Origin of the sequence: Cytobacillus sp. IB215316, assembly GCF_033963865.1 — a bacterium.
In the GTDB taxonomy this organism is placed as follows: domain Bacteria; phylum Bacillota; class Bacilli; order Bacillales; family SM2101; genus Nanhaiella; species Nanhaiella sioensis.
Map to the genome: position 1 here is coordinate 173015 of NZ_JAXBMC010000002.1, position 57671 is coordinate 230685.

A 57671-nucleotide genomic window follows, 5' to 3' on the forward strand; every position below is an offset into this window, starting at 1 on the left:
TTTTCATAAAACAAAAATTATAGACTATCAAATGAATCGGTGGTATTCAATGGGATACACACGAAAAGAAGACATGGTGGATGCAGCTACCAGAATAAAAAAGTTAGAAGATTGGAAGGAGGAAATGATAAAGCAGGCTGAAAAAGCTATTGATGAAAAACGCATAATGAATGGAACATTTTATTACAGGGCTGCAGAATTTTTTACTCATCCGAATGACCCAGATAAATTAAGGCTGTATGATACATTCATTGAAATGTTTTATAATGACCTGTTTGTTGAAAATGATATTGAACGTTATAACATACCCTACGAAAATGTATACTTACCTGCAATGAGACTGCCTTCTAACAATAAAAATGCCAGAGGAACAATTGTCATTCATGGTGGATTTGATTCATTTATGGAAGAGCTATACTCAATGGCAAGCTATTTTGCACATTTAAACTATGAGGTCATATTATTTGAAGGACCAGGGCAAGGTGGTGCCTTAAAAAAATCTGGCTTAGCACTTAGTTATGAATGGGAAAAACCAACAAAAGCCGTTCTAGATTACTTTAAGTTAAATGACGTAACCTTATTAGGTGTGTCCATGGGTGGCTGGCTTTGCTTCAGAGCAGCTGCGCATGAACAGCGAATTAAACGAGTGATTGCTCTTAGTATAGCCTACGACTACATGAAAATCCCCCCACCTATTATTGAGAAGTTTGCTTTATGGCTTTTCAAACATCCTAAATTAATGTATTGGATGGCTGATGTAAAAATGAAGATGATGCCGCAAGAAAAATGGGGAACCGATAATTTAATGTATATTACTAAAACTGATACTCCGTTAGATGGTGGCATGGCATTATTAGAATTCAATGCTGCACATTTAAAATCAGGACACGTTACACAAGATGTATTAATATTAACAGGGTCAGAAGATCATTTTATACCGCTAAAAATGCACGATATTCAAGTAAAAGCTTTAACGAATGCAAAGTCTATAACTGAAAGAATCTTCACTAGAGATGATCATGCTCATAATCACTGTCAGGTGGGAAATTTCGGCCTTGCTCTCAGAGTCATGGCAAATTGGTTAAATGAAAAAGAATAACAATTTTGTAGGGTTAGAAAAATAAAGATAAAGCTAACCTGCTGAAGAAAACCCATGAACTAATATAAATCAGTTAATGGGTTTTTAATTTAAGTTGTTTTTCGTATTAAGAAAGAACACGTTTCAACTAGAAATCGTAGCATTTTTTCTTCTGTACAACGATGAGTAACATATAAAACCACGTTTATGGGCCTTTAGTTTTATCTATTCTCCCCCTCCTCCTCCGCTGTCACCACTGCCCCCACTGTCGCCATGACCGTAATCAGATGAATATAAGCCTACACCATTTCCATCATTGTTACTACTAGTTGATGAACTTGTCTTATGAATACGATGTTTTGTTCTGTTAGCATTTCCAGTACTAATCGCAGTAATGGCAATAATAATAACTAACAAGATAAACCCAAATATTATAAATTTCATACAAACTCCCCCAAATTTAGTTATATATATAATATACGAATAAAAATAGTAGGAAGTTTCATGATTTTGGCAAAGAATGCGGATTGAAACAGCAATACATTAACATTTCTACCTAGTTCAGATTTTTCTATTGGCTGTTTTCACATTAATTGTAGATTTTCATAATAGGCTGGTTTTGTATAGAATGTAGTTTTTCGTACTAAAATATAACTCGTATAAAACTAATATTCGAGACAAGCTTCTTCTATAAAACGATGACAGTTGAGTAAAACAGTATCTTTATCATCTGTTTTAGGAACTATAGGAATAAAGTTTACAAAAAGTGCCTTATGATAAGCGCTAAACACGTTCGGCACCTTATCTTCTTTAAAGACTATAAAAATCATATCATACTCATCCAGTTGCTCAAATGTAGGTGAAAAAATGCAACAGAGTTTTCGAAGGCCCTTTCTTATCAACTACTTATAAAGCGTAACAATTCATTAAATGCATGCTTAGCAGATAATTCACAATAGTTCTCTGAGTTGTTATCGCTAAATCCATGATTTGTTCTATATTTTTTAATGGTGATTTTTTCTTTATCGTTTAGTTTAGTAATCAATTGATCGACATGAAATGATTTTTCATTCTCTGGGAAAATTAGTAGTGCGGGACAAGCTGGGATCATGTCAATAAAGTCCCTTATCCTTGAACCGTAATAACTAATAACTCCATCGCAATTCTGGTCTTCACTGCACAGCCATGCAACTGTCCCACCTACACTATAACCAAGAATAAAGATTTTACTGTATTCCTGCCTAGATTTTTTTAAAAGTGCCTTAACGTAGGTAGCTGCTCTAGCAAATCCGACTTTATTAACAAAATGGTGATAAGCCAATTTCTCCTCATCGTAATGAAATTGATTGTTTTCACTATACAAATTGGGACAAATCACATCAAAGCCTTTATTGAATAGTTCTTTACAAATATGTCTCATATGCTCATTTACGCCGTATATTTCATGAACAACGATCACTAATTTGTCTGATTTATTTTTGTAAGAAATCATTTACTTTACCCCTAATAATTATTGACCTAATTTCTTCAATGGCTTCATAGATTTTAATAATTGTGCTCATACATTGCACACTTAACCATAAATGCAGAGCGTATTCTTTTCTTTATAACTATGACAACCTTATAACCTACTTGTTAATGATGTCATTTGTTTGTTAACAATAGTTAAAAAATGTTCGTACAGAACCTTTTCTACAACATATAGACTCCTCAATTGTTCGGATTTTTAATTAGGAAAAATCTTTAATTGATTAATTATTGAGCGTATTTTCTATAATGGGTTCATTTTGTTTACCTTATTGTAACTTTGATAAAATTAAATAATAGTCTATTAATTTGTAAATTTTTCTAGTAGAATAATTAACAACTTTAATTAGGCTGGCTTTTTTACAAAAGCTTGAGTGTTCAATAGTTATTTAAAGATTAATTATAATTAACTATTCCATAAAGTAAGTGGAGGGATAATCATATGAGTAAAAAATGGCAATCAAAGCAGCAATTCATAGATCTTCTTTGCCAGCTTGTAAGTATTCCTAGTGTTACTGGTTCTCAAGCAGAAACATGGTTACCACAATTTGTAATATCCGAACTCGAGTCACTACCATATTTTCAAAATCACAAAGACCATATAACCCTACATGCAACAGACGATGGACGTTATTTTGCGACCGCTCTAGTTAAAAGGTCTGACAAATGTAAAAAAACCGTCATTCTCCTTAGCCATTTTGACGTCGTTGACGTTGCTGATTACGGCAACCTCCATCACCTTGCCTTTGATGCGAAAAAGTTAACAGCATATTTCTATAAACACAAATTTGAAATGCCAAAAGAAGTAAGCGATGATTTGGAAACTGGGGATTGGTTATTCGGAAGAGGTACGATGGATATGAAATGTGGCCTGGCTATGCACATGGCAATGATTGAGTTAGCATGTAACGGGGGTTTTGATGGAAATATTTTATTGCTAACAGTTCCTGATGAGGAAGTGAATTCTGTAGGTATGAGAGCTGCTATACCTACCCTTCTTGAATTAGCAGATACTCACAAATTAACATATACTGCTGTACTCAATTCGGAACCGATGTTTTCACGTTTTCCAGGCGATCAAACAAAATATCTTTATACCGGAACAATTGGCAAAGTTTTGCCCGGGTTTTTTTGTTATGGCAAAGAAACACATGTTGGTGAGCCATTTTCAGGACTAAATGCCAATTACATGGCTTCAATCATTAACGATGAATTAGAGTTAAATACAATTCTTTGTGAAAAAATAAATAATGAAGTAACCCCTCCACCAACTGCCCTTATTCAACATGACCTACAAAAAGAATACTCTGTTCAAGTTACAAATAAAGCCGTGACACTCTTTAATGTATTCATGTTTAAAAAACCAATGAATAAACTTACAGACGAATTAAAAAAAATTACGGATACAGCTGCCTTACGTATCCAACAATCATTTGTTGATAAAGCTAGCAGCTTTGCAGCATTAACAAATTCTGAAACACCATCCCTACATGTAAAAGTTTATACGTATGAAGAGCTCGTTACATACGCAAAAGAAAGGTACGGAAGTAAAAGAATTGAAGCATTGCATCAAGAAATATTCGAACAGCATAAGCAAAATCTAGATGATCGAGAGCTTTCTATTACTATAGTTGATCAACTTTCTTCTTTATGTAAACATTTATCACCAATGATCGTTCTCTTTTTTGCTCCACCCTTTTATCCAGCTGTCTATTCCCATGAACATCCAATGATTCAACAAGTTATGTCAGACTTAAATATCTATGCTAACAGTATGCACAACATACTATTTCAGCAAGTGCTGTTTTTTAATGGCATATCCGATTTAAGCTATGTCGGACTCCAACATTCACCATCATCCATTCAACCATTAATTGCTAATTTCCCACTTTGGGATCATGGATATTCACTGCCAATTGAAGATTTAAAGCAATTAGATATACCTGTATTAAATGTTGGACCAATAGGACGAGATGCTCATAAATGGACAGAGAGATTAGATGTTAATTATACTTGTGACACGTTGCTGGAGTTGTTCCCATACTGTATCCAAAGATTATTTGATTACTCGAAGTCTGATCAAGGTTGTTAAATATATTTTCTCCTTCTGCCGAAAAGTCTTCAAAAAGATGAACTAGATATATACCATCATTCCAAAGAGGTTACGTGATCGGGTTCATGTCGTTTAATTTTCTGGAATGTTTTATAACAGAACAAAAGCATTAAAACGTAGAATTCTTTTATTGCACATTTCACTGCTGTTGACTACAATAGAAAATATTCTTAAGTGAAATGAGTGATATACTTTGAAGCAAACTAAGGTTGGAGTCTCTTATACAATTATAGCGTATGTGCTTTGGGGAATACTGCCATTATATTGGAAATTGATTGAGCATGTTCCTGCTAGTGAGATACTCGCTCACAGAATTATTTGGTCCTTTATATTTGTTTTATCAATTATTATCTTTAAAAATAGATTTATGAATTTTAAAAAAGAGTTTAATTCATTACTAAATCGACCGAAGAAATTGGCAGCTGTATTTCTTGCAGGGGTTTTAGTAAGTGGAAACTGGTTTATATACATTTGGGCGGTAAATACCGACCACCTTATTGAGGCTAGTTTGGGCTATTATATTAATCCCCTTTTAAGTGTATTACTCGGTGTACTCGTCTTACGGGAAAAATTAACAAAATGGCAGATTATATCTGTTCTCTTTGCGGGGATAGGTGTAGGAATATTAACGTTGCAATATGGAAAGGTCCCTTGGATTGCATTATCATTGGCATTATCCTTTGCCTTATATGGGTTAGCCAAAAAATTAGTTAAACTGGACTCACTGTTCGGTCTCGCAATAGAGACCTCTATCGTTACTCCAATTGCTTTCATCTATCTTGGAACGATACAAGCACAAGGCACAAGCGTGTTCTTGTCGAGTTCTTTCAGCACAGTGTTATTATTAATTGGAAGTGGAGTAGCAACAGCGATACCATTACTATGCTTTGCAGAGGGAGTAAAACGCATTCCATTATCAATGAATGGTTTTTTTCAATACTTAGCTCCTACAATAAGTTTATTAATTGGGGTGTTTATTTTTAAAGAAGAATTTACAAAAGTTCACCTAGCAAGCTTTACGTCCATTTGGTGTGGTCTTGTTATTTATACAGCTTCAAATTTACATCTTGGTAAACAAACAGAGAAGAAAACTCTACGTGCGTGAACATTAATTCAAGACTTTGTCTGCTAAGCTTTAATACTATTATAACTAGCTGATCTTTACGCCATTCATCTAAGTTTAATGAAGAAAAGGTGTCTCCAGTGAGAGTTGCTTTCGTGTTTATGTCTAAGAAAAACAATCATCATTGTAAAACAGCCATCATAACAACTGACAAATAGAAACAGGTAATTGAATATACGCACCTGTTTCTATTGCTAGATAATTAGCATACAAGCTTAATATATACTTTTTTACATATTTAACTTTATCAGCCATGGAAGAAGTTTGCATCAAAAGCGTTTTTTATGTGGGTTAATTCATTGAATCTAATATCTGTAATCAAAATGGTACCAATGATAAATATCATAGCCCCGCCACCAAAAAAAACCTATGATCACACATAAAAATATCACATTAAATATGATGCCTCTTCTATTACCTTCTCTAAAATTTTGTATTATTTTTTCAACTCCATCAATTAAGAACCATCCCCCCATAGACAGAACTCCTAAAAACGGTCTGCCGAATACTAACTCGACACTCCCGAAAACTAGCAAAGCTACTTTCAATATCCTATATATTTGTTTTAGTATTTTAGTCAATCTATTTTCAACTCCATCATTAACATTTTTTTAAGAAATTTGCTCGATTAACATTCTTCGAAATAAAATTAGGCTATTTTTATAAAAATGGACGGTATGATGAATTTTGTGAGAGCTCAATAAGTAAAAAGTAGAAAAGATGCCACGTATACGTGCTTATATCTTAGTAGGAAAAGCCCCAATCTGAAATAGCCTAGCCTTAAATTATGTAAGCTGCCCTCCTACCATTCTATAAATCCTTAGATTATTAGCTTATTATAGTTAGGCTCTTCTCTTAAACTTTGTTGCTAGATCAATAGTCTTGAAACTAGAAAAGTTCCGAAAAAATAGATGTATACATACTTTTATCTCAAAAGTAACAATCAATTAATGCGAAAAAAGCCTTTACTTTTAATAATATCATAGTCTATTCGTTATTTTTTAATGGTATTTTATTACATAATAACGTTTTCCGTAAATTTAGTTACCATTGTACAACAAACGAACGTCGTAATTTTATATTAATAGGTTTTAGAAAAAAATGTTATGAACCGTAGTTGAGGCGTTAACTTCTTAGTACGTGAAACAACTGTTATTGCAAATGCATGATAAAAAAAACATTACTCCTCATTAATGAGGGTAACATTTTTAAGGGTTATGCTTTTTTATAAATATAAGGTTACGAGGCAATATCTTTTTTTCGATAGACAGTAAATGCCCCTAAGAAACTCACTGTTATGATTAAGAGCATAATTATCAAGTACAGAGGTTTTATCGTGTTATCAATCATGATTGAGGCAGAATCAACATATTCGAACGGTGTAAAATATTTTATTGCGTCAAATTTATCTGAAATGCCAGATATGATATCTAAAAAGTATGAAATTAATACAATACCTAGCGATATGGAGATTATATTTCTCGATTTTTTCATCACACTAGATATGAAAAATGCTATTGCCGCAAATGTTAAATGTAGTAGAAAAGGTGCTATGGTGATTAGAAAAAATGTTGTTGATTCTATAGGCTCATCACCTGCAATCGTAAAACCAATGTATGTGATTAACGACAATGCTATATTAAAGACTATTAAAGATAATAACACAGCGCATAATTTTTGTCCTACAACCTCCGTTCGAGTTAGCGGTTTAGAAAGCAAAAATTCTGCTGTTTTCTCACTTTCTTCTTTAACGAGAATACTAGAAGCTAGTAGGACCGCGTATATACTTCCGAACAATGTTGTAAACAAATAGCCTTCAATAGCATAAAATCCAAGAACCGTATGCAAGCTAAATTGATCCATGTTAAATGCCTGAAGCATAGCTTCTGGGTAAGCATTTAACAATTGGTCTAATGTTTCTTGCTGCTCAGCAAATGAAGGGTACATACTTAGCATCATTATGATTAACCCTCCGAGAACTGCTATCCAAATCCATAATGCTTTCTGTGCTTTTGCAAACTCCCTTTTGAATAACATTGCTTTTCTCCCCTCAATTCTCATAATAGTGCATGAACACTTCCTCTAATGAAGGTTCCTCAATGTTAATATCCGTTAATTGGAAATTGTATAATTGTTTAATTAGCGCAGTCGCGTTACCACTATATAAAAAATGCATTTCATCACCAACTACTTCTTGATTAATAACACCCTCTAAGTCCAAGCCTTGAGGCGGTTGTTCAGAGAACAGAATTGAGACTTTTTTAAATTGATTATGGCGGAGCTGTTCAATCTGTTCTACTTTCAATACCCTTCCCTCTTTAATAATTCCTACTCTATCACACATTTTTTGTACTTCACCTAAATAATGCGATGAGAAAAAAATAGTTGTTCCATCATTCCTTAACTCATGAAGTAAATCAAAGAACGTTTGTTGTATTAACGGGTCTAATCCACTTGTAGGTTCATCTAAAATTAATAGCTTCGGTTGATGAAGAAGAGCTTGGATAATTCCTACTTTTTTTCTATTCCCAAATGACAAATCTTCGACCTTTCTCGTTAAATCTAAATCTAACCTTTCCGCTAATTCATTAATTTTAGCTGTAGCATCTAGTTTATAAAATTTCGAAGAATATTGAAGTAGATCTTTGGCTTTCATATCATCGTAGTAATGTACCTCTGAAGGAAGATAACCAATTATTTTGCGAATTTCTTTCGAATCTTTTACTACATCCATTCCGAAAACAGTAGCACTTCCTTTCGTAGGATATATTAAGTTTAATAATGTACGGATGGTTGTACTTTTCCCTGCGCCGTTAGGTCCAATAAATCCAAATATTTCTCCTTCTTCTACTTCTAAGGTAACATTTTCAATTCCTCGATTTTTACCAAAAAACTTCGTTAAATTATCCATCTGAATGGCATTCACGGTATTCCCCTCTTTCTATTAATGAGAAAACATTTCACTTTTTGTGCTTTTTATTTCTCTTATTAAAATAGTATCCACCTCTCCTCACAAATAGCACATAAAATAAAGATGGCATAGGGGCTTGTATTAACGCAATGATTCCCCACAGCCAATAGTTATGCCCATGTCTTCTTGCGTCAAAAAATAACAAGGTACTTTGAGTAATTAGTATGATGGCTACAATTGGTATAACAACTAATTCTTCGCTAGTCATCCATCAGCCACCTGCTTATCTTTTGTAAAATAAACGATAATTGGAAGGATGGCAGTGACAACAAGTTGTAATGCAACAAAAATTGCTGGCGATTGAGTTAATATCACAATTAACCCGGAGCCTACGGTCAAGATTATCAAAATGTATATGAGTATATCTCGTATAAATTTCTTTCTCAAAGCTAATTTATCCGCTATTATTTTTTGTTCAAGCCAGTTTAAATCTGGTGTTTCGATTGAGAACTGATGATCGATACTTGCTAAGCCTTTATTAACCTCTTCCACAGTGCTCTTATAGCTTTTTTTATCGTCGATGTGTGTTACTTTGTTTTTCGTCACTAATTTTCAACTCCCTTCTAATCTTATCTATACCATAATGAATACGTGATTTAGCCGTACCTACTGATATATTAAGCATTTTTGATATTTCTTCATACGTATATCCATAATAATGCTTTAGTACAATCGGGATTCGATAATTACTAGCTAATTGTCCCAATGCTTGATTAACATCAGCCCACTCCTCATTTTGAGTTTCGAACTGCCATCTCATTTCCCGCAAAGCTTGCATTTGTTCAAGCCATTTTTTTTCACGTTTGTTTTTTCTACATTGATCTATATAAACATTTGTAGCGATAGAAATGAGCCACGAAGAAAAAGCCGACTTCCCATTGTATAACCTTATTTTTTCTATGCATTTTGTCATCGTTTCTTGAGCAAGTTCCTCTGCCAAATTGTAATTCATTGTGACTTTTATTAAATACTTTACTAAAAAGGGATAATGATCTTGAAATAATATTGCAAAAGCTCGTGAATCTCCTCGTCTTGCATTCTCTATCAATTCCTGTTCCTGCATACCCACCCTCCTTCATGGGAACCCAAACACCCCAACCTTCGAGTCAATAATAATACGTTATACATGATAGATTCGTTCAAAAAACCTTACATAAATTCGTAATAATTTTGAAAAGTATATTTAGATGACAGTGAACTATGATTATTCACTGCCTATACATATTATAAACAAATCTTTAGCTTAAGATTAAAACGATTAAAGTACTCTTGAAATAACGTTGTATTTTTACGAACATTTTTATTAATTCATTTTATATTATTCGTGATTTAGTTGACATCTATTTAAATAATTGTTATATTATCCTCTGGTTAGAGCAAAAAAAATATTTGTAAATTCACAATATAAAGTCAATGGAGGATTTCTCATGAATTTTGATTATGATGTAATTATTGTCGGTGCAGGACCAGCTGGTATTTTTACTAGTTATGAAATTTCCTTAAAAATGCCTCATGCCAATGTCCTATTAATAGATAAAGGTCACGATATATACCGTAGACATTGTCCAATTCTAGAGAAAAAAATCCAAAAATGCCCTCCACCAGCTGGAAAGAAAGATTTTTCAGGTTGTTTACCAGCATGTTCAATAACAAACGGGTTCGGTGGAGCAGGAGCATACTCTGATGGAAAATTTAATATTACAAGTGAATTTGGTGGATGGATGACAGATTACCTGCCTAATTCTGAAGTTGTTGATCTTATAAAATATGTTGATCAAATTAACTTACAACACGGAGCTACAGAAACAATTACAGACCCATTAACTTCCAAGGTTCGTGACATTGAAAAAAGAGGTTATGCAGCAGGTTTAAAATTATTACGTGCTCAGGTTCGTCACCTTGGAACAGAACAAAACCTTCAAATACTACAAAGTATTTATGAATACTTAAAAAGAAAAATAGAGATGAAATTTAAAACTGAAGTTGCCGATATCATTACAGAGAAGAGTGACGGTCATCATACGGTGAAAGGAATCGAACTTACGAACGGTGAAATTATAACATCAAAAAAAGTTGTTATTGTTCCTGGACGTGACGGTTCCGCGTGGCTATCAAATATATTTAGAAAACGACGACTCAACATGATAAATAACCAAGTAGATATCGGTGTTCGGGTTGAGACATCAGATATAGTTATGGAGGAAATTAATACACATTTATATGAGGGTAAATTTGTATTCAATTCTTCTGTAGGAACAACCGTTCGGACGTTTTGTAGTAATCCATCTGGTCATGTTGTTGTCGAAAACCATTCAGGGATCATGCTAGCTAATGGACATTCGTACAAAGATCCTAACTTAGGGAGTAGCAATACTAACTTCGCTCTACTCGTATCACATAAATTTGCTGAACCATTTGATCAACCAAATGAGTTTGCACACGAAGTATCTAGATTAGCAAACCGTTTATCAAACGGCGGGATTATCGTTCAAAAGTATGGTGATATCTTAAAAGGTCGCCGCTCAACTGAAAAAAGAATGAAGGAAGGGTTTTTAGAACCAACTTTAAAAGAAGCCGTACCTGGAGATTTAGGTCTTGTATTACCTTATAACACGATGAAAAGTTTAATAGAGATGACAGAAGCACTTAACCACGTTACTCCTGGTCTTGCATCTGAACATACACTTTTTTACGGAGTTGAAGCAAAGTTTTATTCAGCACGACCGAATCTTAATAATAAGTTTGAATCAGAAATAGATGGACTTTATGTTGGTGGTGATGGGGCTGGTATCACTCGTGGCCTTGCTCAAGCTGGTGCATGTGGTGTATGGATTGCCCGTGATATTATTGAAACAATTAAATAGTTCAGTAGTTTAATAGTATCAAGTAACTACTTTTTTAAAACCACATGGGCATCAATATAACCCATGTGGTTTTCCTCGTTGCTATTATTTATCTTTTTAATGTTTGAACTACGAAATTTGTTATGATGCTGCAGACTCATCCACCTTTGCAGATCGTTTATTTTGTGACAACATTAAAGTAATCGCCATGCCGATAAATGTAAGCACAATTCCAAGCATTTGTAGAAAGCTAGGTCGAAAACCTGTAATCATTGTATCGAGTAAAATGGCTACAATTGGATCTAAAAAAACTAACGCTGATATTAAACCTGCTGATAGATGTCTCACACTTCCAAAAAATAAAAAATAGACAACACCTGTATGGAGAGATCCAATGAGTGTTACAGCAATCCAATTACTTGTTTCTAACCCAATAAACGCTTCAAAATTAACAAAAGGTAATAACAAAATCGCGCCGAGTGTTGTTTGAATGACAGTCACTGCATATGAACTTAATTGGCGAATGTTTTTGCTTAATAGTGTAAGAAAAGCATATAACACAGCTGCTAAAAATGCCCAAATGAGACCAGATGAAAGTAATTCGCCAAATGGTGTATTAGTTCCTAAACCCGAAACGAGCATTGTTCCTAGAAAGCAGACGCTTATCGTTAAAACAGTCACAACAGTTAACTTTTCTTTATAAAAAAGACTACCAAGCAGTAAAACAATCACAGGGGCTAAATAATAAATTGATACAGCAACAGTAACAGGCATCATCTCGAATGCTTTAAAAAGAAACACCCAATTTAGCACTAATATAAGACCACAAAAAATAATTTGTTTTACTTCATGTTTGTTCCACTTTTCCGAAGCGAATTTTCCTGTTAATAACCAAAATACGCCTAAAAAAATTGAAGCAAAAACACATCGCACAAAAACTAATTCAAACGCATGAAGTCCAGTTTTTGCAGCTACAAATCCAATAGATCCAAAAATACTCATAGCTACAATCATGCCAACCATTGCTGCCGATTTCTTTGATCTCGAAAACTTTGTCTTCACTAACAATGCTCTCCTTTTTGTCCGACTTTAGTTTATTTCTATTGGAAATGCACTATATACTCTGACTGACATTAAATATTAATTATAAATAATTTCAAAAGCATTGTAAAATTTGCAAAATAATAAAAATTAAAGTAATGTACAAGTATTAAAGGTAATCTCGATTACTTCAAGGTAAATCACTTGTTTATTTTTCATGAATGTTTTATTAAAAATTGCATATATTAAATTTTGGACGAATTGTTTTTAAGTAAATCGTTTCCTGAACAAATGTAGCTATCCAAAATCGGATGGCTTCTCTTGTTACATCACTTAGGAGGTTGATTGGATGGTATTTGGAAAAAAGGTTATCAAAGAAATTGAAACAGAAGAAACAAAAATATGGGTATGCTCATCTGAGTTGTGTAATTGTTGGGTACGAGATAATTTTAGAAGTAAAGATCAAACTACTTGCCCAGCTTGTAATAGTGAGATGGAGATGGCATTTAAAGAGTTGGAAATCGTTCACAATAACTCCATTATTTCATAACCTCAATAATATTATCTATCAACGAACCATATTAACCATTAATAAATCATATCAATAAGCATAGTTTGTATATTCAGAAGAAACAATTACGATCCGTGCCATCATCATGTGTGATCAAATATGACAATGATGGCACGGGATTGATTGAAACATGAAATCGTCCAAGGACAGTCACAAAATGACTTAAGCCACTAATCTTCTGGTAGAAAAACCACCACCTTCATAGGTAGCAACCTCCAACACTCTTTAAAATTAACTTAAATTCTCCCATGAAATTCAGCTATTTTTTCTTTCATTTCAAGTCTTTTGCTCTCGATTTTTCTAAATTTACGCAGAGATATCAATGATATGATAGAAAGAAGGAAAAACCCTATATAAGTGATACTATGATTTTGCTGAATAATATTTGTTTTCATCAATTCCATCTCCTCCCCAAGCTTTATGAAGCACTATTCCCATTCATACATTTTTTCTATTAAAATCGATACCTAGTTTAAAAGTGCATGCTCTCAGCTGCATGTAAATCCACCGTGCCGTTCAAAAAGAGCCTTTCAATTATGTATTAATAAATATAAATCCACCTTCTATTTTTTGCACTTTATTATAACATCCATTATACGATTTATTATGACTTTTACGTACCCTAAATAATTTTAAAGTATCATACTAATATTTTCCTAAGCATTCCTGTTGCATTGCGACAAAATTAGGTGTATATTTTATATTATAATAATTAGGAGGCTAACTAAATGGATGATTATCTCAACCATGTTGGTTTCAACTTAAAAGTAGTTGCTAGAACACTTACAAATATACAGAATAACAAATTAGAGCAGCACGGAGTAACGATCGCACAATACCGCGTCCTTTATCATCTAAAAGAAAAGGAAGGCTTATCACAGTCAGAGCTACTTGATGCTTTGCAAATTAAACCTTCCTCATTGACAGGGTTAATTGAACAACTTGAGAATAAAAAACTTGTGACAAGAAAATGTGACAGTAAAGACGGACGTTTAAAAAGACTCTATTTAACTAACCAGGGTTCTGAAAAGATTGAGCAGTTATGGAATATTATTGTCGAATTAGAAAATGAGCTTACAAGTGGATTTTCACCAGAGGAAAAGGCCCTTATGGTATCTTGGTTAAAGAAGTTGAAAAGAAATACTTGCAAGGAAGCAAATGAATAAAGAGAGTATAATCTTGACTCCCCTCTTAGATATCATCTACCAAATATCCATATCTGACTAGTTCATTAACATTAACCACATTGGTTAATGTTAATTATATTATTGCCACTTTAAGGATGATGGTTGAAAAAAAATATTTACAAATAGTTAGGAAGCTAATAAATTACAAATGGGGGAATATGCATGAATAATAGAAGTGAAATCTTAGGTACCGAACCAATACCCAAACTTTTGTCTAAATTATCGATTCCTGCAATGATCGGCATGTTAGTTATGTCGCTTTATAACGTTGTTGATACAATTTTTATAGCTAAAGGTGTAGGGACACTTGGAGTTGCTGGCGTATCAATAGCCTTTCCTTTGCAATTGATATTGTCTTCAATTGCTGCTGCCATTGGTATAGGTGGTTCGGCAGTCATATCAATTAAACTTGGGCAAAAAAAGCAAGAAGAAGCTAATCATGTTTTTGGTAATTTTCTTGCTTTATTACTCGGCTTAAACTTAATAGCAATTACTCTTGGACTTTTATTTCTAGAACCGTTACTACGACTTTTCGGTGCAACGGATTCCATCCTTCCTTATGCAATGGATTATTTAAGCATTATTTTATTAGGAATGATCTTTTTTGCATTTGCCATGTCTTCGAACAATATTGTACGCGCAGAAGGTAACGCAAAAACAGCCATGATAACAATGATTGTTTCATCGATTATAAATATTATCCTTGATCCTATATTTATTTTCACATTAAATATGGGTGTCAAAGGTGCTGCCATCGCTACTATTATTTCACAAGTTGTTGCAGCGCTTTATATATTTAATTATTTCTTTATAAGTAAGAAAAGTAGTTTGAGCATTTCATTTAAACATCTCAAACTAAAACTATCATATATTAGATCCATTTTAACTATCGGCTCTTCTGCTTTCATTAGACAAATCGCAGGTAGCATTATGTTTGTTGCAGTAAATAGGATGTTAATTATTTACGGTGGTGAGCTTGGGGTAGCAGTATTCGGAATGATTCATAAGGTAATGGCGCTATCTGTCATGCCGATGTTCGGAGTTATTCAAGGCTTGCAACCTATTGTTGGCTTTAACCATGGGGCGAAACAGCCTGAACGTGTGAACGATACAGTAATGTTATCCATTAAAGTAACAACAATTATTTCAACTGCAGTATTCGTAATTGTCCTAGCATTTGCTAAACCATTAATTTCAATTTTCACATCTGATGTTCAGGCAATTACGATGGGTGAAAATGCGCTCAGAATTATATTTGCACTCATGATCACAGTTGGTTTCCAAATGGTAATTGGAGGTGTTTATCAAGCACTTGGCAAAGCTAAACCAGCATTCATATTATCAATGGCTCGCCAAGTATTATTTTTAATCCCTCTCGTTTTATTATTACCTCGTCTGTATGGATTAACAGGCGTATGGCTTGCTTTTCCGCTAGCTGATTTGTTTGCATTTATCATAACTTTTGCCTATGCATGGAAGGATCGTATAATTACTTGGAAGAAACAAACACAAAATAGCAATGCAAATGCCTCCGCCTAGTATAAATTGACAATAACTGCAATAATTGTATTCTCCCTTACATTATGTTTTTTTAAAAATGATGACAATAGTGTTTATTCTCCCTACTTATAATAAATATTACTTTTGCTACACACATAGTATATTTATATAGTAAAAAAGATTGATCGGCATAGCGATCAATCTTTTTTAGGTTCTATTCACGAAGTTTGTTTAAAAAGGGTTTGTATTGGACAATAAATACCAACTCACCTACTTTATTAAAAATACTATAAGAATTCACAAAAATGATCTTGATTTACAGCTATACATGCATTAATATGGAAATGCTTGCAGAAAATACAGGTTGCTTTGTTAACTCGACTATGTATTTAGCAATTAACTAATGTACTAATGTTAACGTTACCACTTTTAGAAAGGGAGACACGGATGAAAATTAAAACAAAACTGTTACTTTCATATTCATCTTTAATAATAATCCTCATTATCCTGGGGAGTTACGCCGTTGTTAATATTTCTAATATTAACGAAAACGGCAAACATATAGTAGATGAAAGACTAGTACCTACCTCTTCAATTGGTAGAATTGCACAGTATGCTAGTAACACGCGAATTCAAATGCTCCAAGCTTTAGTCAATGAAGATAGTTCAATGACAGCAAAGGCAAAAATTAGTATGGATACCGTTGATCAAATGTTACTATACTATAAGGAAAATTCAATGACTGCTGGAGAAAAAGAAATTTTCCAACAATTAGAAGATGATTGGGAACTATTTAAAGAACGAGTCTCTGAAAATACTGAGTTTATTATGCAAGGTCAATATGAAATGGCTCGTGAAGGAATTGCATTAAGTGGTGATCAATTCGACAAAGTTGAGGACAAAGTCGGAAAACTCATGAAGGTTAATATAGATCTTGCTAATGAACTATCATCACAAAACAATAAAATTTACCAATCTACAAAAACGTTATTATTGATTGGTCTAGTCATAGCAATAATCACTTCTTTTGTTATCGCACTAATCGCAGGAAGGAAAATTACTAATCCTTTAAAAACGATAAGCATGCGTGTAAGTCAAATTGCTGATGGAGAATTAACGGGTGAACCCATCAAAATAAAGACTAAAGATGAATTATTTTTGTTAGGAAATGATATCAACACAATGCAAGATAATTTAAAAGTGTTAGTTAATAATGCAGCTGAAGCAGGAGATCAACTCGCAGCAGCAGCTGAAGAACTAAGTGCAAGCACAGAGCAAAGTTCATTAGCTACTGAACAAATGGCAACGCTGGCTCAACATTCGGCTGAACGTGTTGAGAAACAACTACAAGGTATTAATAATATTTCTTCAACGATTAAGAAGGTATCTGACAATACATTAGAAATAGCACTTAACAGTAGTGACATGGTAGAAATCTCTAAAAAAGCAACTGCTGCTTCTGAAAATGGCTCTATTATTGTTACAAAAGTGGTTGAACAAATGAATATGATCACTGATATAGTAACTGACAGCACAAGTCAAATATATCAGCTTGATCAAAAATCCAATAAGATTAGTAATATTATTAATATTATTACCGATATATCAGAACAGACTAACTTGCTTGCCTTAAACGCTGCTATCGAAGCGGCTAGAGCAGGAGAAAATGGTAAAAGCTTTGCTGTTGTTGCAGATGAAGTAAGGAAACTAGCAGAAGAAACAAAGCAATCCGCATCACAAATTGCTTCTGTATTACATGAGATACAGAATGAAACAAGAAGCTCTGTAAAACATATGAGCGAAGGTTCAGACAAGGTAAATGAGGGCATTACCTTAACAGAAGAAGTAAATGACGTATTCGGCAATATATCTCAATTAATATCTGACGTTGCTACGAAAGTAGACGAGGTTATGCGTTCTATCCAAACGATGGCTGAAGCAAATGAGCAATTAGTTTCAAGCTCAAAATCTGTAGAAGAAATGGCACATTCATCTGTTTTAGCAAACCAAGAAAGTTCTGCAGCTTCTGAAGAACAGTTAGCTACTACAGAAGAAATCACAAGTTCCGCAGAATCCTTATCTGCCTTAGCCGATAAATTGCATAATCAAATATTGAAGTTTAAAATAACTTAAGTAAAATTCACTATAGTTAACGATTCTTCGATGGAACTGTAGTAATGACATTAAGTTTACTTATCACTTTTTATAAAACTCAATAAGTTACAAATATAAAAAGCGTGTTTGATAAAAGATTGATCAAAGCACGCTTTTTATGTATTCTCTTTGCCACATTCTATTATAGTGCCGGCTTCTTATATTACTTCATAATACGATTTATTGTGTCGAAACCTTTTTCTCTTTTCCTTATGCATGTGATAATACAGATTAATCATTAACAAGCTATCTTTCATTACTGGTATTCGTAAAATAACGTTTAATTCATAGTTGAAAAATGATTTCTATGAATAAACGGTATGTATTATATGGTTAAGTGAGATTTTTTAATAATTTTCCAGCCTTGCCTTTCCATGCATTTGCTATGTCTGTACATTTTAAAATTTCCTCTATAGCTTCTTTATTCTTCTTATCATGAAATAAAACTTGGTTAGCAGACCAGATGGACACGTCATTTTGTGCACGCTCGATTAATTTGATCTCTGAGTTACAGTTCACAGCACCTTCTTTAATGACCTTAAAGAAATAACCAGTATACCCTGTTTCTACGAATCTAGATAGTAGAGAATCAATTTCGTTGAACTTCGAAATCGTATTACAAGGAATTCTGCCCTGTGAAACTTGAACAATTGCATCTCCAAGAGCAAATATATCTCCTATAAAAATATCTTTCTCAAGCATATTCCTCACTGTTATATTTTCACCAAATGCTGGTGGTTCAATAGATTTATTAAACTCTTTTTCAAACTGTAAGTAATGCTCATATGGATAAACACAAACTGCTCTATCTGGTCCACCATGATATTTTTGATTAGCTACTCCATCTCCTACAAACCCCTCTGTTGTTAAAAACGCTTCCTCAATGATTTGTTTCCCTATGCCTGAATCTTCGGTTTTTCCATTCCAAACATAACTTTTGGGTTGCCCAATACTTATAGAAACTATGTTTCTTTCCATGTTAATCACCTCAATTTTCCATTAACGTTTTTATTCTAGCTGTTATTTTGAATATGTTCAACATTTTCCTTTTATGCTCAATTGCTTCATATAATAATCTTAGGAAATTGAACATCGGCAAATGAAGTGACAACCCTATCCAAAGCTCATCTGCAGAGGTGTGAACTTACCCAACAAACGACTGTCAACAATTTATAAGATGAAATGATAACGGTGAACATATTAATTGTTAAGAACGGTAACATACATAATATATGAAACCTGATTCGTTATTACTTTTTTGCTGGTTACATCGTGCGATACGACCAAACGTTAATACGATTGCCATCAGGGTCGAAAAAATGGAATCCTCCCCACCCTTCCAATGGATTCCCTGCTATTTCTGATAATTCCATATGCTGATCTTTGAGTCTATTATATGTTTCATAAAATTTTTCCGGTCTAATATCAAAATATGTACGTACTGCTGGATTCCCTCTAACTGGTTCATCAATTTTTTCTAGAAAAATATTATCCATTAATGATCGTTGATGAACGTTGAAATCATACGCATCTTCCGTTTGAAGATGAGCATATCCTTTCTCTTGGTCTTCAATGACCTTCAAGAAACCTAGATGAGTCGTATACCAATCAACAGCTTTGCTTATATCAGTTACACCGATTCTTGCATTGATCTCACCAAATCCTAGTAGTCTAGCATCAGGGTAATGATCCTTCTCTGTAGGGTTTTCAAAAACTGTAAATCGAGCATTTTCAAATCCATAAAAATCAAACGTTTTCAAACCATTTACTAATGTGACCTGTTTTGAGTAAGTAATGCCATGCTGTTCAAAATAGTCAAGTGTATTTTCTATACTGCCAATTTCAAAACACAGCCTTACATTACCTTCTTCCCCAGTTTCATTTATGAAATGGTCTATATCGGAATCAAATGATTTTACCGTAACTACTCCTAGTCTAGGCATTTTCAAAAAAGCTTTTTTCCCCAATGGTGTCTGAACCTGATCTAGACACTCCCATCCCATATGTGTTGTGTACCATTCTACTCCTTCGTCAAATCGGTCCCACGAAACCATGATGAAGCCTCCATCCCAACGAAACATAACCAATCACACTCCTTAACAATAATTTCTATACATATATCCTAAACCTTAAAGTGGGTTTAATGTCAATATTTTTTAATAAATTCTTTTTTTGAAAACGCTTTTATAACATTCTTTGCTATAGTCCAACCTAGAAAATAAAGAAGTCGTTTTCATAACCGGCATCTATTTAAAGTATCCAAAGATGCTACGAACGCTAGATGTACCTCCTTATATCTTATTAAGAAAAAAGCCTAAAACAAAAAAAGAAACTCCTTTTATGTAGAAGTTCCCATGTTAAAATTGCAGTTTTTTCGTGAATTTAATGCTATTAGCACTGAGTAAATCCAGCTAATTATACTTATTAATCATCGTTGGTACAAAAATATTATTTTTTCCCTTTGTTTGAGACAACTAATTTTCCCATCTACCGCTTCCATAGGAAGATTGCCTATACTAGTCCCAAAATTACCTGTTAGGTGTAACACCTAAACTAACGTAATATTCATTGCCTAAATAGACCAAAATGCGTTAATCCAATACTTCAATCTTTCCAATGGTTGCTTGCATTGGGCTACTATCTAAAACTTCACCATCTATCCATACTTTAAACTTCTTACCTTTTTCCAAGCTGCTTTTACCAACCGACTTTCCATAGCTTAGAATAATATTTCCGGTGTTTCCTTTTTCAAAAAAAACACCTTGTTTAACTTCCATTTCTATTGATTGATTATTAAATTTTATTACTTCCCCAATAAAGTCTGAGTCGGCTAAATATTCTTCATTATTGTTACAGGCTGAAAGTAATATAAAAACAGTAAATAACAAGAGTGATATCCTTAATGTCATTATTAGACATCCACCATAAATTCAATCTATTTACCTCGTTCCAGTAGAACCGTGGCCACCTCTATTTTCATTATTTAGAACGTCTACTTCCTTAAAAGTCACATGCTGCATTTTTTTTATCATTCTAAATTGACAAATCCGATCTCCAAATTCAATCTTAGTATCTCTCAGAGCATATGCTGGGAAAAACCATTGATCATTATCACCTTTATACGACTCATCGATTACCCCCATTGAGTTTGTTTGGATGATACCAAAATTTTTAAATGTACTTGATCTTGGTACAACATGCGCTTCGTACCCATCAGGGAGTTCCATCGCAACACCAAGAGGAATTAAACAGAACTCTTCCTTTTGGATTTCTACAGTTTTAGCTGCACGTAAATCAATCCAATCCCCAACTTCAATTTTATTGATTTTTGGTAATTGATTATGAAAATATTTTATTTTTATCGTAAATAACATTTATGTTTTCTCCTCTACCATGGACTAATTTATATAGTAAAAATAAAGTTATGCTAAAAATAATTGTCCATACTCTATTAGTATAAACCGTTTTATTATACGAACCCTGTCTAAGTTGTTTAATGACAGTATTAATCTTTATGCGATATCGCAACAACCAACAAAAAAGATGCATAAATGCACCCTCGCTAAGCTGTTATGTCACGTTTTAACGTTTTAATTGATAAAATTAAATAAGTGATTACAACTGCACCAATGAAGAATATAACTTTAAGATATATTATGGCTGACAAAAAGAAAAATGTATAAAAAACTGAGCTCCAAATAATCAAGACCCCTATTATCTTTGGTTTCATAGGAATCGCTTTATGCTCCCGATAGTTTTTTATATACTCCCCAAGTATTTTATTATTCATTAACTTATCATATAATTTTCTCGATGATTTAGCATAACAAAAGCCTGCTAGTAATAAAAAAGGTGTAGTCGGTATTAAGGGCAATATGATACCTATGACACCACATATTAAAGCAACTGTTCCTATTACGATCAATACGGTTTTTTGAAGTGTTTTCATAACCGAACTCCTTGCTGCTAGATTAATTAATTATATTTGTCAAAAAATAACCAAGATATTATGAATTAAATTGTTTAGAGTTAACATTAGCAACATTATAACACCGTAGATAAGGAAAAGCTAACCGTCGGCGGTATGCATACTTAATTTTTATACAATGTTACCATTAAATATTTATCTAGACTTTTTTCCATTGTTGGTATGTCTACGGCTATTAGAGTTTTATATTGCTAGTTATTAAAATTTATAAAATCCCCATGGAATATAGTAGCCTTCCTCATTATTTCTTTCTCGTTAAACGTATATATATCCATTTGAATTAATGTCATTATTTTCGTAAGGTGGAGTTTTCTCACTACATGTAGTTATAATGTAGTTTTCCTCTTGGATTACATATATCTCATCATTTAGCCTCCAGTCAAATAATTTTGCTATTAAACTGACTATTTAAATGTATTCTACTCATATTTCATCAACATAAAAGTGTGAGTTGCACCCTATCTTTTATCAAGGTTCTTTTCATACACTTTGTTGCTATTGATACCACGATAAGTAATTTTATTCAATCTTCATTTTACATAAGAGGAGTTATGATCGTGTTTATTTCTTAAAAACATTTTTAAATAAAACACCTTTATAGAACATAAAAATCAATAAGTTTTACTTATGTTAAGTATACATTTATTCGTATTTTAATTATAAATAAATGGGTTATATGATAAAAGATATGAAAGGAGGGATTTATATTTATGACGATTTTACTAATATTAATAGGGATCTGCGCATCATTTATTGGAACCTTGGCTGGTAGCGGTGGACTTATCAGTATGCCAGCTCTACTTTTGCTTGGTGTACCTATTCATTCAGCTATTGCTGCAGCCAAATTTTCAAACATATTTAGTTCATTTTCTAGTTTTTATACGCTGTTATGGAAAAAAGAAGTTACTTTCTCTTCAGTAGTGGTTATTGTTCCTTTAGCCTTATTTGGAGGAATTACAGGGGCACTTTGTGCATCTGTATTATCTGAGCAACAAATGACGATGATTGCAATTGTATTACTCAGTTTTGCGTTAGTGGTGAATTTACTAAAGAAACTACCACAAGAAAAAGTAGTGAATAACATCATTCCGAAAAATACACACCCTCTGTTATTCTTCAACGGAGTGTATGACGGTTTATTTGGACCAGGACAGGCTACCTTATTAATGTATACCCACTTATACAACGGATTGTCATATATTAAAGCAGTGGCTTTTACACGTTTTCAGACCTTTATGAGCTGTATCGGCGCATTTTTCACCTATTTCTTTGCTGGTTATTTCGATTGGCAAATCTCGATATTACTAGCAACAGGCTCACTAATTGGTGGACTCATAGCTGTAAGAGTTGCTACAAGGCTCTCAACAAATCACGTAAAGAATCTCCTGAGAATAGTAACTTCCATACTAATTATTCAACTAATTCTAAGTATATGACCACCTGAATTTGAGACTATCCTTATATTAATAAACGAAAAACGTGGCTACACGGTATTTATTGAAAAGGATTAACTACCAATAATAATGTAGCTTATATTCCTTTGGGACTAGAGAATGTAGCACGAGCAATTTGCTACGAACGCTATGCGTATATGACCTTATATTTAAGGACAAAAGGCGTCAATCAATACGAAAACAGCCTTGAACAAATACCTAAATCACCAAAAGTTAAAACTAAGCGTGGTGTTTCGTTACAAGTAAGAGAACATTGAATTTCATATTGGAGGTGTGCAAATGAATGATTTTCAACAAATTATCCAAAACTAGAACTTTGTCACCTTACTACTTGGATGTTAGTGTTTTGACGAACGATGACAGCCATATAACTAACGTTAGCAGATTTTCTTCTACGATTCATTTCCGAATAAGACTTCTAGAAATTGTAAAGTAATGCTACCCCTATGAAACTATCAATCATCATTTATTAAGTGCTCAACCTATTCTCACCCATATCTTATAAAAAAAATAAACTTTTGTTTATCCTATTGACAATTTAAATTATCGTAATATGATTAATCATAAGTTTTTGAAAATTCGATAATTTATAAGGTGGCTATAATATGAAATATGGATTTGCTAAACGAGTTCAACATTTACAAGGGTCAGAAGTTCGAGAGCTATTAAAAATCATTGAGAGCGGAGATGTAATTTCTTTTGCTGGTGGTTTACCTGATGAGAGTTTATTTCCTATTAAAGCTGTTGAAGATGCTTTCGAAAAAACATTTTTATCAGGAAAAAAAGCTCTTCAATATGGTGTTACCGAAGGCTTTACTCCACTACGTGACTTGATTGTTGAGCTTTTGAAAAAACAAAAAATTGTAACAACTACTAATGAATTATTGTTAACGACTGGTTCACAACAAGCGATTGACCTTTTTTCAAGGATAATGTTTAACCCTGGTGACATCATACTAACTGAAAATCCAACTTACTTAGCAGCTCTTCAAGTTTTTAAATCATGTGAGGCTACTATATTGCCTGTTTCAAGTGATGAGCACGGCATGTTACCTGATGATCTTGAATATAAAATTAGAAAATATAAGCCGAAATGTATTTATGTTGTACCAACATTTTCAAACCCTACAGGTAGAGTATGGTCTATGGAACGTAGACAAAAGTTACTAGAGTATGCGAAAAGGAAAAACGTTATTATATTTGAAGATGATCCTTACGGACAAATAAAGTTCGATGACCAAGAATACTTACCTGTTGCAGCACTGGACCAGAGCGGGACTCAGGTTGTTTATACAAGTACGTTTTCTAAAACCGTAGTACCAGCATTACGCACAGGATGGATTAAAGGTCCTCACCAAATTATAAGGATGATGACACAGGCAAAACAAGCTGCAGATCTTCATTCCAATTCTTTATCTCAACAAGCACTCTATCACCTTTGTACAGACTTTAATCTTGATAATCATATTAAACAAATTCGAGCTGTTTATCATAAAAGAATGAAAATCATGCTGGAATTGTTGGATTCAGCTAATATACCAAACATTTCTTATGATATTCCGAAAGGTGGCATGTTCTTTTGGGTAACTCTCCCTGCAAACATTGATGCTACTAAATTATTGACAGCTTGCATTCAAAAAGGTGTTGCGTATGTACCAGGTAAACCATTTTATGTTAGCTCTCCTGAACTAAATACTCTACGCTTAAACTTTTCTCACTCGACTCCCGACAAGCTTAGAGAAGGAATGGGCACTTTAGTCGACGTGTTTGCAGCTGAAAGCATGCTTCCAAATGTCTAACATGACATCGTACCTGCAATAGTTCATTTGTTCTTTACCAGTTTGACCTTCAACCCCATGATTGACTAATAATGCTTAAGGATTGTTATGAGAGATAAAGACCTGTGATAATAATTGATTTAGGTTGCATTCCTGAACGTTTTAATTTCACATGCCCCATTAGCGGTAATTTTAAATAAAAATACTTCAGAGGCACTAACATAAAGCTTTATCGCCAATTTTCATCGAACGGAAATAAAGTTCTTAAAATGTATCATTTCCAAAATTGCAACAGTATACAACCTTCTAACCCTCTAAAAAGTTAATGCTTCTGCAGTCATCACTAGCACATTTGTTAGTGATGACACAGCATTATCACAAAAACCATTATTTCTGAAATAGCTAAAGTAACTAAACATAAATGGGGTTAAGTCCTTGTTGAATAGCTTATGTAAACCGAGCTTTCTTATCATTACAGCTGTATAGCATTGTAATAATTAGGCTTTAAATCATTGTAATAGCATAACAGATAAGTTAATAAAGGCAGCACCTATGGTAGCCATCCAGAGCATTCCATCAATGAATATGTATATAAACAACTGTCATTGCTTGTCAATATCATTATTAAAGCTTCAACCAACAGTTGGAACTTATTCAAACAGTGCACACACAGCTTTGCTTTCAGTAAAGGGAGCTATTGACTGTTTTCCATAACCCCAGTCATGATGACATTAGCTTTTTTCTTTGTCCTCAACCCTCACTTGTGACCTTCCTTTTATTTACGGTTAAATCTTCAAATTAATATTATATGGTTGTTCTACACACTCAATCCACTTCAATAACAATAACAATATAATTTCCAGGCTTTAGTGTAAGTATAAAGGAACATACCTCTACTTAAATGGTTGAAAACGTATAAGTTCGTTGAGCACATTTCGTATTGAAGCTCTCTGAAATTAGATTTAGTAATAGTTGTTCAATCAAAAAATGTTGTGAGCGCTTATCTCAATTGGAGTGAATTAATAAGGTGACAAAGGGTCACTGATGACAGATTTATATGTGGACGTATACGATAGTAAGTTTGTAAGAAAATTTTTGTATTTTATTACAACTTTTTTGTAATCTTATTCGTCTGTATATATAAAGGCTAAAAAGGAGGGTTTTTCTAATGAAAATACAAATCAAAAAAATTTTAGCAACACTTATCATAGTTCTTGTTTTTATAGAGTTCATTAGCATAGCGTTCTCGGATTACATATTTACACCTTTCCTTATAATAGATGGAAATATTAGTCTTTTATATTTTATTTTTTCCTACGCAATCATTACGTGCATAATTTTACTTAGCTGTATGTTATTCATAAATATTATGATTTCTACTTTTTCTCTTAAAAAATAAATCTAGCTACTCTACTAAATTTGCTTAACTATGGAGAAAAGGCCTGAGTATAATATTTTCCTGATTATATTCCTATCATTAATGAGAAAATAGCAAATATAGTATTCATATGATCTTAAAATGCCTTTAATCTTTTCACTACATATTTAAGATAAAAAAGATTACCAATGTATTAAGTAAGTAAAAAACCAAACCATCAAAACAAAACGGTTTGGTTTATTGATAAGTAGGTTATCTATTCATTCTTCCGCTTTTTGAAAACCTTAAACAGCTTGTACTAACATCTAACCTTATTTGAATAATGTGATTTGCTTGCTAGTCAATTTTTGACTCCTCATCCATTTACCTCTATCGCTTCACGATCTGCCCAATATAAATCTGAAAAAATTTCTGAGAAAGCGTCAACACTTCTTTCAAGTTCTTCAAATGTATTGTCTACACCGCCTATTTCTAACGTGATAGCTTTACTAGATATATCTTGATTATATATTCCATTTCCATCTTTTTTTGATTTTTGATATATTCCTCTACTAATTCCAGGGTACCTTTTATTCAGCTCTGCATTAAGTTTTTCGACAAATTGTTTATTTTGCTCATAATTTATATTTTCCGTTCCTAATACAAAATATAATGTTGCGTATTCAATTCCATTAATCATTTTAGTTGTAACATCTCTACGTGCCGAATCCCGATGTATATCAATATAGTACTCTACATGACTATTGTTATTTGTGTTGACTTCTAAAATCTCACGAGACAAGTTATATGACATTGTTGTTTTCCATTCTTTCTCATGCAACTTTGCTGTCATATTCGTTTGATCATGATGTGCTCCGATCCCTTCTTTAAGGAGATTAGCTGATAAGCGCTTACCTAGTGCAACGACATTCACTCGATTATCATTACTGATTGCATGATTCGGACTGCTAGCATCTTTTATATATGGTAAAAAAGATTCCCAACTATGCGTCTGATAGATATATACAGTCTTATTTGGTATCTGATCAACAAGATTATTTTCAACTAACATTATGTTTTCATCCTGTTTTAGTTTTTCTGTTGCGACTTCTCGTTCTTTTAATAAAACTTCAATTGGTGGTGACGATTCAAATACGTACTCAGTTTCTTCGGTTATACTCGTTTTGTTTAAGGAGGAAGTTATGCCTGGTAATTCTCCGCCAAAAAATGTTGTTGTATCACTTAGAATAATATTTGTGCCAAATTGTAGAATAGATTCTGCTATATTTTTAAAAGAAAATAAATCATTCTCACTTTCTTCTAGAGTAAAATGTTGATTTTCTGCCTTCAGAAAGTGAATTAATAGGTCTTCTGATTCTACATTTCCTAACGCAGTATCAATAAAGCTAGATTCATATTTAACGTTTAAGCTAACGATTAATGTTGATATGAAGAAGATGAAAAATATCAGCATTGGAATACTAGTCACGAGCAATAACCTTTTGTTTCTATACGGCTTCATAAATATAATCCCCCCTATGTTAATCTATATGCATAGAAAGGATAGAATATATTAATTTAACAAAATAATATAAAGAATAGTAGATTATACCACTAATTTACATTAACACTATAAAGTACAGGTGGTTGGACCTATTGGCTTTATCCTCATAAGTTATTAAGAAACAGCTTCTAATTCGGAACCATATATATTCCGTATAAATAGATTTTGTAACAAAAATTGAAAAAATCTACTTATATCATACCGTAAATCATAAATTTAATTTTTTAGTAGAATGTGATTACTGTGGATATTTTAATGGTATCTATAGAGATACAAAGGATAAACTGTTTCCAATGATCTTTAGCATTTTGAAACAAATGACCTTTGGGTATTACTTTGGTAATTTTAGCGATAAAAAGACATTGTAAAGTAGTTCAACCAATTACAACAGCCGTAGAAACACGCAGAGAAAGTTCGAGGAGCAAACAGAAGGTTATTAGGCATTGGTAGCAGTTCCGATAAGAAGCTTTTGTACTGACTGATTTATGACTGTGAAGAAAAATGATTCCTTTCAATTTACGTTGTTAGTGAATCCTTTTCCATTAGCAACACATTGATAATTCACTATAACTAACCAAGCGGTTTTATATCCAAGTACTTACTATGCTAAGTTTATCATTCTAAAAATGCATGTTTTCACATGCCTGATATAAGTTTCTTAGGTATTTTAATCATTTTTTATTTTCTTGTCATTTTCCTACACAAGTTATAACCATTAGCATAAAATATTCTATCTTACTATATAGTATGATTTACCCTTTTAGGAGAACAATTGGCTTTTTGTAAAGATCATCGTTGGAATTTACTATTTTGACATCCAGTAATAAAAAGCTACTGTTATGATAATAAGCTTAACAACAAAATATGGATTATATAATCAACCCCAAATACAGGAAAGCATCCTGTAACCGAGAAACAGCTGAATTGCTATTACACTAATAATCTTCCTTCTTATAAAGTTTAACAGAGTGGTCGGAGCCACTCTGTTTTTTATTTTGACTCTATTCATAAACTTTATTGCGATCGTTCCAAAACTAGAATATAAAACTGTCGTTTACTCAGCATTAACCATTTTTCAGAAGAAAAGATGCCACTACATCCTGTTGTTTTCGTGTTTATTAATTAGTACAAAAACACTAACCTATGCAAATATAGTCTTTATTTAATTTAGCTACTACTTTCCCACATTAACGCATTGTGGGTCAGTTCCCCGGCACTAAAACAATTTTTCCAGTTGTTTTTCTTGCTTGTAATAGTGTATGAACGTTTGCTGCTTCTGCTAATGGGTATACGCCTCCAACTGTTAATTTTAATTGGCCTGTCTGTACATATTGAAGTAATTCTAATAAGCTAGATTGGAGGAGCTGTGGTTTACGCATAATTTGTGGTAAAAAGAAACCAATAACCGATTGGTTACGTCTCATTAACTCTGCTGGTTGCATTGTGCTCATTTCTCCACTAGCTACACCATATATGACAAGTCTACCAAATGGTGCTAAACAACGGACTGTTTTATTAAATATATCTCCACCAGCCATTTCAAGTGCTACATCTACACCTTTACCTTCTGTCGCTTTCTTTACTTCTTTATCCCAGCCGTCTACAGTGTAGTTTACAGTTACGTCAGCTCCCATCTCTTGGGCGAGTGCTAACTTCTCATCAGTACTAGCTGTTGCTATTACTTTACCTGCACCAAATAACTTAGCGAGCTGAACGGCAAGTAAACCGACTCCACCAGCAGCCGCATGAACAAGGACTGTTTCACCTTCTTCAAGGCGCCCCATTGTTTTTAAAATATGATAGGCACTTAATCCTTGTATCGGCAAAATAACAGCATGGTTATAATCAACACCATCAGGTATCGGTATGACTGATCTTTCATCGACCATCGCAAACTCTGCATATCCACCTGATTCCATGATAGTCACAACTTTCGAACCTATACTAACAGAAGTAACATCTTCTCCAACTGCAACTACAATACCAGCAACCTCGCCTCCTAAAACATACGGTAATGTTGTCTCAACTACATACTGTCCTTCTCTTCTCGCTGTATCAGCATAATTTACTCCGATGGCTTTTACTTCAATTAATACTTCATTGCCTTTAGGCATTGGTTTATTCAATTCAACATATTGTAAAACTTCTGGTCCACCAAATTTATCTATCTGTACTGCTTTCATAGTCATATTCCCCTTTTCTATTTACCTTTAAATTGTGGTTTTCTTTTTTCTTTAAATGCGCTAACACCTTCTAAGTGGTCTTCAGTATGAATCATCAACGTTTGTGTAATTCGTTCTTGCTCCAAAATATCATCTAATGATGACTCGTAAGATCGATCAATGATTTTCTTCATCATTCCATAAGCTTTACTTGGACCATGGGCAAGCTTCATCGCTAGCTTTGTCGTTTCAGATTCAAGGCTTTCAAGTGGAACAACTCGATTTAATATACCTAGTTCTTTAGCTTGGTCAGCGGAAACTGTTTCTCCACTAAAGAATAATTCTTTAGCACGATATGGCCCTACTAACCTTGGAAAGAAATAGGACCCTCCTCCGTCTGAAATTAGTCCTACTTGTGAAAAACTAAAGACAAATTTACTGTTGTCAGCTGCTATAATAAGATCACAAGCCAATGCTAAATTAAACCCTGCGCCCGCTGCAAAACCATGTACAGCTGCAATAATTGGTTTAGGTAAATCTTTCATAAGCTTTATACATTCATTTAGCTTACCAATATGATCGTAAATTTGTTGTGACGAAGCTACGCCCATGGATTTTACATCTCCACCTGCACTAAATGCTCTACCTGCCCCTCTAATGACCACAGCTCGAATATCATCATTGTCTCTAGCTATTTCCATTGCCTCTGATAAACCTAGTATCATATGTGAACTAAACGGATTAAGGCTTTCTGGCCGATTCAACGTTAGAACCATAATAGGACCTTCGATATTAACAATTAGGTGCTCATTTTGCATTTCTATCAACCTCCCTTATTACTAGTTTCGCAGCTTATGATATAAGCCAGCCACCATCTACAACGATATCTGATCCGGTCATATATGAAGCTTCAGATGATGCCATGAAAGCTATTACATTGGCTATTTCTTCTGCTTCGCCTACCCTACCCATAGCTGTGCTTCTCTCAATCGTTTTCATAAACCGTTCACTTTCAAGACTTATTTCAGTCATGGGTGTGTTAATAAAGCCAGGTGATACAGAGTTCACACGGATTCCAAATTGTGCAAGTTCATGAGCAAGTGTTTTAGATAAATTTACCACCGCTGCTTTTGCAGCACTGTAATGAGGTAAAGTTGGCGCAGCTTTATGGCCTGATAATGAAGCGACATTGACAATTGTTCTGTCTTTGCGCTTTCCTTCATCCTTTTCACTACTTTCCGCCATCAGTTGTCCTAAATATTTAGAAACGAGAAACACACTTTTTAAATTTGTTTCTTGAACAAAATCCCAGTCTTCTGTTGATGTATTAAATAATCTAGAAACGGGGGATGCTCCTGCGTTATTTATTAAAATATCTAAGTGACCATAGTTTTTTTGTACAAAAACAGCTAACTCTGTGATACGTTCTTCATTTGTTACATCTGCCACGAAATATTGAACAGCATTTCTATTGACCTCTTCATTAATTTGTTTTGATACTGTTTCTAATTTAGATTGAGTCCTTCCTACTATTAGAACATCAGCGCCCTCTTTTGCTATTCTATGAGCTGCTGCCTCACCTATTCCACTACCTCCACCGGTGATCACTACGACTGTGTCAGAAAATCTCATACATGCTCACTCCTTTTTTATTTTGGCTGTTTTCGAATAGATTGTTGCTGTTGTAATCTGATTAATACTATAAAAAGCGGTATTATATTGTTAGTCGCTGTACGGAAAAATAGATGCCATAATTCTAGTTAAGTACGTGTTTACTTCTCAATACGAAAATCCAAGCGAAAACAGCATTTATTTTACTTAAAGTTTTAAATAATCAAAATATTTTAAGTTCATGTTTGTAACAATACCTATCAGTTATTTATGTGTAAATATTGGTTTGCGTTTTTCTAAGAATGCTTTTACACCTTCTTTTATATCCGCAGTTTGAAACACTTCTTCAAATAATTCTGCTTCCCTTTTAAGACCGGCTTCAACCGTTAATTGGCCACCTTCTTGTATGGCTTGTTTACTGCGTGATATTGCAGCAAGTGAATATTGACAAATGGTCATTGCCATCTCCTGCGCAGCTAATAAGCCCTTCCCACTTGCCACTACTTTATTTACAAGGCCAATACGCCAAGCTTCTTCCGCATAAATAGGTTCCCCAGTGAAGATCATTTCCTTTGCTCTAGCTTCCCCTATCAATCTAGGGAGTCGTTGAGTACCTCCTCCACCTGGAAAAAGACCTAGCTTTATTTCTGGCAATCCTATTTGCACGTGATTTTCAGCAATTCTAATATCACATGCTAATGCTAACTCACAACCTCCACCAAATGTTATCCCATTAAGAACAGCAATCGTAGGCTTGCTAAATGTATCGATATAGTTCAGCACGTGATGGCTTTCTAAAAATTTGCTTTTTAATCCAGTTTTCCCTATTAAACTAGGAAACTCACGGATATCTGCGCCAGCCATAAATGCTTTTGAACCAGCACCAGTCAAAATAACAGCAACCACTTCAGTATCATCTTCAAGCAATAAAAATGTTTCTAATAATTCTTTACTTACTGAGCTACTCATAACGTTTAACGGTGGGTTATTAATGGTTACTATCGCTGCACCATTTACTTTTTCGTATTCCACATTAGGCTCCATTATTGCTTCACCTTTTTGCTTGAATAATCATAAAAGCCTTTTCCCGTTTTTCTTCCTAACAAACCTGCCTTTACCCTTTCTTCAATAAAAGCTGGTGGTTTATCTTTTGGATTTCCAGTTTCAGCGAAGCGCTGCTGCATAACATAATAACCTACATCTAATCCCGATAAATCCATTAATTCAAACGGTCCAATCGGATGTTTCAACGCTTGCTTTACAATCAAGTCGATGTCTTTATAATCAGCGATTCCTTCTTCATATAAATACATCGCTTCTTTTTGAAGAGCAATGAGAATTCTATTTGCAACAAACCCTGAAATTTCTTTACGTAGTAGAATTCCTTTACGGTTAATTTTTTCGCAAACATCTAAAGTAATTTGTGCAGTTTCTTCTGAAGTTTGCTCACTCATTACTACTTCAACACAATCCATCACAAGAGGCGGGAAAAAGAAATGCATATTACAAACCTTCTCAGGACGTTTTGTTGCATCTGCGATAAGTGAGTTGACGATCGTCGAACTGTTCGTTGCTAAAACAGCATGTGCTGGCGCATAATCATCTAACTTTTTAAATACCTCGCGCTTTATTTCAAGTTTTTCTACAATTGCTTCAATAACAAAGTCAGCTTTCGAACTTGCCTCTTCTAAACTTTCAGTAAATGACAACCTTTTAAGGGCTGCTTCTTTTTGATCCTCAGCTATTTTACCTTTCATTACCCATGTTTCCATAATCGACTCAAGACTTGTCTTAGCTTTTGTTAATGATTGTGAACTCACATCTTGAATTATTGTTGAAAATCCACCTAATGCGCATAGCATTCCTATTTGATGTCCCATTTGTCCAGAGCCGACTACACAAATATTCTTAATATCTTTAATATTCATAATATATCCTCCTTTATACTGACTAGTTAGTATGTAGATCTTATTCAAACCCTAGCAAAACTAGAGTAGACTTAACTTATTCTTTTTGTATTCCTCGTAAAATCATATCAATATATATTTCTGCAACATCATGATCAGATTTTGTCCCTGCTGGATCAAACCATTGATACGTCCAGTTTGTTACACCTAATATACCAAAAGTAATGATGTCTATTTCAAGGTCCTTACGAAACTCTTCCTTCGCGACACCATCAGCTAGTAGTTGCTCGATATTCAGTCTGAATTTGTCACGTTTCGTTAGAATTTTTTGAAGATGTTCATTAGTTAAATTTCTTAGCTCTCGTAAGAACACTCGTGCACTTGGCCCTTGTTCTTTTATATCCGTAATAAGCAATAATACAACATCCTTCAGCTTTTCCTTACAGCTTTTTTTATTATCTACTAAAATTTCAAGTTGATGTTGTAGCAGATCGTCGATGTAATGTAGATGAATATCCATTAATAGTTGTTCCTTACTTGAAAAATAATAATAGAACGTTCCTTTTGTTACTCCTAAAGCATCAACAATATCTTGTATAGAAGTCTCAGTAAATCCTTTTTTCTCAAACAAAAGGATGCTCTGCTCTTTAATACGTTGTTTCAAAGTTATATCCTCACATTCTATATTTTTTAATGGAATTATAACACAAAATATCACCTCTAATTTCTATATTAGTTAAATCTAGATTTGCTTGATATTGTTTCATTAGGCTACTTTCGCAATGTTTATTGCTTTTATAATTAAGTTATAAGCATGTATACAACAGTGTTCTTAACATCTTTATACTTATTAATTATTAAGTTCCTATAAAACTCATCACACAAACCATAATTATAAAAAAACAACTTTACGAAAGAGCATTTCATTTATTTAGTGTGTACACGACTAACCCCAATGGCATTTTAGAATTCTGTTGTTATAATATCGGAAAAACCGTATATACAAAAAACTCTTTTATCGGTGTTTCTATGATAAAAAAAGAACGGAAACATATCGTTAGACAATATGTATCTTAATCAATATGCTCCCTGTTCGTCTTGAATCATCTTTCAAAAAGATTTTACGTAAGATTATTCTCCCGTAAAGCACGTCTTAATATTTTTCCAACCGTCGTTTTCGGTAATTCAGCCTTGAACTCTATAATTGTTGGTACTTTGTATGAAGCCATATGGTCTTTGCAATAGTTAATAATATCTTGTTCATTCGTTTGTTCCCCTTGCTTAAGAACGATAAATGCTTTTACTGTTTCACCCCTATATGCATCCTGTACTCCAACCACTACAGCTTCTTGTATAGAAGGGTGTTCATAGAGAACTTCCTCTATATCACGCGGATAAATATTGAAACCGCTTGCAATAATCATGTCTTTTTTTCGATCAACGATATACAAGTATCCATCCTCATCCATTCGAGCAATGTCCCCTGTATATAACCAACCATCACGGAGAGTGTGCATCGTTTCATCAGTCATGTTCCAATATCCTTTCATGATCTGAGGTCCTGAAACGATCAGTTCACCAACTTCCCCTACTGGTACCTCTAGCTTGCCATCTGCAATGTCAACGATTTTAAAATCAGTTGAAGGGTATGGAATCCCAACACTTCCTGTTTTTCGCTCAGCGAATAATGGATTAGAATGTGTAACTGGACCTGATTCAGACATGCCGAAGCCTTCAACTATTTTAGAGCCAGTTTTTTCTTCAAATGCTTTTAGTACTTCCACTGGCATTGGTGCTCCTCCACTATTACAAACCTTAATACAATCAATTCCGTAATCAGTGGCATTAGGATGATTTAAAATAGCAATAAACATTGTCGGAACTCCTGGGAAAATCGTTGGTTTTTCAGCTTTTATCGTATGCAATACTTCCTCAACATCAAATCTCGGTAGAAGGACCATTGAAGCAGCATTAAATATTGAAAAATTCATACATGCCGACATACCAAAAACATGAAAAAATGGTAGAACTATTAAACAACGCTCTTTACCCTTTTCTACATCATTTTTGAAAAACTCTTGTGCTTGCACATTATTTGCTATTAAATTACGGTGTGTTAGCATAGCTCCTTTTGGTCTACCAGTCGTTCCACCTGTATACTGTAGGACAGCTATATCATGTTCAGGATCTGTGTCAACTGGACTTACAATTCCGTTTCCAACTTTCATAAACTCATAGAAGGATATGTCTGGTTTATATGTTTGATCGTTTGGTTGTAGACTAACAACTATAATATTTTTTAATCCTGTATTTTGTTGAATCGCCTTCACTCGAGGGTATAACATATCTAGGACAACAACAGTTTGCGCCCCAGAATCTGCTAAAATATATTGTAATTCTCGCTCTACCAGCATTGGATTAATTTGTGTTACGATTGCTCCTGCAGCCAACACCCCATAAAATGAAATGACATATTGAGGACAATTAGGTAGCATAATTGCAACGCGATCACCTTTATTAATTCCTGACTGTTGTATTGATGATGCAAAAGCTTGAACAGACATATTTAATTCTTTATATGACATCTTTTGTTGGTAGAATAAAATAGCATCGTTTTGTGGGTATTCCTCTGAAGTATTTTGTAAGATTTGTGGTAATGTTGTGTTAGGAATTTCAACATCTGTTGAGATATCATCTGGATAATGGTTTAACCAAACATGCTTATCATTCACGAAACAACCCCCAAGTTATTATTTTTTCTAAGTTAACCCTCAGATGTAAGACAATTTATTCTCACGTATCTAACAACTTACTTTTATGAAAAATAATTTTGATAGGGTATTTGCAGCATTTCATCCATAAACGAAAGATAATATGTTGTTTTGTTGAATTTATGTTTTTACAATTTATGCGTAGCTTTCAATATTCATGATAGATTCACAATTTTAATACTATCACCTCCAATTCGATAACGATTGATAAATGTCTAGTCATTTGTCATGTAATACTCATACAAGACTTAAAAAAATATTCTATAATGACTATGTTATTAATAATTATCATATTTTCACCCATGCCATAGACATGTAATCAACCAGCCTTCTCGTATAAAATAATTGGTAATTTGTATAAAAAACTAACAACTCACTGTACTAATTAGTTAAGTAACAGCAAAGTTGAGGAAGTCTAGTTGATGGATTGTATGAAAGTTTTAGACACTTCACATATGTTTAGATTCTTTCAGTTATACAGAGAAGAATGTCCTTTAACGAATTCAAGTTTACTTAAAGGATTCCAAATTGAAAATTAAGATGGCTTTTCAAGCTCTTGTTTAAGCTTCAACATACCCTTTTCTGCTCGATTTTTAATTATTATTTTTGCTATTGGCATAAAGAAAACATTGGCTAACCTCGAATGGTTTCTACTCTCCATTTTCCAAGTAACAAGGGTACTATCTATTGTTTTAGCCGAAAAAGTAACTGTCATTCTTTCCATCAAAGGTGGAAAATCACCATCAGTTACGAACTTTGAATTATGTGTTGATTCAATTACAGTGATTGGTATTGATTTTTTTATATTGAAGGGTAGTTTCGTTTGTTCAGTATATTTTTTACCTATTTCGCCGTGAGCTAGCGTATTATCAGAGGTCATTTCTATTACATTAGGAAACCACTTGCCGAAATTTTCCATATTAATTACATAATTATATACATCTTCTATTGGTCTGTTAATTTCTGCTTGTTTTTCTGCTAGGAATATCAACATAACGCCCCCTCATTTTTGTCTTATGTATATTTGAACTAACCGGTTGGTATGTTTGATAATTCTATCATATTATGTAAATCATAGATACGCAAGTATTTTCACTGAATATTTATACAATCTTATATTAAACTATGTAACATACAAATAAGTCTGAATTAGCAAATAAACACGTACAAAACGACCGTTCGGATCATCTCTTCTCCTGTAACATGATAACTAGCATTTAAAGCCACTTCTTATAGTACAAAATTCGTGATTATAGCAATAATATTTACGAAAATAGGCTTCAATTATAAGTAGTGTCTTAAACTATAAGTGTATTTTTGAGATTCTCCCTAAATATATATTTGCCTTATGGCATAGGCGTGGAGAGACGATGATTATTAGATAAAGAAGGTAATAGCAGTATGTTAACATTCGAATATTAAATTTCCTATCCTTATACACAAAGCTGTTATAACTGTAATATGCTATAAAGATGCTGTGACTGTAATTATATTGGGGTGAAGTTAAATGTCCGAAAACTCAGCAGGCTTTAGAGTACGTCTTGCCGCATTATTCTTTGATTGGTTACTTATTGGTTTACCCATTACTTTTATCGCTTATTACATTTTCAATGAACAAAGTTTCCTACTAAACGAATTTGAAGTAATCTACGGAACCTTACTTCCTGTTTTTTGGAAGGGATACACAGTCGGAAAAAAAATAGTAGGTATTCGAATTGTTAAAATAGATGGCACGAATGTTCACCTCGGGACTATGGTTTTGCGTGTCATAGTTGCAGGTATCGTATATGGTTTAACACTTGGTATAGGCATTATTGTCAGTATATTTATGGTTCTGTTACGTGAAGATAATCGCTCAATACATGATTTTGTTGCAAACACATACGTGACTTATGATAATTAGCTTATAAGTCACGTATGTGTTTGGATATCGTGGATCAAAAGAATAGACTACATTTACTGCATGGCTCTATTGAGGAACTTGACTACTAAAGACTATTATTGCAATTTTTGAAAACCCAGATTTTAGTTATACTGTTTACTGCTTTAGCACTAATTGTTATTTTTTAAAGTAAGGGAAAACACGTACAGAACTAAAATTCGGTCAATCATTTCAATATTCACCAGATATTTAAATTTATGAGAATAAAGCAACCAAGAATACGAAAATAGTCAAAGAAGCTTTTATGAAAATTATCCTTATTTTAAACAACCTCAATCGCACTGTTAAAAATAAGCTAGCTATATAAAGAAATTAACGATTATTGTTTAACGTTTTAGTAAGTGCAATCGCTGTAATAGATGCTCCAATAGCTTGAAGCCAACTACCTAAACTTGACAAAATTCTTCCCATTTTCTCTTTGCCATTTATTATGTAAAGAATACCAATTGCTAACAGAGCCGCACCGAAAGATTGAATGCTGTTTCCTAGAGCCAACAGATCTGATGACCTAAAAACAGCACCCACTGCGCCGAATGAAGCCCCAAGTGATTGTACACTATTACCAATCACTCCAATTTGCAAACCTTCATCTTCATTTTGTGCCTCCATCATTGCAGCACCTACAGCACTTGCAGCAGACCCTCCTGCTAGTAACCAATTCCCAAAAATAATCAAATCATTACCTTTATAATTTTCAGCAAGTTGTTGTTTTTCTCTTCCTATAGCTCTAAAAGAGTTCCCTACAGCTTTTAAAGAATTTCCTAGCACAATAAGTTGGTCATTTACGGCTTGTTCCTCAACCCGTCGAGATTGCCCAATTGCAGCTATGACACTCCCAACAACTTGAATCCATGCACCAAGAACTTCTAATTCTTTCCCCTCAGTCACCACCCGCCTTGCACCACCGTTCTAAAAACATTGATACATTCATTGTATTCAAGTGATATAAATTGTTATGGAGCAAGGCCTACACCGATCGTATAATTTTTTCAATACGTTTCCTATTATTTATTTTGTTACAAATTCAACATAATTAATAGCTAGATGGTCCATCGTTTCACAGACCCAAAGGAACCTTAAGCCTTATTTTATACGATGATCAACAATCAGGACATCCCTGGTTAATTAATAAAAGTCTAATTGCTCACGGCTAGGGGATCGGGCATTCTTATTATTGTAAGGAGCCTAACAAATCAGCAACAGAACGATACCAACTACGTACGTCATATAAGCCAATGCCAACAATATCAATATGATCTGTCGAATTGAATTCACCCAAATAATTCCATACCCCTTTTTCAGGTAACCCTTCGTAAAATACTATCTCGTCTGTTGATCCTAATGTTGGTCCATCCATTGAATTTGTATTGACTACACCATCATTTTTCCACCAGTCACTATTAATAGTAATACTACCGTTTTCTGTATATTTTCCAAGAAAATCACTAAGAACGTATAATATTGGGTTCATAAATAATTCAGGTTTATGATTGCCTGACCATATAGATGGGTAAGTTTGTTCCGTGGAAACTGAAAAATAATATGTACTAGGTTGTGCTGATACCCAGCTATTTATTTCACGTGCACCTTCTGGGCTGGCATCCCATTCTGCAGTATCTTTCGTATCGTTCCAAATAGAACTGTTGTATACACGATTAGCATAGCTTTCAAATGTTTCCCCTTCTCTTCTTTTTAGTCCCCATTGATCTAGCTTAAAGTCATATAGAATATTGTCAGTTTTTCCTGTTAAACTTGCTGCTAAAGCTATTATCTCCTTTGTCATTGGAAAAAAACTGTCTACTAATCTTGTAGCTGTAGATCCATCATGCGGTGAAGATATAGTAAACACACTACTAACCATTGAAGAGGTGTCTTTCTTAAAAAGAGATGATATGTCGTTTGAATCTGATACAGCTAATTCATTTTCGTCCCCATGTTCCAGCAGCTGTGTTAATAAACGAATCGTTTGACCGCCTAAACTATGACCAACTAAATGTATTTTATTAACCTCTCCAGTAGTGGAATTCACCTCTCCCCATTCAGGATAAAAACCACTATATGTTCTACCGTAACGATCATGACCGTGCTCAAGTGAATGTGCCTCACCGTAATCAACTGTTCCTCCTTTGATTTGGGCAAACAACTCACAGGCTCTATCCCAGTTGCTTGAAAATGGTCCAACTGCTGCACTGTATGTCTCATAACCATAGGAATTTAAATCTTTTTCAATATCCGTTAATCCACCCCAATATCGAAAACCTAATAACTCATCACGTCCCCACCCTACTAATCCATGAACTAGTACAATTGGGTAATGATTAATCCTAGCTAAGCTTTTCTCACTTGGTAATAGATTCTGAGGAAATGGTTGTGGGTCAGTTAATTGATCACTAAGAGTTGTAAAATTACTATTCTTGAATGAGGAAATCTGCTCAGCGCCAACATTGTAAGGGCTTACAAAAAGAACGACACTAATAACAAATAAAACAATCATTCTAAATATTTTCATCGCACACCTCTATTGTTTGAATTTTTTTAAAATTTAACATCTTTGAAATTTATAGTCAATATTTATATTAAATATTTCCTTTATAGAATCGATAGTTCTAGTTTTTCTTTTAATACTTGTAGTCCTATACAACTATCAATATTTTATATTTTTACATTAATGTTATATTTTAACTGTTTAAATTATGTATATAATGTTATGTTTGTCCAATTTATACTAGAATTGTAGATATTGATGTAACAAGTCAAACATTATTTTCGAACTAGTAGTTGTTATGTAAGACTAGAATTGTTAAATACTAGTCTAAGATATCATTAATTACAAATTTATATTTTCCTATACTGGTCTAACTTGAATGTGATAGGTCCAATGACTTGTGCTTATGTATTAGCTTCAATGTTTTCAACTGTTAGTATATATGATACTTTACCTAGCGTATGTTTTGTATCTACATGAGTAAAGCTATCTATCGCAAAATCATTACCACCCTCATCTAGTTCACTTTTAGCACTGAAGATAAGATTAGAAGCAACGATAGAATTCCTATACACCTTATATAACAAATCAGGATTACCTCCACCATCTGAAACTTTTGCTCCAACGGTAGCATTTATTACGATCATGTCGCTCGGTCTTATTTTTTCAAAAGATGAACGTGCTAATTCCAGTGGGTCCATACCTATGTCCATCATAATACTCTCAGATACATTTGTTGGTAATACGAACTGATTCACATCGACTCTATATTGGAAGCTAGGTTACATGTGCATTTACCACTTTGCTCTGTTCTAATTTGTTGAATCACAAAAGATAGTGGTCCTACTACAGAAGCTTCGTCATTAAAAGATGTTTCAACCTCAACAGTTAGGATGTATTTTACCTTTCCTAATGTTGGTTTAAGATCTACATGAATGAAGCTATCAATACTAAACTCATCTTGAAATGTTTCATCTATTTCCGTTCTTGAACTAAAAATGAGATTAGCATCATTAACCGAATTTCGAAATATTTTATACAACAATATTGGACTTTGCATAAGCGCTTCTGTACCTACGGTAGTCTTCAAGAGAACAATATCATTTGGTCTTATTTGATCTAAAGATAACTCTGCCAGCATTAAAAACATTGGTCCTACAGGAATCATCCCATCTTTGAAGCTTCCAGACTCGTTCGGTGATAAAACTATGTGATTTAATCTACAACTGTCTGTTTAACAGCTTGAGTACACATGCATTTGCTTTTTAGTTCTGCTCTAATTTGCTCTATAACGAAAGTAATAGGACCAACTACAAAAACCTGCTCTTGGCTTTGTTCTATAAGCTCAACGGTAAGGATATACTTCACATTGCCCAATGACGGATTTATATCCACATGAAAAAAGCTATCAATTATCATCTAACTCAACTCTACCACTATATATAATATTGACTTCACTAATCACATTTCTATAAACTTTATAAATTATATCTGTGTCTCCACTTCCCTCTTCTACTCTAGAACCAACAGTTGCATGAATAGATACTTTGTCTGTCATTCTTACATCTTTTAGCTGCAGCTCTGCTAATTGGAGAAATTGTGGTGACAAAGGGATCTCTTTCTCAACACTGCCAGATGTATTCGGATTTAATGTAAATTGTTTTGTTTTAATTAATGTCTCTTCAACGTTTTGTAGACACTTACATACTTGTTTTCTCATTTTATTCCCCCCATTTATGTCATAATGTATTCTATGACTCTAAGGTGCTCTTTGGTATGGGGATTATTCTTATAAATAGTGATAAAATAAAGTATAATAATACACAAATTCTGTTGAGATGTAGTCCTCATCTACTAGAACTTGTTACATATTATCCTAATAGAATTTATTAATCTCTTGTCGAAAAAAAATTGCTATTTTAAATAATGCTTAAATTCAGCATTAATTGTTTCTTTGCGTAGTAAGAACTAAACACGTATATATTTAATGTTCGGGACATCTTTTCATCTTTAAAGACTTGAACAATCATAAAAAATACACACCAGTTGCTCAATTTCAAAAAAAGAAACAGTTTTTGAAAAGAGCCCTTACCACTGACATTTTCGCAGCAAATTAATTGGTGCTTTGCGTAATAAGAGCTGAACACGAATATGTTTAATGTTCGGGGCATCTTTTCATCTTTAGATACTTAAAAAACGTAAAATACGCATAAGTTACATAAATTTAAGTGAAGCAGCAATAAAGTTTTTGAAAGCCTTAACTAATGTTGTTTTCGCAGCAAATTAATCGGTGCTTTCGTAATCAGAGTAAACACGTATATATTTTATATCCTGGCATCTTTTCATCTTTAGATACTTAAAAAACCGTAAAATACGCATAAGTTACTTAAATTTAAGTGAAACAGCAATAAAGTTTTTGAAAAGAGCCTTAACTAAAGTTGAACGGTTAGATAGTGGTTTATCAAATTGACATTGTATAATAGCTAGAAAGATGCCGTATGTAAATTGAATACATGTTATCTCTTAAGCATAAAAGCTACCAATTCGTCCAATCTAGACCTGACAATATGGTCACATCCTAAATACGATAAAGTTTACTAATCAATAGTAGTATTTTGAAAGGAAGATATTTATGAAAGTTGTATCCTGTGTTCCAGCAGCAACCCATATGATAAATAGTTTAGGCTTAGATCAGTTTTTAAGCGGGGTTACGTTTGAGTGCCCATCTTCTAAACCAAAAGTAGTTAGATCGGTACTAGAAGATAACCAATTGACCTCTTCAGAAATTAATGAAACTGTCTCTGAATATATGGAAGAACAAAAATCGCTCTATTATATAGATCAAGAATTACTTGAACAAATTGAACCCGACATCATGTTCACTCAACACGTTTGTGACGTTTGCCAAATAGGAACATCCTATGTAGAAAAGGCTATATACAAATTATCGAAGCAGCCAAAAATTGTACCGCTTATTCCAAAAAATCTTAACGATATTTTTGACAATGTCATAACAGTTGCTAAGGAGCTGGGTTCTGAACAAAAAGGAATAGATGCAGTTAAAGGTTATAAGGATAGGCTTAATCAAATTCAAAGAAAATTGATGGAAAGTAACAGAAGAAATAGTCAAGTTTTTTTCATGGAATGGATAAACCCAATTTATAACTCGGGTCATTGGATTCCAGATTTAGTACACCTAGCTGGGGGAGATGATATTTTTGCGAAGAATGAAGGGCACTCTAACCCTATAAAGTGGGAGGACCTTAAACAATATGATCCCGAAATAATAATTATTTCACCGTGCGGATATGATCGGAAAAAGGCCGTTGAAGAAGTAAAACAACTCCAACAACTAGATGGTTGGAAACATCTGAGAGCTGTAAATAACAATAATGTTTACCTAGTTGACCCAAATCTATTTACACAACCTAGCATCGGTGTAATAGATGGTGTCGAGCTTTTGGCAGCTCTTTTTCACTCGGACATAATCTCAATGCCTAAACATCTTACAAGAAAATATATTAAGATATAAATAGTTGGGGTTTATCCCCCAACTGTTCGCCACATTAAATCACTGGGGGTCTGACCCCCTCTTGCTGTATTTCCGCCTTTTCTTCTTTTTTAGGGTCTAAATGAAACGGATTTTTATTATTTTGATTCAGTTTATCGACTTCCATACTAACTCCAATTGAGGCACCAGAGTTGGTCGTTGTATCATTTAGAATTCCATCTTGGCTAGTAGGGTTTGTATGATATGAATGTTCCTCAAAACTCATTCCTTTTTTAGGCATGGACCCACCTCCTTTACGTATATCATTTGTGTTCTAGGCAAATCTATACAAAATAATATATAAAGGAAGCAAGTTAAAAAGACATTCGTTTCCAATCGTTAAAAAACAAATCTTTTCGTAAATTCTGTTCATATGTTTACAAATTTACTACAGTAAAAAAGAAGATTAATATCATATTATAAAAGCAAAGATTTCAGGAATGATCATCTAAGGAGTATTCATATTTCGAAAAGCAACATTAATACGCAAACAGCTATAAATCAAATAGGATACTCAAAAACTGAGCATAAAACCTTAATATATTCAAAAAATAGGGGATCATATATTTATATTGAAGTAACAATACTTTCAAAGCTACAATTACTGTTTGTTGACTCTCATTGGGGACAACTTATGGACCTTTACAATTGAATGGTAATTTTATAGTAGGAAATAAATTTAAATGCATCCACAACTTACTTTTTTTATATATTGACACTAACTATCTACAACTTTTTCGAGAGGAATAACTGTAGCTCTTACTCTTAATTCAGGATGATAACGTATTGATATCGATATTTTTTTCTATTTAATGAAAGGAAGGATATTTAAGTACTAGAAAAATCTCGCTATTCATTGAGTCTTTCATATTCTAGCTTTTTGTTTAGTTCACTTAACAATTTATTTTGCTCCTCTTGCTTTTCAATGATTGTCATTAAGTGCTTTTGAACATTACCCATAAAAGATAAGACAGTAAATATAATAACTAGCCATAGTACATATATTACTATTTCCACAATATTCACTTCTCCTTTCTTAAATCCTGTACGATACGATTTAGTTCGGATTAAGGTAATTTTATGTTGCCAAAGTGAATGCTTTGTATGACCTCCGGAAGAAATTGTTTTTCACAATGAAAAACTCTCTTAGCCAAGCTATGGACAGAATCGTGTTTTAACACATCAACTTTACGTTGTGCTAATATTTTTCCCTTATCATAAACTTCGTCGATGATATGAACAGTCACCCCTGTAACCGTTTCTCTAGCCTCTAATACCACTTTATGAACGTTATTCCCATACATACCCTTTCCACCGTATTTCGGTAATAGAGATGGATGAATATTAATAATTCTTCCTGAAAAAGCTTCTAATGTTTTTGGACCTATTTTTTTTAAATACCCACTTAAAATGACAAGGTCTACACCGTGCTTCACCAAGGTATCTCTAATATGTAAATCCAGCTTTGTTGAGTCGTTAATAGTATTGTTGCTAATGTGATATGACGGAACCCCTTCTCTCCTTCCAAATTTCAAAGCTTCTGAGTTACTATTATTACTTATTACAACACTCGCATTTGCTGATAAGCTCCCCTGTCTAATCGCTTCTACAATTGATTTCATATTACTACCACCGTGAGAAGCTAAAAACCCTACCTGTAATAACTTCTTTTCTACCTTCGACTCTTGATTAATTTGCATGTTAGATACACCCCACATAGAAACTTCACTTAATTTCATAACGAACTTACAATGATGAGATTGACTATATGATTCCACTGTTAGTTTACCAGCAATATCCTAGTATTAACAGGGTATTTTTACCTTTATTGGTATATTCATAGAAATAACATGTTGTTTTTTGTAAAGGGTGTTTTGGCATCAATTATTGTTTTTCTTATTGAGATTTAAACAGCTACACTACTTGAGTTCGTGGCATTTACACTTTTCTAAAAAGGTGACCAAGGTATAAAACCATATGTTTCAGTTCAACTTTGCTAACAGCAGCAACAAAATTTGCGATAAAAGCTTATGTAAATAATAAGTGCTTTGAAAATAAATGCTATTTGTCGGTTTTAAATAAATATTTATATACACTTTTAATATTGCTTCATTAAGTTCCAACAAGTACTTTTTGATAATAACCAACTACAAAAACACTTGATCCGTTGTCTAAAGCTTCTTGTTAAAACACTAGTTCATTAATAAAAGAAAGATACGATATTGGTGATGGAATCAGGTAAAATGCGATACTCGTGTCATGATAAATTAGCGTAATTATTATTTGCATTTTTTTAGATCATCCGATAGATGTACACCTTTATTAGCTATTAATCAAACAATTCCTTAAAATAAAACTCTCGATTTTCTATATATCTTCTCGTAATTTGATAATGGCTCGTTTGTTCATAATCAATTGTGCTTATTGGTGAAGTATCAAAAGAAAGAATTTGTGCCTTTGGGAATCCCAATAATATCGGAGAATGTGTTGCAATTATAAATTGAGAATATTCTTGTAGTTCATGAATAATACTTAATAATGATAGCTGCCGTGTAGGAGATAAAGCTGCTTCAGGTTCATCTAACAAATAGATCCCTTTGCGATCAAACCGATTTGTAAATAGAGTAAGAAATGATTCACCATGAGACTGTTCGTGTAATGATTTCCCCCCATATCCCTGATAATGATAAGCTCTATCCTCTCTTGCTAATTGATCTAAGTAACTTGCAAAATGATAAAAGCTTTCTGCTCTTAAAAAAAATCCATCAGTCATTTTCGGAAGCCAAGAAAGACGAATGTATTTACTTAAATGTGACTGCGATGCATCTACCTCATATATATTATTCCTACTCCCACCTGCAGTATGAAAATCACATTTATCAGCAATTGCTTCAAGCAAAGTTGATTTTCCTGACCCATTTTCACCGACAAAAAAAGTGACATTACTCTCAAAACGGATTTGTTCCATTGATCGAAATGCTTGTATGTTAAGGGGATAGTTAGCTTTTTCTCCAATTTTTTCTTTTAAGAAAGTTAATTCTCTTAGATACATGATATTCTCCCTTTTAATTATTCCATTATATATGTGAAAGTTCATTTTACCATAGTCAGCAGTATCAAATGAACAGAGACAAGGCTTCAAGATACATAAACCTAGTAACAATAGGAAGGTACTCATTGATGTTGGCACACTATTGTTCATTTAACTAATTTTTATTAAGAAAGAATTTGTTGCGCTAAGAGGTGCTTTTACACATTTGTACATTGTTGCATCCTATTCAATAAAATACCGCTGTTTTCCAATTGATTGTTATTTATAGTTCTAAGAAATAAACGCACACTTACTTCTCTACCCTTTCAAAGGTGACTAGTGTGGCAAACTTTCTCTTCAAATAAGAAATAGAGGCACCAAAGCTTACGAAAGAACTCTAAATAAAACACTAAGGAGAGAGGGATGCGAATAAATGAAACCCAAATTATCTGACGATCAAATGCTTCATATTATATCAGCTGGATTAAAAAAATCACATATACCTAAACACATTATTATTATCGGAGCAGGGTTAGCAGGGCTTGTTGCAGCATCATTATTAAAAAATGCTGGACATAAAGTGACCATTTTAGAAGGAAACGATAGAGTTGGAGGTCGTGTACATACGTTACGTTCCCCATTTAGTAGTTCTCAATATTTTAATACTGGTTCCATGCGGATTCCTGAAAATCATCGATTTGTCTTAAGCTATATTAACAAGTTTAAATTGCCTACAAATCTATTTATAAATCAAACCCCGTTGGACAAAATTTATATAAATGGGACCCATACTACCTTGAGTACGGTTAAGTGTAACCCACATATTTTAAACTATCCTTTGGATGAAACTGAAAGTGGTAAAACTGCAGTAGAACTGTTGCTTTCAGCCCTTCAACCAATTGTCAATTTTATTCAGCAAAATCCAGAGAAAAATTGGAAAATAGCAGAAAAAAAATACCGAAAATATTCATTTGGTTTTCTCCTACAATCTTATTTTTCATATGGTGCAATTGATATGATTGATACCATGCTTGATTTAAAAGCATTTTCTGGCGTATCTTTAATCGAAGTATTACGAAAAATGAGTTTCTTCACCGCAAACATACGTTATTATGAGATAACTGGTGGAATGGATTATTTACCACGAGCATTTCTGACACAATTAAAAAGCGATATTCTATTTAATCAAAAAATGATAAAAATCATTAATAGAAAATTTAACGTAGGTATTGAAACTCTTCATCAAAAAAATTTAACGCTAAGCACTTTTACAGGTCATCTTGCAATCGTGACTGTACCCTTTTCAACCTTACGCTTTGTGAAGGTTGAACCTTATGATTCCTTATCCTATGAAAAAAGAAAAGCCATTCGTCAACTTAACTATATGCCTTCAACAAAAATCGCTATTGAGTTTAAAAGTCGATTTTGGGAATATGCAGCACAATATGGAGGTAGGTCGATTACAGATTTACCAATACGCTTTTCGTATTACCCCAGTTATGGTATTGGAACGAAAGGGAATGCAGTTGTTTTAGCGAGTTATACATGGGCGGATGAGGCATTACTATGGGATAGCTTAAGTGAAGAAGAACGGATTCAATATGCTTTAATAGATTTAGCAAAAATATATGGGCAACAGGTTTTCCTTGAATTCGTTTCTGGATCTTCCTTTAGCTGGAGCCAGAATCCATATTCTTCAGGAGCTTTTACAGCATTTGATCCTGGCCAAGAATATTCATTGGCACCCTCTATCTCTACACCCGAAGGAAAAGTACACTTTGCTGGTGAACATACGACCCAAACTGTCGGTTGGATGCAAGGAGCAATTGAATCTGGAATTCGGGTCGCACACGAAGTGAATGATTTACCTAAATAGTTACAACAATCCTTCTAGCATAAGCTCTATTTTTACTCCCTCATTTAATCGTTTTGATATAATATGAAAATTCTAAAGAAGTTTTCCTTTCATTGATCTGCTTACATAATTACAGGTTATTACCGTCTTTCAATTGGACTGATTTCACAGTTATTGTTACTTTTCTTAATGAGAGCTGGACACAAATATAACTAACATTCATCATATCTTTTCCACTCTAAAGTCTATAAAGTCATATAATACATACTCAAATACAAGTAAAAAACACCTATGAAAAGAGCCTTAGATTAAGCGTAATAAATCGATAGCCACGATTGCATAATGCACTGCATGTCATAATTAATAACCAGAATCCTCTGATGTGAGATTGTCAATCATCTTATAATCATACTTTTGTAGCGGTTTTTCAGCTGGTCCTTCAATGACCTCACCAGTATATGAGAATCTCGAGCCATGACATGGGCAATCCCATGAACGCTCCCCATCGTTCCATTCAACTTCACAACCGATATGTGTACAAGTTGTATCTATAATATGTAGCTTACCTGTATCATCTTTATAAGCTCCCTTTCTATGTCCGTCGACTGTAATGACAGCCCCTTCACCTGTAGATAAATCACTAGCATCTTTAGATAAGATTTCAAGTTTACCTTTAATTAAATGACCTGCAACATTCGCATTATCAACTAAAAAGTTTTTCAAGCTAGGATTTAAATGAAATCTAGATGGGCCAAACATATGCTCATCGACTCTTATTTTCTTCAAGAGTATATCTTTAAATAACAAAGCTGCAACTGTTCCATTTGTCATGCCCCATTTTCTATAACCTGTTGCAATCATAATATTTGGCTGACTTAAAGTTACAGCTCCTATATATGGAATATTGTCTAATGTATATAAATCTTGTGCAGACCAACGGTAAGCGATGCTTTCTATGTCGAAAACATCATTCCCAAACTTCTCCAAGGCATTGAAATGTGCTAACGTGCTTTTTCCTTCGCCCGTTTTATGCCCTTCTCCACCAATTAGAATCATTTCCTCCCCAGCTATAGTTGCCGAACGAAGTGAACGTATTGGTTGATCAGCACTAATATACATGCCTCCAGGGTATGCATCTTTAGCTTTTACAGCTATGATATACGAGCGTTCAGCATGTAATCTCGTAGAATACAAACCAGCACCTTCGTAAAACGGGAAATGCGAACATGACAAAATATAGTTTCCTGTTATACTAGTCCCTTCCCGAGTAAGAACTGATGGTTTATCCCCTGTCTTAATATTGACAGCAGTAGTGTTTTCAAAAATAAGTCCACCCTTTTCGATGATAACTTGTACTAGATGAGTTAAATATTTCACAGGATGAAATTGTGCTTGGTTCTTCATGACAAGCCCATTTTTAATTGTTATATTAAAAGGTATATTATCAACTAATCCACCCTCAATGCCAATTTTTTCATATGCTAGCGCCTCTTTCTCAAGTTTGCGTCTATATTCTTCAGTTGTAGCGTATATGTATGAATCTTGCTCACAATAATCACAATCGATTTTGTTTTCTTCTACTGTTTCTTTAATAAAAGCTAAAGCATCTTTGTTCTTTTCATAATATAATTTAGCTTTATTCATCCCTATGTCCATACTATGAATAAACTTATCGTATATTAAACTGTGTTGTGCAGTAATTTTTGCTGTTGTATGCCCAGTGGTACCACTAAATAATTTATCTGCTTCTACAATAGCTACTTTAAAGCCTTCATTCACTAATAGGTAAGCTGATGTAATTCCTGTTATACCACCACCTACGATAACAACATCAACTTCTGTATGTTCATCTAATGTTGGAAAACCCTCCATATCATTAAAGTTCATCCATAATGACTTTGAAGACTTAGGAAGTTTTGCATTTTCATCATTGTAAGTCAATTTGAATCCTCCTACTACTATTTTTAATATTAGGTTTACCTACCATTTGATGACTATTCTTAAAAATACAACAACTGATGCTATTTTTAACCAAATAAAATATTCTTTGTAATGAATGTTTTAATTTTTAGAATACATTGACGGTAATAGCAATCTACTGTAAAGTAGACAATCATACTATTGGGGAAGTGGAACATTTTGACTACCTTGACTAAATCAAAAACAATGATGATATCACCCATCTATTGGGTATTATTTGCAATTAGCGCTGGACATTTTATTAATGACTCACTACAAGCAGTTGTCTACGCCATGTTTCCTATCTTAGAACAAAATTTACATTTTACTTATACGCAAATTGGCTGGGTAGCCTTCGTATTAAATATGACATCTTCGATCATGCAGCCAGTATTTGGATCGTTCGCAGATAAACGTTCTGTTCCTTTTTTATTACCCTTTGGTACATTCCTAAGTTTACTTGGATTAGTGGGGCTAGCACTTTTTTCAAATTTTTTCTTTATTTTAATCGCAGCACTATTCATTGGCTTAGGATCAGCTATCTTTCATCCAGAAGGGTCAAGAGTAACTTCGATGGCCGCTGGAGGTAAAAGAGGACTTGCACAGTCAATATACCAAGTGGGGGGGAATACCGGCCAAGCAATGGCACCTATATATACCGCATTTATACTTATTCCTTTCGGTCAAAAAGGTGGTCTTATCTTTTCTATCTTAGCAATAATAGGGATTTGTATACTTTTTCTTGTTTCATCATGGTATAAAAATCAGTTAAGCCATATGAATTATCACACAATGAAAAAAACTCAAGCTAAACGAAAGAAGCATAAATTAAATAGCAAAATTAAAACAGCTATGATTTTATTAGTGTTTTTTGTCTTTGCTCGTTCTTGGTACCATGCCGGTATTTCAAGCTTTTATCAGTTCTACCTTATTGAAGACTATGGTTTGTCTGTAACTGAAGCACAGTTTTACTTATTTACATTTATGATTGCAGGTGCAATTGGCACTTTATTTGGAGGACCACTAGCTGATCGGTTTGGAAATAAGAATATTATTATGATTTCTATGCTAGGCATCGTTCCGTTTACTATTGCATTACCGTATGTTCCTATACAGTTTGTTATGCCTATGTTCTTAATTGTTGGATTTATTATGATGACAAGCTTTAGTGTTTCTGTCGTCTATGCGCAGGAGCTTATGCCAAAAAACATCGGAATGGCTTCTGGTTTAATTGTCGGACTTGCATTTGGAATGGGAGCGATTGGCTCTGTTTTCTTAGGTACGTTTGCTGATATGTTTAATATTAAAGTTGTCATGATATTTTGTAGTTTCCTACCAATAATCGGGATTATCGCTATGTTGTTACCTAATGACAGTAAGGTTCGTGAGATAAATCATTCTATATAAATAGCTAATGCTTAAGCTAATTTTAATCTTAATAATATTGAATAACTGAAGGAGCTGTTTAATAAGTCAGAAATCAGACTTATTAAACAGCTCCTTTGAAGTAAATTATATTTCCTGTGCACCAAAATCTAGTGCTTTTCCTGATTCTGTATATGTTTTTATATTACTCAAAATCATCCACCAATGTTGTTGTGCATTTTCATATGCTGGATGATTCTATGTCCATTGATCATTAACTAATGTTAGTTTTGTGCATTTTCCAACTTGTTGCAATGAAAAGGATACTCTTGATTCAAGTTCTGAATGATTTTGATGATATGATGGACCAGGGTGTTCAATAAAGCTTAACAACTTATTTGGTTCACATGCTAAAATTTCACCATATACATGCACTGTTTTTTCTCCATCATTACCCGGTCCCACATACTCAAAAGACTCTCCTTTTGTAAATGTTGATCTAAGTTCACTTCCAAAAAACGTACTTCGAGTCCCTTCAGGTGATATAAGTGTGTTCCACACTTTCACTGGTGGTGCATCAATATAAAACTGGTATGATAACTTCATATGTTCCTCCTTAACTCTTCGTATTAGCATTTACGCAAACGTTTAAGTAATGCTAATATGGATTATAATCGTATATACATAACAAGTATTGTAAAAACACGACATAATAAAGAAATGGGAGGGGTTTAATTGAAAGCAAATTCACCTAAACCAAGTATGGGTGTTTTAAAGTTTAATGACAGTGTGAAAGATTATACACTTACACGTTATCCACCTTCTCTTGAAACTAGCTTCTTTGTTAAACATTTTTGGATCGTTAGTTGGGATTTAAAGGAAAATGAACAGTTCTTTCAAGATGTTATTCCGAATCCTTGCGTAAATTTGATTGTTGAGCAACATAAAACAGGTATTTTTGCTCCTACAACGAGTAAATTCTCTTACCTTGTAAAAGGAAAAGGACGTGTTGTTGGGGTTAAATTCAAACCAGGTGGATTTTATCCTTTTACAACAAGATCAGTGGCTGAGTTAACGAACAAACCTTTGAAAATTCACGATGTTTTTGATACTGAACAGGAGTTGGTTGAGGAAACTGTTCTTTCATACAAAGAAGAACATGAGATGATTAAATTTGTGGAAAACATAATACGAAAAAAACTACCGCAACAAGATAATAATGTGACACTCGTAAATCAAATTATTGATCACATTATCGCAAATAATGAAATTACTAAGGTGGACCAAATATGCCATCAATTCAACATTCACAAAAGAAAGCTACAACGCCTTTTCCAACAATATGTTGGTGTTAGTCCTAAATGGGTTATTAAACTATACAGATTACAGAATGCTGCAGAGATGATTGAGAAAACCCAAAATCTAAATTGGCTACAACTATGTAATGATTTAGGATATTACGACCAATCGCATTTCATTAAAGATTTCAAAGCGATCATTGGCAACACACCAGATGAATTTGCCAAATTATCTTAGTAACATATGTTCGTTGTAGATTGGAATGTTACTTCTTCCTTTTACAACTTGTAAATATATCCCCTCTCATTTCACTGTTCTATTATTTTGTTTAGTAACAATATTTATAAGAAAAAACAATCGTGAAACTTATTCTTTGGATCATACGTATATATGTATATGAAAGGGGCTAACGCTATGAATAATAAAGGCTGTATTAAATGCGGAGGAACTGAGGTAGGATCAAAAGAGATTGCTACCTCTGGGACTGGACTTTCCAAATTATTTGATGTTCAACACAATACGTTTAAAGTTGTTTACTGTAAAAACTGTGGCTATTCTGAGCTATATAACACAAATTCTTCTACTGGAATGAATATCATTGATTTATTTTTCGGAGGTTAAGTAAGAGTCTATAATGGACTCTTTTTTTACTGCTTTTGTGATGGTTATTGTTTTCCTACCAAGGCATAAATAAGAACTTAACGAGTTGTGGATCTGACCCCTAAATTTCTCTTGTATTTACGCTATTGTTATGATATATTTTGTAATCTCGCCACAAATAAAATTGGCGAATATTCTCACAAGGAGGTAACTGATCTTGACTAAAAAGACTCAAAGTGCCTTTGATAAAGAGAAGCAGCAACTCAGTACAATAGCTGCAGAGATTGAGCGCCAGCTTCACTTACTCAACTCTATACCTCAATATCATGGCAGTGATATCACAGAACAAGCGTTAGAGTATGCAAGAGAGACTAACCGACAAAACCTTCAAGCGTCTCTCAATGAACCTTATTTTGGAAGATTAGATTTCCAGGAGGAACTAAGCCTAAAACTAGAAGAATATTACATCGGGAAAATAGGTATTTCTGATGAACAAACTGGAGAAGTTCTTATTGTTGACTGGAGAGCTCCAGTAGCTAGCATGTTTTATTCGTTTGCTGGTGGTGATGACATCGCTTCATACAAAGCACCGGAAGGGCTAATTGAAGGTATTATTTATTTAAAGCGAAACATTGCTATTAGAAACAAGGAACTTGGTCGTGTTGTTGATACTTATGTAAAGGGACAATCCAATTTTTCAAGAAGCGATGAATTTTTAGTTTATAAGTTAAGTGAACAAAAAGATAATCGTTTGAGAGATATTGTCTCAACAATTCAAGCTGAACAAAATACTATCATACGATCAGAAATTAATTTACCTCTTATTATTCAAGGAGTAGCTGGTAGTGGGAAAACAACGGTCGCATTACACAGATTAGCTTATTTACTATATCAATATCAACATAATACTAAAGCTGAAAAAATGATCATCTTTGCTCCTAATAATATGTTTCTCGATTACATCTCAAATGTGCTTCCTGAACTTGGTGTAGGACACATACAACAAACTACATTTACTGATTGGGCATTAAATATGCTAAATCAAGAAGTGCAATTACTAGATGAAACCAATTCTTTTTCAAAATGGTTCACTCTCCACGATTCAAGGCAAACAATTAATGAAAATACACCAGGTAGATTTAAAGGTTCGGTTCGTTTTTTAAATAAAATTCAACACTGCCTACAATTCTATGAAAAAAACGTCATCCCTAATAAAGACTTTACTGGCTTAGAACATTCATTACTTAAAGCTGAAACGATTAAACAATGGTTTTACGAAGAATATATAACATACCCACTAGTGAAAAGAACTGAACGTACGATATCCCGCATAAAACGTTGGATTGAGACAGAGCTTCAACACATTGCTGACAAAAATGTCAGAGCTAAGGTAAAAAGAAAAGCGACTCAAGCATTACGGACATATACAAAGAGTTGGAACATCCAAACACCATTATCATTTTACAAACAAATCTTCAACCAAAAACATGTAAACTATTTGCCTGCAAATATTTTTGAGGATATACCTGATGAGATTCGTAAAACTACCAACAAATTACTTAATAAAAAACGAGTTGAAGTTGAAGACCTTGCTCCGATTGTTTATATTCACAACTATTTCAACGGGATCGAGAAAGAAAAACGCTATCACCATGTTGTACTAGACGAAGCACAAGATTTCTCTCCTTTTCAAGTAGCTGTTTTGCAGGAAATGACTAGAAAGAATGCTTTTACAATTTTAGGTGATTTATCACAAGGTATTCACAGTTATCAAGGGCTAAATGACTGGCAAGAAATCTTTCAGCTGTTCGGTGAAGAGAGCAAGAAAGGCTATTTTGAACTAAACAAAAGTTATCGATCAACACTGGAAATTATTCAGTTCGCTAATAAAATTAAAGCTAACAATTCTCAACCCGTTAATGACGCTGTTCCAGTATTTCGAAGCGGTGATAAAGTCGAATTGATAAATACAACACCATCAAACCGTATCAAAGTAATCACAAATATAATTCAAAAATATCAAGAAGACAAAGTAAAATCAATTGCCATTGTCGGGAGAACCGAACAGGATTGTGAGCATCTATATAAAAATCTTAATATATCTAAAAAAGAAATGACACTCATTACGACAAAACAAAATGAATTCAAAGGTGGCATCTCAATTATCCCTATTTATTTAACAAAGGGCTTGGAATTTGATGCAGTCCTTATCACCGATGTGGATCAAATAAATTACGGCTTAAATGATGTTGATGCCAAACTGCTTTATGTGGGCTGTACCCGTGCACTACACAAGCTAAGCATCCAATATTCAAAAACTAAATCACCCTTGTTGGGGGACTGACCCCCACCACTTTAAAGTAAAGAGTTTAATGGGCTACCAAAACCGAATGAAAAAATAAATACTCCGAACCTACCAACCGAGGACGAATTATTTTTTCAATAGTTCATATATACGTTTATCCGACAAATGTCAGAATTAATAATATGTTACCTTAATACAATTATAAAAAGAGGCTGGGACAAAACCCAATATAAAATGAAGAAACCGCACGAAATCAAATTTATAAACCTTGATTTCATGCGGTTTTATTTTTGTGTAATGTATAATAATCAGTTAGTTTTCAACTTATGTCCCAGCCTCTTTTTTTCAAGCTGCCATAACAGCTACTTATTCAGAAACAAAAGAATTATAAAGTTCATACTCGAGACTATCATTTAATAAGACGAAAAATATTTCTGTTTTATTTAAGCTGTTTTCACATTAGATTGTTGCTTTACGTAATAAGTGCTAAACACGTTCCACATTTTCCATCTCAAAAGACGATAAAAATGATCATCCATATTAGTTGCTCATATGAAAGAAAAAAACACTAAAAGTTTAC

General features: G+C 33.5%; 51 protein-coding genes and 1 pseudogene (1 of these 52 cut by a window edge). 17 read left to right on the plus strand and 35 right to left on the minus strand.

Translation table 11 applies throughout. From position 1 onward, the window contains the following. A protein-coding gene (locus tag SLH48_RS05200; protein ID WP_320257270.1) for an alpha/beta fold hydrolase crosses the window boundary here: on the plus strand, positions 1 to 1099 show its 3' portion. The gene continues 35 nt to the left of window position 1, outside the view; 1099 of the gene's 1134 nt are visible here — the last part of the coding sequence; its start codon lies beyond the left edge, outside the window; the stop codon is at positions 1097 to 1099. A 204-nt stretch (positions 1100 to 1303) separates the two neighbouring features. On the opposite strand, the gene SLH48_RS05205 is transcribed toward SLH48_RS05200, so the two are convergent. The 3 genes from SLH48_RS05205 to SLH48_RS05215 form a co-directional block, all read right to left on the minus strand. Next, positions 1304 to 1522 (minus strand): hypothetical protein, encoded by a 219-nt coding sequence (locus tag SLH48_RS05205; protein ID WP_214482363.1) that lies wholly within the window; start codon positions 1520 to 1522, stop codon positions 1304 to 1306. A 221-nt stretch (positions 1523 to 1743) separates the two neighbouring features. Further along, a complete protein-coding gene (locus tag SLH48_RS05210; protein WP_320257271.1) occupies positions 1744 to 1908 on the minus strand; it encodes a hypothetical protein in 165 nt (54 codons plus the stop codon). A gap of 68 nt (positions 1909 to 1976) precedes the next feature. Continuing rightward, positions 1977 to 2570, minus strand: a complete 594-nt coding sequence (locus SLH48_RS05215) for a dienelactone hydrolase family protein (protein ID WP_320257272.1) — start codon at positions 2568 to 2570, stop codon at positions 1977 to 1979. Between the two features lie 477 nt (positions 2571 to 3047). Here SLH48_RS05215 and SLH48_RS05220 point away from each other — a divergent pair, with 477 nt between their 5' ends. Both SLH48_RS05220 and rarD read left to right on the plus strand, forming a co-directional pair. After that, a complete protein-coding gene (locus SLH48_RS05220; RefSeq protein ID WP_320257273.1) occupies positions 3048 to 4697 on the plus strand; it encodes a M20/M25/M40 family metallo-hydrolase in 1650 nt (549 codons plus the stop codon). Between the two features lie 214 nt (positions 4698 to 4911). Continuing rightward, a complete protein-coding gene (rarD, locus tag SLH48_RS05225) occupies positions 4912 to 5823 on the plus strand; it encodes an EamA family transporter RarD (protein ID WP_214482359.1) in 912 nt (303 codons plus the stop codon). Between the two features lie 1257 nt (positions 5824 to 7080). Here the strand turns inward: rarD and SLH48_RS05230 are convergent. Genes SLH48_RS05230 through sigY form a run of 5 tightly spaced genes read right to left on the minus strand, consistent with a single transcriptional unit; the run spans position 7081 to position 9875 of the window. Continuing rightward, positions 7081 to 7878 carry an ABC transporter permease subunit gene (locus SLH48_RS05230; protein WP_214482357.1) on the minus strand — a complete coding sequence of 266 codons (798 nt, stop codon included), beginning with the start codon at positions 7876 to 7878 and terminating at the stop codon, positions 7081 to 7083. Positions 7879 to 7891: 13 nt separating this feature from the next. After that, positions 7892 to 8767, minus strand: coding sequence for an ABC transporter ATP-binding protein (locus tag SLH48_RS05235; protein WP_320257274.1), 876 nt, complete (start codon positions 8765 to 8767; stop codon positions 7892 to 7894). 34 nt (positions 8768 to 8801) lie between these two features. Then, complete coding sequence (locus tag SLH48_RS05240) at positions 8802 to 9020, minus strand: sigma-Y antisigma factor component (protein ID WP_320257275.1); 219 nt, start codon at positions 9018 to 9020, stop codon at positions 8802 to 8804. Next, a complete protein-coding gene (locus SLH48_RS05245; protein WP_320257276.1) occupies positions 9017 to 9358 on the minus strand; it encodes a YxlC family protein in 342 nt (113 codons plus the stop codon). Before SLH48_RS05245 ends, SLH48_RS05240 begins: the two co-directional genes overlap by 4 nt. Beyond that, positions 9324 to 9875, minus strand: a complete 552-nt coding sequence (gene sigY, locus SLH48_RS05250; protein WP_320257277.1) for an RNA polymerase sigma factor SigY — start codon at positions 9873 to 9875, stop codon at positions 9324 to 9326. The genes SLH48_RS05245 and sigY overlap by 35 nt, the downstream gene beginning before the upstream one ends. 364 nt (positions 9876 to 10239) lie before the next feature. Between sigY and SLH48_RS05255 the strand changes: the two genes are divergently transcribed. Then, positions 10240 to 11676 (plus strand): NAD(P)/FAD-dependent oxidoreductase, encoded by a 1437-nt coding sequence (locus tag SLH48_RS05255; RefSeq protein ID WP_214482352.1) that lies wholly within the window; start codon positions 10240 to 10242, stop codon positions 11674 to 11676. 120 nt (positions 11677 to 11796) lie between these two features. On the opposite strand, the gene SLH48_RS05260 is transcribed toward SLH48_RS05255, so the two are convergent. Continuing rightward, positions 11797 to 12717 carry a DMT family transporter gene (locus SLH48_RS05260; protein ID WP_413785395.1) on the minus strand — a complete coding sequence of 307 codons (921 nt, stop codon included), beginning with the start codon at positions 12715 to 12717 and terminating at the stop codon, positions 11797 to 11799. A 328-nt stretch (positions 12718 to 13045) separates the two neighbouring features. Here SLH48_RS05260 and SLH48_RS05265 point away from each other — a divergent pair, with 328 nt between their 5' ends. From SLH48_RS05265 to SLH48_RS05280, 4 genes are all read left to right on the plus strand, one after another. Continuing rightward, positions 13046 to 13246, plus strand: a complete 201-nt coding sequence (locus SLH48_RS05265; RefSeq protein WP_320210574.1) for a cold-inducible protein YdjO-related protein — start codon at positions 13046 to 13048, stop codon at positions 13244 to 13246. 749 nt (positions 13247 to 13995) lie between these two features. After that, positions 13996 to 14433, plus strand: coding sequence for a MarR family winged helix-turn-helix transcriptional regulator (locus SLH48_RS05270; RefSeq protein WP_214482349.1), 438 nt, complete (start codon positions 13996 to 13998; stop codon positions 14431 to 14433). A 183-nt stretch (positions 14434 to 14616) separates the two neighbouring features. Then, the gene (locus SLH48_RS05275; RefSeq protein ID WP_320257278.1) at positions 14617 to 15993 is read left to right on the plus strand and encodes an MATE family efflux transporter; all 1377 of its coding nucleotides are present in this window, start codon (positions 14617 to 14619) and stop codon (positions 15991 to 15993) included. Positions 15994 to 16401: 408 nt separating this feature from the next. Next, on the plus strand, positions 16402 to 18087 hold the full coding sequence (locus SLH48_RS05280) for a methyl-accepting chemotaxis protein (RefSeq protein WP_320257279.1): 1686 nt from the start codon (positions 16402 to 16404) through the stop codon (positions 18085 to 18087). Between the two features lie 354 nt (positions 18088 to 18441). Here SLH48_RS05280 and SLH48_RS05285 read toward each other — a convergent pair whose 3' ends face one another. From SLH48_RS05285 to SLH48_RS05305, 5 genes are all read right to left on the minus strand, one after another. Then, positions 18442 to 19086: an MOSC domain-containing protein gene (locus tag SLH48_RS05285; RefSeq protein WP_320257280.1), complete on the minus strand. Its 645-nt coding sequence runs from the start codon at positions 19084 to 19086 to the stop codon at positions 18442 to 18444. Positions 19087 to 19373: 287 nt separating this feature from the next. Beyond that, positions 19374 to 20189, minus strand: coding sequence for a VOC family protein (locus SLH48_RS05290; RefSeq protein WP_320257281.1), 816 nt, complete (start codon positions 20187 to 20189; stop codon positions 19374 to 19376). Positions 20190 to 20699: 510 nt separating this feature from the next. Then, positions 20700 to 21017, minus strand: coding sequence for a DUF3221 domain-containing protein (locus tag SLH48_RS05295; RefSeq protein WP_320257282.1), 318 nt, complete (start codon positions 21015 to 21017; stop codon positions 20700 to 20702). Between the two features lie 30 nt (positions 21018 to 21047). After that, complete coding sequence (locus SLH48_RS05300; protein ID WP_320257283.1) at positions 21048 to 21482, minus strand: dUTP diphosphatase; 435 nt, start codon at positions 21480 to 21482, stop codon at positions 21048 to 21050. 188 nt (positions 21483 to 21670) lie between these two features. Further along, positions 21671 to 22057 (minus strand): YbaN family protein, encoded by a 387-nt coding sequence (locus tag SLH48_RS05305; RefSeq protein ID WP_214482343.1) that lies wholly within the window; start codon positions 22055 to 22057, stop codon positions 21671 to 21673. A gap of 749 nt (positions 22058 to 22806) precedes the next feature. On the opposite strand from SLH48_RS05305, the gene SLH48_RS05310 reads away from it, so the two are divergent. Both SLH48_RS05310 and SLH48_RS05315 read left to right on the plus strand, forming a co-directional pair. Next, on the plus strand, positions 22807 to 23532 hold the full coding sequence (locus SLH48_RS05310) for a sulfite exporter TauE/SafE family protein (protein ID WP_320257284.1): 726 nt from the start codon (positions 22807 to 22809) through the stop codon (positions 23530 to 23532). A 623-nt stretch (positions 23533 to 24155) separates the two neighbouring features. Continuing rightward, positions 24156 to 25349 (plus strand): PLP-dependent aminotransferase family protein, encoded by a 1194-nt coding sequence (locus tag SLH48_RS05315; RefSeq protein ID WP_320257285.1) that lies wholly within the window; start codon positions 24156 to 24158, stop codon positions 25347 to 25349. Positions 25350 to 27061: 1712 nt separating this feature from the next. Here SLH48_RS05315 and spoIIP read toward each other — a convergent pair. The 9 genes from spoIIP to SLH48_RS05360 form a co-directional block, all read right to left on the minus strand. Beyond that, a complete protein-coding gene (spoIIP, locus tag SLH48_RS05320; RefSeq protein WP_320257286.1) occupies positions 27062 to 28207 on the minus strand; it encodes a stage II sporulation protein P in 1146 nt (381 codons plus the stop codon). A gap of 1244 nt (positions 28208 to 29451) precedes the next feature. Next, a complete protein-coding gene (locus tag SLH48_RS05325) occupies positions 29452 to 30432 on the minus strand; it encodes an NADPH:quinone oxidoreductase family protein (protein ID WP_320257287.1) in 981 nt (326 codons plus the stop codon). Between the two features lie 17 nt (positions 30433 to 30449). Beyond that, entirely contained in the window at positions 30450 to 31229 is a 780-nt protein-coding gene (locus tag SLH48_RS05330) for an enoyl-CoA hydratase/isomerase family protein (protein ID WP_214482338.1), read from the minus strand. 34 nt (positions 31230 to 31263) lie between these two features. Continuing rightward, positions 31264 to 32043 (minus strand): SDR family oxidoreductase, encoded by a 780-nt coding sequence (locus tag SLH48_RS05335; protein ID WP_320257288.1) that lies wholly within the window; start codon positions 32041 to 32043, stop codon positions 31264 to 31266. Positions 32044 to 32286: 243 nt separating this feature from the next. After that, positions 32287 to 33066 carry an enoyl-CoA hydratase gene (locus SLH48_RS05340; protein WP_214482336.1) on the minus strand — a complete coding sequence of 260 codons (780 nt, stop codon included), beginning with the start codon at positions 33064 to 33066 and terminating at the stop codon, positions 32287 to 32289. Then, on the minus strand, positions 33066 to 33950 hold the full coding sequence (locus tag SLH48_RS05345) for a 3-hydroxyacyl-CoA dehydrogenase family protein (RefSeq protein ID WP_320257289.1): 885 nt from the start codon (positions 33948 to 33950) through the stop codon (positions 33066 to 33068). The genes SLH48_RS05340 and SLH48_RS05345 overlap by 1 nt, the downstream gene beginning before the upstream one ends. A 76-nt stretch (positions 33951 to 34026) precedes the next feature. Then, positions 34027 to 34593, minus strand: a complete 567-nt coding sequence (locus SLH48_RS05350; protein WP_214482334.1) for a TetR/AcrR family transcriptional regulator — start codon at positions 34591 to 34593, stop codon at positions 34027 to 34029. Between the two features lie 457 nt (positions 34594 to 35050). Further along, positions 35051 to 36661: a long-chain fatty acid--CoA ligase gene (locus SLH48_RS05355; RefSeq protein WP_320257290.1), complete on the minus strand. Its 1611-nt coding sequence runs from the start codon at positions 36659 to 36661 to the stop codon at positions 35051 to 35053. Positions 36662 to 37235: 574 nt separating this feature from the next. Continuing rightward, complete coding sequence (locus tag SLH48_RS05360) at positions 37236 to 37694, minus strand: SRPBCC family protein (RefSeq protein WP_320257291.1); 459 nt, start codon at positions 37692 to 37694, stop codon at positions 37236 to 37238. Positions 37695 to 38207: 513 nt separating this feature from the next. On the opposite strand from SLH48_RS05360, the gene SLH48_RS05365 reads away from it, so the two are divergent. Then, positions 38208 to 38603: an RDD family protein gene (locus tag SLH48_RS05365; RefSeq protein WP_320257292.1), complete on the plus strand. Its 396-nt coding sequence runs from the start codon at positions 38208 to 38210 to the stop codon at positions 38601 to 38603. Positions 38604 to 38954: 351 nt separating this feature from the next. Here the strand turns inward: SLH48_RS05365 and SLH48_RS05370 are convergent, their stop codons facing one another. The 6 genes from SLH48_RS05370 to SLH48_RS05395 all read right to left on the minus strand — a co-directional run bounded on the left by SLH48_RS05370 (position 38955) and on the right by SLH48_RS05395 (position 42847). Beyond that, positions 38955 to 39533, minus strand: coding sequence for a DUF6944 family repetitive protein (locus tag SLH48_RS05370; protein WP_320257293.1), 579 nt, complete (start codon positions 39531 to 39533; stop codon positions 38955 to 38957). A gap of 280 nt (positions 39534 to 39813) precedes the next feature. Then, positions 39814 to 41151: a lipase gene (locus SLH48_RS05375; protein ID WP_320257294.1), complete on the minus strand. Its 1338-nt coding sequence runs from the start codon at positions 41149 to 41151 to the stop codon at positions 39814 to 39816. Positions 41152 to 41531: 380 nt separating this feature from the next. Continuing rightward, positions 41532 to 41885: a hypothetical protein gene (locus tag SLH48_RS05380; protein WP_320257295.1), complete on the minus strand. Its 354-nt coding sequence runs from the start codon at positions 41883 to 41885 to the stop codon at positions 41532 to 41534. After that, complete coding sequence (locus SLH48_RS05385; RefSeq protein WP_320257296.1) at positions 41882 to 42295, minus strand: hypothetical protein; 414 nt, start codon at positions 42293 to 42295, stop codon at positions 41882 to 41884. The genes SLH48_RS05380 and SLH48_RS05385 overlap by 4 nt, the downstream gene beginning before the upstream one ends. 47 nt (positions 42296 to 42342) lie before the next feature. Next, positions 42343 to 42546 carry a hypothetical protein gene (locus SLH48_RS05390; RefSeq protein WP_320257297.1) on the minus strand — a complete coding sequence of 68 codons (204 nt, stop codon included), beginning with the start codon at positions 42544 to 42546 and terminating at the stop codon, positions 42343 to 42345. Further along, positions 42536 to 42847, minus strand: coding sequence for a hypothetical protein (locus SLH48_RS05395; protein WP_320257298.1), 312 nt, complete (start codon positions 42845 to 42847; stop codon positions 42536 to 42538). Before SLH48_RS05395 ends, SLH48_RS05390 begins: the two co-directional genes overlap by 11 nt. A gap of 912 nt (positions 42848 to 43759) precedes the next feature. On the opposite strand from SLH48_RS05395, the gene SLH48_RS05400 reads away from it, so the two are divergent. Then, positions 43760 to 44659 (plus strand): ABC transporter substrate-binding protein, encoded by a 900-nt coding sequence (locus tag SLH48_RS05400; RefSeq protein WP_320257299.1) that lies wholly within the window; start codon positions 43760 to 43762, stop codon positions 44657 to 44659. A gap of 34 nt (positions 44660 to 44693) precedes the next feature. Here the strand turns inward: SLH48_RS05400 and SLH48_RS05405 are convergent, their stop codons facing one another. The 4 genes from SLH48_RS05405 to SLH48_RS05420 form a co-directional block, all read right to left on the minus strand. Next, positions 44694 to 44918 carry a hypothetical protein gene (locus tag SLH48_RS05405; RefSeq protein WP_214482326.1) on the minus strand — a complete coding sequence of 75 codons (225 nt, stop codon included), beginning with the start codon at positions 44916 to 44918 and terminating at the stop codon, positions 44694 to 44696. 608 nt (positions 44919 to 45526) lie between these two features. After that, the gene (locus tag SLH48_RS05410; protein WP_214482325.1) at positions 45527 to 45694 is read right to left on the minus strand and encodes a hypothetical protein; all 168 of its coding nucleotides are present in this window, start codon (positions 45692 to 45694) and stop codon (positions 45527 to 45529) included. A 50-nt stretch (positions 45695 to 45744) separates the two neighbouring features. Beyond that, positions 45745 to 46377: a phosphoribosylglycinamide formyltransferase gene (purN, locus tag SLH48_RS05415; RefSeq protein ID WP_320257300.1), complete on the minus strand. Its 633-nt coding sequence runs from the start codon at positions 46375 to 46377 to the stop codon at positions 45745 to 45747. A 629-nt stretch (positions 46378 to 47006) separates the two neighbouring features. Then, positions 47007 to 47729 carry an AAA family ATPase gene (locus SLH48_RS05420; RefSeq protein ID WP_320257301.1) on the minus strand — a complete coding sequence of 241 codons (723 nt, stop codon included), beginning with the start codon at positions 47727 to 47729 and terminating at the stop codon, positions 47007 to 47009. A gap of 412 nt (positions 47730 to 48141) precedes the next feature. On the opposite strand from SLH48_RS05420, the gene SLH48_RS05425 reads away from it, so the two are divergent. Further along, positions 48142 to 49584 carry a flavin monoamine oxidase family protein gene (locus tag SLH48_RS05425; protein WP_320257302.1) on the plus strand — a complete coding sequence of 481 codons (1443 nt, stop codon included), beginning with the start codon at positions 48142 to 48144 and terminating at the stop codon, positions 49582 to 49584. A 339-nt stretch (positions 49585 to 49923) separates the two neighbouring features. Here SLH48_RS05425 and SLH48_RS05430 read toward each other — a convergent pair whose 3' ends face one another. Next, positions 49924 to 51504, minus strand: coding sequence for an FAD-dependent oxidoreductase (locus tag SLH48_RS05430; RefSeq protein WP_320257303.1), 1581 nt, complete (start codon positions 51502 to 51504; stop codon positions 49924 to 49926). Positions 51505 to 51702: 198 nt separating this feature from the next. On the opposite strand from SLH48_RS05430, the gene SLH48_RS05435 reads away from it, so the two are divergent. Beyond that, the gene (locus SLH48_RS05435; protein WP_413785396.1) at positions 51703 to 52929 is read left to right on the plus strand and encodes an MFS transporter; all 1227 of its coding nucleotides are present in this window, start codon (positions 51703 to 51705) and stop codon (positions 52927 to 52929) included. 105 nt (positions 52930 to 53034) lie between these two features. On the opposite strand, the pseudogene SLH48_RS05440 reads toward SLH48_RS05435, so the two are convergent. After that, positions 53035 to 53493 (minus strand): annotated as a pseudogene (locus SLH48_RS05440) (SRPBCC family protein). A gap of 129 nt (positions 53494 to 53622) precedes the next feature. Between SLH48_RS05440 and SLH48_RS05445 the strand changes: the two are divergent. The 3 genes from SLH48_RS05445 (at position 53623) to SLH48_RS05455 (ending at position 57130) form a co-directional block, all read left to right on the plus strand. Next, a complete protein-coding gene (locus tag SLH48_RS05445; RefSeq protein WP_320257304.1) occupies positions 53623 to 54423 on the plus strand; it encodes a helix-turn-helix transcriptional regulator in 801 nt (266 codons plus the stop codon). A gap of 177 nt (positions 54424 to 54600) precedes the next feature. Continuing rightward, positions 54601 to 54807 carry a zinc ribbon domain-containing protein gene (locus tag SLH48_RS05450; protein ID WP_214482319.1) on the plus strand — a complete coding sequence of 69 codons (207 nt, stop codon included), beginning with the start codon at positions 54601 to 54603 and terminating at the stop codon, positions 54805 to 54807. A 196-nt stretch (positions 54808 to 55003) separates the two neighbouring features. Then, positions 55004 to 57130 carry a HelD family protein gene (locus SLH48_RS05455; protein WP_413785397.1) on the plus strand — a complete coding sequence of 709 codons (2127 nt, stop codon included), beginning with the start codon at positions 55004 to 55006 and terminating at the stop codon, positions 57128 to 57130. The last annotated feature ends 541 nt before the right edge of the window (positions 57131 to 57671 follow it).

What these genes read in the sequence shown, in the direction of transcription:
- SLH48_RS05205 (WP_214482363.1), bottom strand. Translation starts at nt 1,522, where the DNA reads ATGAAATTTATAATATTTGGGTTTATCTTGTTAGTTATTATTATTGCC.
- SLH48_RS05210 (WP_320257271.1), bottom strand. Translation starts at nt 1,908, where the DNA reads ATGATTTTTATAGTCTTTAAAGAAGATAAGGTGCCGAACGTGTTTAGC.
- SLH48_RS05215 (WP_320257272.1), bottom strand. Translation starts at nt 2,570, where the DNA reads ATGATTTCTTACAAAAATAAATCAGACAAATTAGTGATCGTTGTTCAT.
- SLH48_RS05220 (WP_320257273.1), top strand. Translation starts at nt 3,048, where the DNA reads ATGAGTAAAAAATGGCAATCAAAGCAGCAATTCATAGATCTTCTTTGC.
- SLH48_RS05230 (WP_214482357.1), bottom strand. Translation starts at nt 7,878, where the DNA reads ATGTTATTCAAAAGGGAGTTTGCAAAAGCACAGAAAGCATTATGGATT.
- SLH48_RS05240 (WP_320257275.1), bottom strand. Translation starts at nt 9,020, where the DNA reads ATGACTAGCGAAGAATTAGTTGTTATACCAATTGTAGCCATCATACTA.
- sigY (WP_320257277.1), bottom strand. Translation starts at nt 9,875, where the DNA reads ATGCAGGAACAGGAATTGATAGAGAATGCAAGACGAGGAGATTCACGA.
- SLH48_RS05255 (WP_214482352.1), top strand. Translation starts at nt 10,240, where the DNA reads ATGAATTTTGATTATGATGTAATTATTGTCGGTGCAGGACCAGCTGGT.
- SLH48_RS05265 (WP_320210574.1), top strand. Translation starts at nt 13,046, where the DNA reads ATGGTATTTGGAAAAAAGGTTATCAAAGAAATTGAAACAGAAGAAACA.
- SLH48_RS05270 (WP_214482349.1), top strand. Translation starts at nt 13,996, where the DNA reads ATGGATGATTATCTCAACCATGTTGGTTTCAACTTAAAAGTAGTTGCT.
- SLH48_RS05275 (WP_320257278.1), top strand. Translation starts at nt 14,617, where the DNA reads ATGAATAATAGAAGTGAAATCTTAGGTACCGAACCAATACCCAAACTT.
- SLH48_RS05280 (WP_320257279.1), top strand. Translation starts at nt 16,402, where the DNA reads ATGAAAATTAAAACAAAACTGTTACTTTCATATTCATCTTTAATAATA.
- SLH48_RS05285 (WP_320257280.1), bottom strand. Translation starts at nt 19,086, where the DNA reads ATGGAAAGAAACATAGTTTCTATAAGTATTGGGCAACCCAAAAGTTAT.
- SLH48_RS05290 (WP_320257281.1), bottom strand. Translation starts at nt 20,189, where the DNA reads ATGTTTCGTTGGGATGGAGGCTTCATCATGGTTTCGTGGGACCGATTT.
- SLH48_RS05295 (WP_320257282.1), bottom strand. Translation starts at nt 21,017, where the DNA reads ATGACATTAAGGATATCACTCTTGTTATTTACTGTTTTTATATTACTT.
- SLH48_RS05300 (WP_320257283.1), bottom strand. Translation starts at nt 21,482, where the DNA reads ATGTTATTTACGATAAAAATAAAATATTTTCATAATCAATTACCAAAA.
- SLH48_RS05305 (WP_214482343.1), bottom strand. Translation starts at nt 22,057, where the DNA reads ATGAAAACACTTCAAAAAACCGTATTGATCGTAATAGGAACAGTTGCT.
- SLH48_RS05310 (WP_320257284.1), top strand. Translation starts at nt 22,807, where the DNA reads ATGACGATTTTACTAATATTAATAGGGATCTGCGCATCATTTATTGGA.
- SLH48_RS05315 (WP_320257285.1), top strand. Translation starts at nt 24,156, where the DNA reads ATGAAATATGGATTTGCTAAACGAGTTCAACATTTACAAGGGTCAGAA.
- spoIIP (WP_320257286.1), bottom strand. Translation starts at nt 28,207, where the DNA reads ATGAAGCCGTATAGAAACAAAAGGTTATTGCTCGTGACTAGTATTCCA.
- SLH48_RS05325 (WP_320257287.1), bottom strand. Translation starts at nt 30,432, where the DNA reads ATGAAAGCAGTACAGATAGATAAATTTGGTGGACCAGAAGTTTTACAA.
- SLH48_RS05330 (WP_214482338.1), bottom strand. Translation starts at nt 31,229, where the DNA reads ATGCAAAATGAGCACCTAATTGTTAATATCGAAGGTCCTATTATGGTT.
- SLH48_RS05335 (WP_320257288.1), bottom strand. Translation starts at nt 32,043, where the DNA reads ATGAGATTTTCTGACACAGTCGTAGTGATCACCGGTGGAGGTAGTGGA.
- SLH48_RS05340 (WP_214482336.1), bottom strand. Translation starts at nt 33,066, where the DNA reads ATGGAGCCTAATGTGGAATACGAAAAAGTAAATGGTGCAGCGATAGTA.
- SLH48_RS05345 (WP_320257289.1), bottom strand. Translation starts at nt 33,950, where the DNA reads ATGAATATTAAAGATATTAAGAATATTTGTGTAGTCGGCTCTGGACAA.
- SLH48_RS05360 (WP_320257291.1), bottom strand. Translation starts at nt 37,694, where the DNA reads ATGTTGATATTCCTAGCAGAAAAACAAGCAGAAATTAACAGACCAATA.
- SLH48_RS05365 (WP_320257292.1), top strand. Translation starts at nt 38,208, where the DNA reads ATGTCCGAAAACTCAGCAGGCTTTAGAGTACGTCTTGCCGCATTATTC.
- SLH48_RS05375 (WP_320257294.1), bottom strand. Translation starts at nt 41,151, where the DNA reads ATGAAAATATTTAGAATGATTGTTTTATTTGTTATTAGTGTCGTTCTT.
- SLH48_RS05385 (WP_320257296.1), bottom strand. Translation starts at nt 42,295, where the DNA reads ATGATTCCTGTAGGACCAATGTTTTTAATGCTGGCAGAGTTATCTTTA.
- SLH48_RS05390 (WP_320257297.1), bottom strand. Translation starts at nt 42,546, where the DNA reads ATGATAATTGATAGCTTTTTTCATGTGGATATAAATCCGTCATTGGGC.
- SLH48_RS05395 (WP_320257298.1), bottom strand. Translation starts at nt 42,847, where the DNA reads ATGAGAAAACAAGTATGTAAGTGTCTACAAAACGTTGAAGAGACATTA.
- SLH48_RS05400 (WP_320257299.1), top strand. Translation starts at nt 43,760, where the DNA reads ATGAAAGTTGTATCCTGTGTTCCAGCAGCAACCCATATGATAAATAGT.
- SLH48_RS05405 (WP_214482326.1), bottom strand. Translation starts at nt 44,918, where the DNA reads ATGCCTAAAAAAGGAATGAGTTTTGAGGAACATTCATATCATACAAAC.
- purN (WP_320257300.1), bottom strand. Translation starts at nt 46,377, where the DNA reads ATGCAAATTAATCAAGAGTCGAAGGTAGAAAAGAAGTTATTACAGGTA.
- SLH48_RS05420 (WP_320257301.1), bottom strand. Translation starts at nt 47,729, where the DNA reads ATGTATCTAAGAGAATTAACTTTCTTAAAAGAAAAAATTGGAGAAAAA.
- SLH48_RS05425 (WP_320257302.1), top strand. Translation starts at nt 48,142, where the DNA reads ATGAAACCCAAATTATCTGACGATCAAATGCTTCATATTATATCAGCT.
- SLH48_RS05450 (WP_214482319.1), top strand. Translation starts at nt 54,601, where the DNA reads ATGAATAATAAAGGCTGTATTAAATGCGGAGGAACTGAGGTAGGATCA.